The organism is Sphingomonas sp. LY29, from assembly GCF_035593985.1.
Taxonomy (GTDB): domain Bacteria; phylum Pseudomonadota; class Alphaproteobacteria; order Sphingomonadales; family Sphingomonadaceae; genus Sphingomicrobium.
In genome coordinates, this window is sequence record NZ_CP141587.1 from 1,720,431 (window position 1) to 1,778,101 (window position 57,671).

At 63.8% G+C, this 57,671-nt stretch carries 44 protein-coding genes and 1 tRNA gene (2 of these 45 cut by a window edge); 25 read left to right on the plus strand and 20 right to left on the minus strand.

The window, feature by feature from the left end:
- On the plus strand, window positions 1-615 hold the 3' portion of the coding sequence (locus SH584_RS08790) for an HNH endonuclease (RefSeq protein WP_324806377.1). The gene continues 288 nt to the left of window position 1, outside the view; the window shows 615 of its 903 coding nt (coding positions 289-903); the start codon falls outside the window, past its left edge; the stop codon is at window positions 613-615.
- A 124-nt stretch (window positions 616-739) separates the two neighbouring features.
- On the opposite strand, the gene SH584_RS08795 is transcribed toward SH584_RS08790, so the two are convergent.
- The 3 genes from SH584_RS08795 to SH584_RS08805 all read right to left on the minus strand — a co-directional run bounded on the left by SH584_RS08795 (window position 740) and on the right by SH584_RS08805 (window position 6,790).
- On the minus strand, window positions 740-4,567 hold the full coding sequence (locus SH584_RS08795; RefSeq protein WP_324806378.1) for an NACHT domain-containing protein: 3,828 nt from the start codon (window positions 4,565-4,567) through the stop codon (window positions 740-742).
- 154 nt (window positions 4,568-4,721) lie between these two features.
- Window positions 4,722-5,819, minus strand: coding sequence for a hypothetical protein (locus SH584_RS08800; protein ID WP_324806379.1), 1,098 nt, complete (start codon window positions 5,817-5,819; stop codon window positions 4,722-4,724).
- The gene (locus tag SH584_RS08805; RefSeq protein ID WP_324806382.1) at window positions 5,816-6,790 is read right to left on the minus strand and encodes a hypothetical protein; all 975 of its coding nucleotides are present in this window, start codon (window positions 6,788-6,790) and stop codon (window positions 5,816-5,818) included. The genes SH584_RS08800 and SH584_RS08805 overlap by 4 nt, the downstream gene beginning before the upstream one ends.
- A gap of 766 nt (window positions 6,791-7,556) precedes the next feature.
- Between SH584_RS08805 and SH584_RS08810 the strand changes: the two genes are divergently transcribed.
- From SH584_RS08810 to SH584_RS08820, 3 genes are all read left to right on the plus strand, one after another.
- Window positions 7,557-9,746 carry an AAA family ATPase gene (locus SH584_RS08810; protein WP_324806384.1) on the plus strand — a complete coding sequence of 730 codons (2,190 nt, stop codon included), beginning with the start codon at window positions 7,557-7,559 and terminating at the stop codon, window positions 9,744-9,746.
- The gene (locus SH584_RS08815) at window positions 9,746-10,789 is read left to right on the plus strand and encodes an HNH endonuclease family protein (protein WP_324806385.1); all 1,044 of its coding nucleotides are present in this window, start codon (window positions 9,746-9,748) and stop codon (window positions 10,787-10,789) included. Before SH584_RS08810 ends, SH584_RS08815 begins: the two co-directional genes overlap by 1 nt.
- A 131-nt stretch (window positions 10,790-10,920) precedes the next feature.
- The gene (locus SH584_RS08820) at window positions 10,921-11,316 is read left to right on the plus strand and encodes a hypothetical protein (protein WP_324806387.1); all 396 of its coding nucleotides are present in this window, start codon (window positions 10,921-10,923) and stop codon (window positions 11,314-11,316) included.
- Window positions 11,317-11,733: 417 nt separating this feature from the next.
- Here SH584_RS08820 and SH584_RS08825 read toward each other — a convergent pair whose 3' ends face one another.
- Window positions 11,734-12,366 carry a GIY-YIG nuclease family protein gene (locus SH584_RS08825; protein WP_324806389.1) on the minus strand — a complete coding sequence of 211 codons (633 nt, stop codon included), beginning with the start codon at window positions 12,364-12,366 and terminating at the stop codon, window positions 11,734-11,736.
- A gap of 120 nt (window positions 12,367-12,486) precedes the next feature.
- Between SH584_RS08825 and SH584_RS08830 the strand changes: the two genes are divergently transcribed.
- From SH584_RS08830 to SH584_RS08845, 4 genes are all read left to right on the plus strand, one after another.
- Entirely contained in the window at window positions 12,487-14,298 is a 1,812-nt protein-coding gene (locus SH584_RS08830) for a site-specific DNA-methyltransferase (protein ID WP_324806390.1), read from the plus strand.
- A gap of 3 nt (window positions 14,299-14,301) precedes the next feature.
- Window positions 14,302-16,947 carry a DEAD/DEAH box helicase gene (locus tag SH584_RS08835; RefSeq protein WP_324806391.1) on the plus strand — a complete coding sequence of 882 codons (2,646 nt, stop codon included), beginning with the start codon at window positions 14,302-14,304 and terminating at the stop codon, window positions 16,945-16,947.
- A 291-nt stretch (window positions 16,948-17,238) separates the two neighbouring features.
- Window positions 17,239-19,884: a calcium-binding protein gene (locus SH584_RS08840; protein ID WP_324806392.1), complete on the plus strand. Its 2,646-nt coding sequence runs from the start codon at window positions 17,239-17,241 to the stop codon at window positions 19,882-19,884.
- 105 nt (window positions 19,885-19,989) lie between these two features.
- Window positions 19,990-22,002 (plus strand): hybrid sensor histidine kinase/response regulator, encoded by a 2,013-nt coding sequence (locus SH584_RS08845; protein WP_324806393.1) that lies wholly within the window; start codon window positions 19,990-19,992, stop codon window positions 22,000-22,002.
- A 6-nt stretch (window positions 22,003-22,008) separates the two neighbouring features.
- Here the strand turns inward: SH584_RS08845 and SH584_RS08850 are convergent, their stop codons facing one another.
- The 3 genes from SH584_RS08850 to SH584_RS08860 all read right to left on the minus strand — a co-directional run bounded on the left by SH584_RS08850 (window position 22,009) and on the right by SH584_RS08860 (window position 26,955).
- On the minus strand, window positions 22,009-23,292 hold the full coding sequence (locus SH584_RS08850; protein WP_322841576.1) for a glycoside hydrolase family 130 protein: 1,284 nt from the start codon (window positions 23,290-23,292) through the stop codon (window positions 22,009-22,011).
- On the minus strand, window positions 23,204-25,612 hold the full coding sequence (locus SH584_RS08855; RefSeq protein ID WP_324806396.1) for a glycosyltransferase family 4 protein: 2,409 nt from the start codon (window positions 25,610-25,612) through the stop codon (window positions 23,204-23,206). The genes SH584_RS08850 and SH584_RS08855 overlap by 89 nt, the downstream gene beginning before the upstream one ends.
- Before the next feature lie 155 nt (window positions 25,613-25,767).
- Complete coding sequence (locus SH584_RS08860; RefSeq protein WP_324806398.1) at window positions 25,768-26,955, minus strand: BaiN/RdsA family NAD(P)/FAD-dependent oxidoreductase; 1,188 nt, start codon at window positions 26,953-26,955, stop codon at window positions 25,768-25,770.
- A gap of 64 nt (window positions 26,956-27,019) precedes the next feature.
- On the opposite strand from SH584_RS08860, the gene aroA reads away from it, so the two are divergent.
- From aroA to SH584_RS08880, 4 genes are read left to right on the plus strand one after another with little or no spacing between them, the layout of a single operon-like run.
- Window positions 27,020-28,336, plus strand: coding sequence for a 3-phosphoshikimate 1-carboxyvinyltransferase (aroA, locus tag SH584_RS08865; RefSeq protein ID WP_324806400.1), 1,317 nt, complete (start codon window positions 27,020-27,022; stop codon window positions 28,334-28,336).
- The gene (locus SH584_RS08870; RefSeq protein WP_324806402.1) at window positions 28,333-29,247 is read left to right on the plus strand and encodes a chorismate synthase; all 915 of its coding nucleotides are present in this window, start codon (window positions 28,333-28,335) and stop codon (window positions 29,245-29,247) included. The genes aroA and SH584_RS08870 overlap by 4 nt, the downstream gene beginning before the upstream one ends.
- A 12-nt stretch (window positions 29,248-29,259) precedes the next feature.
- Window positions 29,260-30,084 (plus strand): SMI1/KNR4 family protein, encoded by an 825-nt coding sequence (locus tag SH584_RS08875; protein WP_324806404.1) that lies wholly within the window; start codon window positions 29,260-29,262, stop codon window positions 30,082-30,084.
- Window positions 30,085-30,122: 38 nt separating this feature from the next.
- Window positions 30,123-30,563, plus strand: coding sequence for a DUF2059 domain-containing protein (locus SH584_RS08880; RefSeq protein WP_324806407.1), 441 nt, complete (start codon window positions 30,123-30,125; stop codon window positions 30,561-30,563).
- Here SH584_RS08880 and paaD read toward each other — a convergent pair whose 3' ends face one another.
- Genes paaD through hppD form a run of 3 tightly spaced genes read right to left on the minus strand, consistent with a single transcriptional unit; the run spans window position 30,564 to window position 33,320 of the window.
- On the minus strand, window positions 30,564-31,001 hold the full coding sequence (gene paaD, locus SH584_RS08885) for a 1,2-phenylacetyl-CoA epoxidase subunit PaaD (protein ID WP_322841569.1): 438 nt from the start codon (window positions 30,999-31,001) through the stop codon (window positions 30,564-30,566).
- 2 nt (window positions 31,002-31,003) lie between these two features.
- Window positions 31,004-32,206, minus strand: a complete 1,203-nt coding sequence (pcaF, locus tag SH584_RS08890) for a 3-oxoadipyl-CoA thiolase (RefSeq protein ID WP_324806410.1) — start codon at window positions 32,204-32,206, stop codon at window positions 31,004-31,006.
- A 10-nt stretch (window positions 32,207-32,216) separates the two neighbouring features.
- On the minus strand, window positions 32,217-33,320 hold the full coding sequence (gene hppD / locus SH584_RS08895) for a 4-hydroxyphenylpyruvate dioxygenase (RefSeq protein ID WP_324806412.1): 1,104 nt from the start codon (window positions 33,318-33,320) through the stop codon (window positions 32,217-32,219).
- Window positions 33,321-33,418: 98 nt separating this feature from the next.
- Here hppD and SH584_RS08900 point away from each other — a divergent pair, with 98 nt between their 5' ends.
- Window positions 33,419-33,670, plus strand: coding sequence for a 4a-hydroxytetrahydrobiopterin dehydratase (locus SH584_RS08900; RefSeq protein WP_324806414.1), 252 nt, complete (start codon window positions 33,419-33,421; stop codon window positions 33,668-33,670).
- A gap of 4 nt (window positions 33,671-33,674) precedes the next feature.
- Here SH584_RS08900 and SH584_RS08905 read toward each other — a convergent pair whose 3' ends face one another.
- Window positions 33,675-34,223, minus strand: coding sequence for a L,D-transpeptidase family protein (locus SH584_RS08905; protein ID WP_324806416.1), 549 nt, complete (start codon window positions 34,221-34,223; stop codon window positions 33,675-33,677).
- Between the two features lie 144 nt (window positions 34,224-34,367).
- A tRNA-Thr gene (locus SH584_RS08910) sits at window positions 34,368-34,443 on the minus strand.
- Between the two features lie 148 nt (window positions 34,444-34,591).
- On the opposite strand from SH584_RS08910, the gene SH584_RS08915 reads away from it, so the two are divergent.
- The 3 genes from SH584_RS08915 to SH584_RS08925 all read left to right on the plus strand — a co-directional run bounded on the left by SH584_RS08915 (window position 34,592) and on the right by SH584_RS08925 (window position 41,487).
- Entirely contained in the window at window positions 34,592-35,908 is a 1,317-nt protein-coding gene (locus SH584_RS08915; RefSeq protein ID WP_324806418.1) for a PAS domain-containing protein, read from the plus strand.
- Between the two features lie 87 nt (window positions 35,909-35,995).
- On the plus strand, window positions 35,996-40,621 hold the full coding sequence (locus SH584_RS08920) for an NAD-glutamate dehydrogenase (protein WP_324806420.1): 4,626 nt from the start codon (window positions 35,996-35,998) through the stop codon (window positions 40,619-40,621).
- 2 nt (window positions 40,622-40,623) lie between these two features.
- Entirely contained in the window at window positions 40,624-41,487 is an 864-nt protein-coding gene (locus SH584_RS08925; protein WP_324806422.1) for an ATP-grasp domain-containing protein, read from the plus strand.
- Here the strand turns inward: SH584_RS08925 and SH584_RS08930 are convergent.
- From SH584_RS08930 to SH584_RS08950, 5 genes are read right to left on the minus strand one after another with little or no spacing between them, the layout of a single operon-like run.
- Window positions 41,434-41,694: a ribbon-helix-helix domain-containing protein gene (locus tag SH584_RS08930; RefSeq protein WP_322842330.1), complete on the minus strand. Its 261-nt coding sequence runs from the start codon at window positions 41,692-41,694 to the stop codon at window positions 41,434-41,436. The genes SH584_RS08925 and SH584_RS08930 overlap by 54 nt on opposite strands.
- A complete protein-coding gene (gene phbB, locus SH584_RS08935) occupies window positions 41,694-42,416 on the minus strand; it encodes an acetoacetyl-CoA reductase (protein ID WP_322841561.1) in 723 nt (240 codons plus the stop codon). The genes SH584_RS08930 and phbB overlap by 1 nt, the downstream gene beginning before the upstream one ends.
- A gap of 34 nt (window positions 42,417-42,450) precedes the next feature.
- Window positions 42,451-43,458, minus strand: a complete 1,008-nt coding sequence (gene hemH / locus SH584_RS08940) for a ferrochelatase (RefSeq protein ID WP_324806425.1) — start codon at window positions 43,456-43,458, stop codon at window positions 42,451-42,453.
- Window positions 43,455-45,599 carry a molybdopterin cofactor-binding domain-containing protein gene (locus tag SH584_RS08945; RefSeq protein WP_324806427.1) on the minus strand — a complete coding sequence of 715 codons (2,145 nt, stop codon included), beginning with the start codon at window positions 45,597-45,599 and terminating at the stop codon, window positions 43,455-43,457. The genes hemH and SH584_RS08945 overlap by 4 nt, the downstream gene beginning before the upstream one ends.
- Before the next feature lie 2 nt (window positions 45,600-45,601).
- Window positions 45,602-47,275 (minus strand): class I adenylate-forming enzyme family protein, encoded by a 1,674-nt coding sequence (locus SH584_RS08950; RefSeq protein WP_324806429.1) that lies wholly within the window; start codon window positions 47,273-47,275, stop codon window positions 45,602-45,604.
- Window positions 47,276-47,352: 77 nt separating this feature from the next.
- On the opposite strand from SH584_RS08950, the gene lgt reads away from it, so the two are divergent.
- Genes lgt through SH584_RS08975 form a run of 5 tightly spaced genes read left to right on the plus strand, consistent with a single transcriptional unit; the run spans window position 47,353 to window position 51,860 of the window.
- The gene (gene lgt, locus SH584_RS08955) at window positions 47,353-48,246 is read left to right on the plus strand and encodes a prolipoprotein diacylglyceryl transferase (protein ID WP_324806431.1); all 894 of its coding nucleotides are present in this window, start codon (window positions 47,353-47,355) and stop codon (window positions 48,244-48,246) included.
- Window positions 48,243-49,262, plus strand: a complete 1,020-nt coding sequence (locus tag SH584_RS08960) for a class I SAM-dependent methyltransferase (protein WP_324806433.1) — start codon at window positions 48,243-48,245, stop codon at window positions 49,260-49,262. The genes lgt and SH584_RS08960 overlap by 4 nt, the downstream gene beginning before the upstream one ends.
- The gene (locus tag SH584_RS08965; protein ID WP_324806435.1) at window positions 49,259-49,768 is read left to right on the plus strand and encodes a GNAT family N-acetyltransferase; all 510 of its coding nucleotides are present in this window, start codon (window positions 49,259-49,261) and stop codon (window positions 49,766-49,768) included. The genes SH584_RS08960 and SH584_RS08965 overlap by 4 nt, the downstream gene beginning before the upstream one ends.
- Window positions 49,765-50,526: a peptidoglycan editing factor PgeF gene (gene pgeF / locus SH584_RS08970; protein ID WP_324806437.1), complete on the plus strand. Its 762-nt coding sequence runs from the start codon at window positions 49,765-49,767 to the stop codon at window positions 50,524-50,526. The genes SH584_RS08965 and pgeF overlap by 4 nt, the downstream gene beginning before the upstream one ends.
- Window positions 50,527-50,576: 50 nt before the next feature.
- Window positions 50,577-51,860, plus strand: coding sequence for a cystathionine gamma-synthase family protein (locus SH584_RS08975; RefSeq protein WP_324806438.1), 1,284 nt, complete (start codon window positions 50,577-50,579; stop codon window positions 51,858-51,860).
- 4 nt (window positions 51,861-51,864) lie between these two features.
- Here SH584_RS08975 and SH584_RS08980 read toward each other — a convergent pair whose 3' ends face one another.
- The 3 genes from SH584_RS08980 to SH584_RS08990 are packed head-to-tail and all read right to left on the minus strand — an operon-like array spanning window position 51,865 to window position 54,436.
- Window positions 51,865-52,530 (minus strand): HAD family hydrolase, encoded by a 666-nt coding sequence (locus SH584_RS08980; protein WP_324809545.1) that lies wholly within the window; start codon window positions 52,528-52,530, stop codon window positions 51,865-51,867.
- A gap of 2 nt (window positions 52,531-52,532) precedes the next feature.
- Window positions 52,533-53,306: an NTP transferase domain-containing protein gene (locus tag SH584_RS08985; RefSeq protein WP_324806440.1), complete on the minus strand. Its 774-nt coding sequence runs from the start codon at window positions 53,304-53,306 to the stop codon at window positions 52,533-52,535.
- Entirely contained in the window at window positions 53,303-54,436 is a 1,134-nt protein-coding gene (locus SH584_RS08990; protein WP_324806442.1) for a CDP-alcohol phosphatidyltransferase family protein, read from the minus strand. Before SH584_RS08990 ends, SH584_RS08985 begins: the two co-directional genes overlap by 4 nt.
- Before the next feature lie 92 nt (window positions 54,437-54,528).
- On the opposite strand from SH584_RS08990, the gene SH584_RS08995 reads away from it, so the two are divergent.
- The 4 genes in view from SH584_RS08995 to SH584_RS09010 are tightly spaced (at most 6 nt apart) and all read left to right on the plus strand, a layout consistent with a single transcriptional unit that may run on beyond the window.
- Complete coding sequence (locus SH584_RS08995) at window positions 54,529-55,626, plus strand: ABC transporter permease (RefSeq protein WP_416385129.1); 1,098 nt, start codon at window positions 54,529-54,531, stop codon at window positions 55,624-55,626.
- Window positions 55,623-56,402: an ABC transporter ATP-binding protein gene (locus tag SH584_RS09000; protein WP_322841550.1), complete on the plus strand. Its 780-nt coding sequence runs from the start codon at window positions 55,623-55,625 to the stop codon at window positions 56,400-56,402. The genes SH584_RS08995 and SH584_RS09000 overlap by 4 nt, the downstream gene beginning before the upstream one ends.
- 6 nt (window positions 56,403-56,408) lie before the next feature.
- Entirely contained in the window at window positions 56,409-57,362 is a 954-nt protein-coding gene (locus SH584_RS09005) for an MlaD family protein (protein WP_322841549.1), read from the plus strand.
- On the plus strand, window positions 57,362-57,671 hold the 5' portion of the coding sequence (locus SH584_RS09010; RefSeq protein ID WP_324806446.1) for an ABC-type transport auxiliary lipoprotein family protein. 275 nt of this gene lie beyond the right edge of the window; 310 of the gene's 585 nt are visible here — the first part of the coding sequence; it begins with the start codon at window positions 57,362-57,364; its stop codon lies off the right edge, out of view. Before SH584_RS09005 ends, SH584_RS09010 begins: the two co-directional genes overlap by 1 nt.

Here is a 57,671-nt window from a genome sequence, read left to right on the forward strand (position 1 = left end):
CCGATGTACTACCGAGACTGGGTGCCCGGCGTACTGAGTGAGATGCCGGCGATTCACTCTCCGTTTCATGGTGCCGGGAAGCCGAACCAGGGCTACTTATACACACTGCCAAATAGCGTCGGAGAACACATCATCGGGCTTGCGCGGCAGCAGGGCATCGATCTAGCGGGCCGAGCCAATCAAGTCGCCCTAGTTTCCAACGGATTCGAGACCACCAGACAGCAGCTTACTGCTGCCCGCATCGGGCAAGGGAAGTTCCGCAAAGACCTAGTAGCTCGATGGGGTGGCTCTTGTGCAGTTCTCGGGGTGACGCGACCGGAGTTGCTAAGGGCATCGCACATCAAACCGTGGGCCAGTTCTAACAATGCTGAACGTTTGGATCCCGCGAACGGGCTATTGCTCTCCCCGCTTTACGATGCCGCTTTCGACGGGCTCCTCTTATCTTTCGCCGATGATGGCGCGCTTAAACTCGCTTCGGACTTCTCTGCCGAAGAAGCTGAGGCGGCCGGCATCGATCCTAATGCGAGAATTGAAATCACGGACTCGAGTACCCGGAACTACTTAGCAGAGCACCGTGCCTTGATGGCAGCTCGCTCAGAGCGGATCACTAGCTGAAGGCGAACCTCGTTCAGGTACGGGCTCATCCAGACCAGGTCATAAAGGTCTTTTACGCGACAACACATGGCTCACGATCGAAGAAACTTTTGACGAAAGTGCGTCCGCACCTTTGCCGAGTCGCTTAACTTGCGAACTTCGAATCTGCCCGCTTCAGCTCATCAATTACTTTCTTCACACGCTTATCGCGAAGCTGTTTCGCTTCGATCGCGAACTCGGGCGGCTCTCCCTCCAGAAATGGACCTAGGCTGATTGGATCGTCACGATGCCAAACGGGGTAAGGATCGACCAACTCCAAGACAATGTTCAGACGCGCCCATTTCTGGGGCTTTGTCGAACTCGACATCTCGGCAAGATGATCCAGGGCCGCTTGCTCGCGCGTACGGCGCTCAGTCGCCTCCAAAGCGAGTGTTCGAAGTTTCGTATCCTCATCACTCGCCAGGCCATCAAGCCAGTCAAGTGCCATGGAAGGCGGCATCCAGCCGGCAAGCTCAGTGCCTACAAGCCTGTCATCAATGGCGTTGGAAGCTACTAGCTTAGACAGTCGACTTTGCATTTCGTCAGCAGGGATGCTGGCGCGGAGTCGCCGCGCGATTTCAGCTCGAAGCGATGGCTTTTCGTCGCGGAAGCGCGACAGCAAGTATGTCAGAGCTCGGTCTCTATCGATGTCCAGTAGCAGGTCGATAGCGACGGGCGTTCTTTCCATCGCCCACATCCGCTTGGCCATGAAATATGCTTCGTCACTGCTCGACTTGGCCAAGTACTGAATTGCCGCTGCACGATGGGCGGGACTCACTTGGGAGGCGCGATGTGCGCGCCGCAGCAATTGCTCAGTCGAATCCTCGTCGCCGTGCTCAGCTAGGAGCGTTGCTTGCCACGGCTCCCAGATTAGATGGCCTCGTTCCCGTGAATGAAGAAGGAATTGCACGACGGCGCCACGGCTGTCTTCGTGCTCCGCCAGTTCTAGCAGATAAGATTGATCTGACGCGGAACCGTGCCCGAGGCTTCTGCCCAGAATCCAGCTACAAACAGACTTGCGTGCTTCCGCATCGCCCAAGCGGGCTAGGTAGAACGCAGTGAAATGGGCTTCGCGGTCGGGTGAGCTTTCGAGAATCGCACGAGCCATTGGAAGAGCCGCGGGGTCGTAGAAATCCAAAGCGTTGAAGCTGCCAATCATCGTCTCCCGCAGTGACATCGAAGTGCTCGTGTCCAGGAACATCGGGAGGAGCAAGCTGGCGTCTGTCTCGTCACGAAGGAACCCTACGAGATCGGCCGCGACCTTGTGGTCTTCGGCTGAAACGCTCGCCAGCAGCTCCGTTATTCGCTTCCGGAGGGCATCCACCAGACGGTCGGATCCCGATCGTATTTCCGCCGCGTTGACATAGACAGGCGCTCCAGCCCTGATCATCGCCTCGAGTTGCCCGTCACAGGAATGGACTGCGTAAGCTTCCATGCTGATCACGCTGCGATAGCCGTCAGCACTCTCCTCCCCTAGGGGCATTTCGCTCAATCGAAGCGCCACGGCCCGGTCTGCGCTCCAGAAAGCCGAATGGAATCCATCTTCCTGACCATAAGGACTGGTGCGGTTTAGTTCGGACAAGACAAGCTCATCGAATCCCGATCCACCTATCATAGCCAACATACGCTCGCATTGTTCGCCGTCTCGGTCACGGACACGGCCAACACGACCGGTGCGATTCCGACAATAACGTAGAAGTTCTTTTTCTAGAGCAGTTCCAGCGCGTCTCGCGACAAGTTCGGTTTGCCACAGAAGAGGCAGTCGTCCGACGACCTCGAACAAGTGATGAAGCCGCCCGAGTTGCAGTTCCTCGCCTAGGCTCTTCTCTTGAGCTTCGTTGTGGTCAGCCAGACGGCTGGCGAAAGCGTCCATTATGCGTTCGATGGAACGCTCATCGAGCAGTTCCGGGCTCGATCGATAGTGAAGCACGAAGTCAGTCAGGGGATCTTCGCCGCCGGCAACGCGCGACTCAATTGCGTCAGCAAGCGGTCGGACGCCCGCGCTTCGCGCGATATCGTGCATCCACCATTCCGAGGCAAACCAACCGTGGGAGTCCAAGGAACTCGCGATTTCCTTGAGTGCCGACTGTGGATCCAAAATCGACAAGCCGCGAAGCACTCTGTCCCTTGCTCGTGTCTGCGGATCATCGGGAACGACGTCGAGCCAGTCAATCAGGTCAACGTCGCGGAAAACGTACACCGCATCCACGAGGGCCACGCAATTGGAAGGCAAGCTGTCATGCAAATGTTCGCGACTGCGGAGATAGATTCCTTTCCGCGCGTCCAATGACAGCCGGCTGTCGGCTATCAGGAGCCATAGCAATTGCTCGAGCGCCAAGGCATCTTGAGTGATTTCGATTTTGCTCTTGAGCCAAGCGTCGGACGCCAATGCGCGCTTGGCCGCATCGAAGCTGGCTTCCTTGGCGCGTATGAGCGTGGACCGTCGCTCGTTTGCTCCTTCGCCTTGTTCGAACAGCTTGTATTCACGCGTCCGCTCCAAATGGATAAGCCATAAAGGCTCTATCGCCTCGTCGCACGGGACGTCACCGGCGACGCCGACAGCGACCCTCCTTGCGCTTTGGTTCGTTGTGCTTGCAAGCATGTGAACTGAAGCCGCGACCCATGCTCGTTCCGCCGCGCCTATCGCGGCCATGGCGGCGATGACATTGCCGCGCAGGTCCGCCTCGCCCGGCGCGAATGACTGCAACGCGAGTTGCTCGAGCGCTGGCAAGACCGACGAGCCCAACGTCGCGACTTGATTGCTCCACGCCGCTTTGTTTCGCCAGTAACGTGCATCGCTTCTGGCCTTCGTCAGCAATGCTTCAGCGACGACGGTCGGTGGCATCCGCTTGGATGCAAGCCACATTACGTCCATGAACACGTATCCAAGCCGCGATCCGAATGGCGTGCCATCGGCTTTGCGAAGCTCATCGAGCGCTGCTAACTCCGCAATGAGCTGCTGAGGAGTCCAATGGCGCTTGAGCGCTTCCGCCACGATCCACTCAGCGACTGCCCAGTTGAGCATGCGATCAGTCGTGAAGCGCAAACAGTCGTTATCATCCCATCGGACGAGCCCCACTTCCTCAAGACGCTGGACGCGCTCCTGATCCAGTTCCGCCGCTTCGAGCTCACTACGTGGGAATGGATAGCATGGCCGCGAGCTGGCCAAGCGCCCACTAAGACGCGTAAGCGCGGAGCGATCGAACGGATGCTCGCTCTGGCCTCGATACTCTTCAGTTGCATATTGCCAGTAGCGCCTGAACAGCTCGTACTCAGTGGCGCCAGTCCAGTCCGATCTGACCGGCAAGCCAATGAATATTTGCGCGTGTATGGGCTTCAGTAGCAGCTCGAAAACGTCGTCGGGCATGGTCTCGAGCGGCTGCTCTTGGCCATGCAATTGCAGGAAACGGCGCAACTCCGCGCTGCTAAAGTCACGTACGTGCGCAACTTCAACGTTGGCGTGCTGTTGGAGCTCCGCTGTGATCCGCGGCTGGCACGATAGTCGGATCCGAACGCCCAGGGCGAACCAGGGGTATTCCCCAATTGCTTGCGCGAAGTTTCGGTCTTGGACGTCATCGATGCACAAGGTCAGCCAACAGCCATCACTGTCACAAACCTTGGGCTGAAGTTTCTCGACGAGATCATCGAATGACGAAGCTAGAGCCAGGTCGAGCTGGCACGCTTGCTCAATGACCTGTTGAAGCAATGCTTCCAAGCTTGCCGGGGCACGGACGAGCATGGTTATCCGACCATGGCGCGCTTCCGTAAGGGCGAGCTGGCACAGCGACCAAGTCTTTCCCTGCCCTGACTCGCCGCTCAACGCGATGAAAGGCTTCGGCGTAACGGGCGGTACTTCGCGCGCTTGCTGGGCTTCTTTGTAGCCAAGCGCCGCCGCTGCTTCCTCGACGCGTTCAAGCCATTGTAACGCTAGCACTCGCCGACACCTCTCGCTCGTGAACTTACAATTTTAAGAGATTAGACGTCTTGGCTGCAACGCGCCGCCAAGCTTATCTCTGGGCACTCGACCAAGCCGACTACCACCGGGTCATGACAAGAGGTGAAACAGCTTGTCGATCTCATGATCCAGTTTAGGCGTCAAGCAATCGGCGCAGGGCCGAAGGCAGCCACAAGACTGTAAAAATCACGCCACCCGCTAGCCTTCCCAAAGCCCGCGTAAGCGAGCTTGCCCGCTTCCAACTATCCGTCCGCCGTGCGTTCTCGTCTCGGAACGTGTGCAATGGATGGCGTAAGAAGCGGTCCCAAGTTCCGCCGTCGGAGAGCAGGGCTTCGAGTTCGGTTTCGAGCGCTGTCGAGTGGCGAAATTCTTGACGAAAGATCGTCGTCGTCTCGGCATCGAGATAGCCAGCATAGCCGCCCGGTCCCGTACCCGGGATAATGTATTGCGCCGCACGTACCCAACGGTCCTTACCGCCCGCCTGATTGAGGACGGCTTCGATCCTACCCGAGCGCAAGTACGGTTGCCAATCGAAGTCGGGACGGATGATACTGCCAGTCGTGATGACGCGCCCAAACATGATGTCGCTGAACTCGGGGTTTTGGAGCATCAAGGCGAACAAGTGCGTGCCAAAGCTGTGGGCGACGAGATCCGGCGCGTCGGAAATGCCGCTTTTCCTGGCAAACTCGACGGCTTTCCGAATATTTCGGCCGAGTTCCCTAGCCAGGCGAACGTGGATGAGTGGGGCCAAGACATCGAGCGTCGCCCAGCCATATTTATAAATGAGTACAGGCGCGCTGTAGCGAAATTTATTAGCGATCCGCCAACTGAACTCTTCTTGCCACGCGCCGCGCGTGTTCATGCCATGGACGCCAATCATCCAGTGAACGTCGCGGCTTGGTATACCGACGATGCGATAGCGGCGAAACGGCTTGGGCGCTTCGCCGGCCTCTGCGAAATCGACCTGGCATTTGGGGCATTGACCGTCGCTGACTTGGTCCGCGTTCAACACTTGGCCGCAGGCCGTCGTCGGGCAAAGGAAAGCGTCAAAGGCGACCAGCCGCCCATCGTCTACGCGAGCGGCAATCCAGGCTCGAAGCGCTTCGCTGGGCCATGGCTCGCCTACGGCGTCGGCGAAGCGTTCAGGATTAAGTTCGAGCGCTTCGCCGCGCGCTTGGCGCGCGTCGAGCTCACGTGTCCACTTTTCGGCGTCGGCCGATGGCAAGGTCACGCTTGATTTGCGTCTAGAATGGAACGGACCAGCTGGTAGACGTCCGAGCGCAAGCATCTCGCCCACAAGCGCAAGCAGCCTTCCTTCCCGAAAACTTGGACAGAAATTGCTACGCTGAGCTTTCCGCCGTCCGCTTTGTAGTGGAACATGCCACGCGTGTCATCAAATGCCTCGTCGTCGAGCCCCTCGCGCGCTTGTCGCACGGCTTCGATTTCGTCGATTCCGCCATCTGCTTTCTTGGAGCCCATTTCGACATAGCCTTCGTCATTGTCAAAACGGCTCGACTGCGCTCCTTCGCCTTTGCTCTTGGTCTTGACGGCTTCGTTGAGCGAAATGCTCGGGAGACGAGCAGGCGCGACGCCAGTCGCAGCCACTTCTTTCCACACTTGCGCAATCGCTTCCGCGTGTTTGATTTCCTTGTTGCGGTGGATGAGAATGCCGCAGAACGCGTCTTCGAAGCGCCATTCGAAGCGAACTATGCTTCGCTCACCATGCCGCAAGTACGCTTCGAAGCGGTAGAACTCGTTGCCCTCTTCCTCAGTAAAGTCTTTTTGCTTGTAGCGGCTCCACCGGTCTTTGCCTTGCTGCCAGACCATGGAGAGCCTCTCGTGGTCGACGAGAATGGCTGTAAGTCGAAGCTCGTCGGCGAAGTCGAAGCTGATGCCGCTTCCCAGCAGCGCGGCGTGCGCGCTCCCTTTAATACGCGTGACTAGATCCTCGGAAGAGATTGCTGGTGCCTCGTAGAGGTAGAAGTGCTGGTTGCCCCAACCCTCGACTTCCGCAAGCCAAGCTTCGATTTTCTCTTGGTCGAGCTCACCATTGTCGATGGCCGCGTTGAGATTTGTGCGAAACTCATCCTTGTTCGCGCCAATTTTGATGCCGTGCGAACGCGCAAGCTCTTTTATGAACGAATTGCCCTGAGCGAGGATGACGCGCTCCAGGATTTCCTTGAGCTCGGGTTTGCTCAGCATAAGACCTCCCCAACCATGCCGAGCTCGATAGACTGATTAATGTACGCACTTGGCTAAGACAATGACTCGCGCACCTGCAGCTGTTTGCGTCGCTTAATCTCTTGCGAATGGGCTCCGCGTGGGTGGCGATGAGGCGAGATTGCACAAGACGCAGAACGAGCGAGAGCCGAGAGCGCGCCCGAGGCACCAGGGCGCCGCTGTCGCAACGAAGCATTGTTGCCAAGCAGCAAAGCCAAGGGAAGCGCGTCCAAGCCACCGACCGCGACGTCAATGATGGTATTTCAGCCGTGTCCGTGCGCGTTACGACGCGCGCAAGCCAAGCCCATTTTGGCAGTATTCTTGTCGATAGTGATGTGACCAAGCGCGTCAGCGCACTCGACACAGGCCGATTGTCCACTTGAGCTACTGGGCCCGGCCGCGCGCTTGCAAAATCCCAGGGCTCGACTGGCCCTGGTCGTCACTGCCAATGGCAGGCACAGCGGATCCTCACTGTTTTGGCTTTGGGGGATGCCGCTTGCGACAGTCACAATTTAGCGGATTGCCAACCGTGGAGCAAAAACAGCAGCACTTGTCTTGGTGCGAAAACTCATGCTGAATGCTTGGGCTCGTCTACTTATTATGATGTGGTGCCCATCAAATGCTGCTTTACGATAGGAATGACGAGCCGGCGCCCGCGTGCCTTTCGGATCATCGCACTACCAAGTTTAGAGAGGCGTTGGCTGACCTATTCCTCGGAGATCAAGACACTGCCCAGCGACGCTTCAGCATGCGTGAACTGGCAGTTCAAGACGGAGAGCTCTACTCGGCACTGCAGCGGCTTTTCAAAGGCCGCTGCGCATTTTGCGAAACGTCCACTGAGACCATCATGTACCGCTTTCGCCCGACGGAAGAGGCTGGTCCGTCTGGCTCTGCGCCGCTGCGATACGCGTCGCGAAGCCACTTGTATTATGCCTGGCTGACCAACAGCTGGCAGAACATCTACTCCATTTGCAATGCGTGCCATCCGCTCGAGAAAAGCATTTTCCCGGTCCGGGGCCAACGCTGCGACTTGCCGTCACGCAAAGTTTTGGAGACATACATCCGTGAGCCAGCTGGTTCATGGCGCGGCGCCATTCGCGAAACGCCCATCTTCATCGACCCGTGCGGAAAGCGCGACTTACGCAAAGACCTGGCCGCTTTGCCCGATGGTCAGCTGATCGCGCTGTCGGAAAATGGCGACGCGACCATCCAGCACTTTAACTTGGGCCGCAGCGAGCTAGCCACGCGACGGCGCGAGGCATTTGACAGATATGTTGGCTGGCTACTCAGCATCGAGGGCGAGGAGCATGAAGAGCACGATTGCTTTGCGTTCAGAGAACTAGAGCACGGCGGTGCGTGGTACCTATTGCTCTATCAAGTCGCACGCATTCTAGATGCTGGCAGCGGGACGAGGGCGCCGCTGTCGCAACGAAGCATCGCGCGCTTCTTCACCAGTTTGATGACCAGGCGTGATTACACCAAGCGAGTAATGGACGCGCTCACCAACCTTGCAGAAAACCCCAGCCAGCTCACCCAGAAAGTTCGAGAATTCGCGGCGATTGGCGACGCCCGCCCCACCGAATTTTTCATAGAGAACTTCAAAGCGCTTGAGAAGCTTCACGTGGTTGTGCCCAAGTCGAGCGACCGAGTGTCGTCCGAGACCAAAGAGCCGCTGGCCCCCGCTTTGGTGATCATTGGCGAAAATGCCGCGGGCAAAAGCTCCATCCTCGAAGCCATGGCTCTGGCGCTTAGCCCGTCTTCGGCGCGGCAAGACTTGCCCGACTTTCAGAAATATATGCTCGATCCCTCGTTCATGGGCGCGTCGGGCCACCTGCGGCCGCGGCCTTCCACGATTTCCGTCGCTTTCGAAAACGAAACGCGCGCGGATGTGACAGTCAATTTCGCTGGCATGCGCGACGCATCTCCACCGCCAGAGCATCGTATCCCAGTCTTTGCGTATGGCGCGTTCCGCTTGTTCCTCAAAGGCGACAGGTCAGGAAGAGCGTCGTCGCACATACGCTCATTGTTCGAGCCCGATTACGCTCTGCCCAATCCCGAAAAGTGGCTTGCGGGCCTAAACGGGACGCCAGTGTTCGATGAAGTCGTACGTGTTATCCGCTCCGTCCTGGCCATTGACCAAGTCTTCGACCGCATTGAATTCGATAAGACGTCCGGCGAATGCTTGCTTGTCATGAAGACCGAGCGGAATGGCCAGGACCCGCTTATCATCCGCACGCCGCTCCGCGCTGTGTCGTCTGGCTTCCGCTCCGTGCTCAGCATGATCTGCGACGTGCTTCGTGGCATGATTAAAGCCCAAGTGTCTGCCAGTGCGACACTCGCTAGAACGCGAGCGGTCGTCTTAATCGACGAGATCGAAGCGCATCTCCATCCACGCTGGAAGCTGCGTATCGTCCAGGGTCTTCGGCAAGCGCTCCCCAACGTGACGTTCATCCTGACAACGCACGATCCTCTATGCCTGCGTGGGCTGTCGGGCGGGGAAGTCATGGTCTTGCGGCGCTTCCAGCGCGACACGCCACTCGATGGCGAGCTGCCTGAATATGTCGACAAGCTAGAAAGCCTGCCTGCCATTGGAGCGCTCACGATCGAGCAATTGCTGACGTCTGATCTCTTCCAATTGTTCACGACCGACGCGCCAAGCACGGAAGCTGGGCTTGCGGGTGTCGGCGACCTACTCGCTCTAGAGCTTAACGATGAAAAGTTAAGCGAAGTCGATGCCAAGCGGCTCGAAGGCGTCCGGGCGACCATCAGGGAGCAGATTGGCGGATCGCTGCCGGTCGGATCGACATTGGTCGAACGGCTGGTCCAGGAAGCTGTCGAGCAATATCTCATCGAACGCCGTCAGACCCGCGCCACCAGCTTGGCGGAACTGCACGAGCGGACTCGAGACAAGATCCTCGACGCGCTGAGGCAAAGCTGATGCGCAAGGTCGACCGAAAGACCGTTGCCGATCCCGCAAGCCTGTCAGGCGAACAATCTGCTGGCGGGCGAGAGCTCATGCGAGCTCGCGAGCATCACAATGCCGTGCCGCCGAAAGAAAGGTCGTTCGAATTCGCGGCGTACAAGGGCGACGACGTGCGGCACGCGCTCGAGAAACTGTTTTTCTGCAAGTGCGCGTATTGCGAAACACGCTACGACATCACTGGCCCCGTCGATATTGAGCACTTTCGGCCCAAGAACGAAGTCGAGGGCGAAGGCAAAATCGGCTACTGGTGGCTGGCCATGGGTTGGCACAATCTGCTGCCGAGCTGCATCGACTGCAATCGCAGGCGCTATCAACTAACGCCTGTTGCGATGGCCAGTCTGGGCGGAATCTTGGAAGTGTCTCGCACTGGCTTTGAAAGCATTAAAACCGGCAAACAAGCATGCTTTCCTATTTCGGGAACGCGCGTCACTGCCGAGCCTGACCCAGCCGACGTTGATCAGCTCTTGGCCGCCGAGAAAGCCATTCTTCTCGATCCCTGCCTGGACGTGCCAAGCGACCATTTGAACTTCTACATCAACCGTGATGATCCCATAGGCGTTGTCTTTGCTGCTGCTGAGAATGGAACGATCGCTGGAGACTTACCGCTCTTGTCGCCAAATGCCGCTGCCGTCGAAAATGCCGCGCGAGCCGCGGGCATCAGCGTCCGTGGGGCTGTCTCCATCCAGATCTACGGGCTCAACAGGCTGGCTCTCGTCCAGGAGCGCACGCGCGTCTTGCGCAGCTTGGAGTTCTTGGCTGACACGGTCATCAACTTGTACGCAACTGCCGACAAGCTGCGCACCGTGAACGGCGCCAACGCCTCCGAAAGAAGGACTGTGGACGAAAGCGTATCGCGGCTCGAGTCCCTCGCCGAACGTGCCATCGCCCAGATCAATTTGATGGCCGCCGATGCTTCGCCATTCTCGACCATGGCTAAGACTTGGATAAAGTCATTCCGGGCAGATCTGACTGACCCTCAGCGCGCCATCATGGTCTGACGATTGGTAGCGGTTTCAGCGAGGCAAGCTGGCCAGGAACCGGTTCAAGCGACCGCCGATACCCCTCGGGCAAACTCGAGGGCATCCAACCGGCCCCGACAGGCGCTTATTTTCAGCCAATTCTTGGGTGCATGGCATATCAAATCGCGCCCAAGAAGCGGGCGTCAAAAATAACGGTTCCCGAGCACGCCCACCCGCTTGCCAAGGCGCTCTTTGCGGAGATGCGCCGCCAGGGAGTCACATATGACGAACTTGAGTATAAGGCCGGTGTGCTTCGCTCGACAGTGAAGGCCTATCGAAAAAACAACCGTCCGGGACTTGATACGATTGAAGCCACCTTGGGAGTCCTTGGATGGACAGTTTTGCCGGTGCCGCGCGCATCAGTGCTTCCCGAAGCGCTCCGGGCTGACTTGGAGGCCGTCGCTTCCAAGCATTGCATGGCAATGCCTTGCCTTGAGTTCATTGCGGCCGCCGTTGGCCGCCGACCAGTTGGCATCATCGACGCACGCCAGCGGAGGGCAGCATGACCTCACACGAGAAAATCCGGGCGGCGCTCATGCGTGAACGCGGGGCTCGTGCCGCGACCTACGCCGCGGCCCTCGCGGGCGTTCGAGAAATGGCCGCATTTGCAATGGCGTTCGACGTCCTTGAGTACGATCGGCGTGCTTTTGCTCGCGCTGAGGCTCGCGTGGGCTTGGCGCTCAAAGCAATGAAGGATTGGAGAGACCCATTGCCGGATGGCGGCAGTATGACGGTTGATGCCGGAACTGCGGCCGCAAGCATTCTCTCATTCGATTCCGCCGCGCCGGACCGGGCCCCGCTCCCAAGGCCTTAGGATTGGTGCGGCGGATACTGTTAAGGCCGTCGTCGCCCGCATCCTCAACGCGTGAGGTTTCGGCGTTGTGCGTATAAACGCGTCATATTGGGATGTGCGTGTGGGTTTACTAAAGGATCCCATTGTCCCGCGGTTCGTCTAGGACGCCAATCTCGCTGAGCCTAACCCCATTGAAGGCCCAATATTCCATTCCACTCACTTTTTTCCAATCATAGCCCATCTCGTTGATGATATTTAGCGCAGCCGCGGACGGGCTAAGCTGCTCACCTCGAAATGTGACCTTCCTCGCTCCCGAAACCACGCACGTTAGGTTTTCGTCTTTGGTGAACGTCAGCTCGCTGCCAATTGGAATGCTTAAGCTAGGAAACGTTCGAACCTCGCGCCGCTTGCGATGCTCTTCGATCTCCTTGCGCTCACCTGCGTCAATGGCCTGCTCTACGTCAGTGAAAGCGATTTCTTGCTCGGCCACCAACTCAATTATGGCCTTCGCTAAGTCCGCATTGATCGTGAAGAACTCGCGACTTCTTCTCGCCCGGCTTTCGCCAAATACAAAGTGAAGCGTTCGTTCCAGCCTTCGGCAGTCGGGGACTCGGGCAGCGAAAACGCACTCAAAAGGCACCGGAACTGAGGTGTTATCAAGCTGCCGCACTCGGTCCATCACGTCATTTTTTTGCGTGAGTCCAATCTTCACGTAACCCGGCATCGCCGCGTTTGACAAAACGTAGACAATCCCCGCGCTCATAGGCGTTATCTAACTTCCTTCTTGGCTAGCGTCTTGAAGCATGGGAATGCTCAGGTTTGCAATGCTTGTGCCGGGAATCTCACGCCTGCTAAGCCATCCGAACAATCAGGGAGTGAGTGCGTGCCGGAATTGAATTTCAAGGGCAAAGAATTTGTATTCAATCACCATTTAACGGTGCCCTTCAGGCCATTGGAAATTCACAGCGACAAGGGCGTCGGCAAGCCGGGCTTGGGCGGCAACCTGATCATTCATGGCGACAATTTGCACGCATTGAAGGCGTTGCTGCCGACGCACGCGGGAAACGTGGACTGCATCTTTATTGATCCTCCATACAATACCGGCAACGAGGGCTGGCGCTACAACGACAACGTAAACTCTCCGATGATAAAGGAGTGGTTGAGTGAGAACCCAATCGGCCTTGATGACGGCCTAAGGCACGACAAGTGGGCTTGCATGATGTGGCCGCGACTTCGCCTTTTACATAAGCTGTTAGCGGAAGGTGGATTCTTCTTTGCCAGCATCGATCACAATGAAGTTCAGCATTTTCGTTGTATTTTGGATGAGATCTTTGGCGAAGGGGCCTTCGTCGCCAACATCGCTTGGCAAAAGCGGACGTCTCCCGAAGCCCGAAAGCGTTTGGGTCCTGCATACGATACAGTTCTCGTTTTCAAGAAGCTTGGCAGTAAGTCCGAGTTGGCGAAACTAGGCCGAACGGACGAGCAAGAAGGGGAGTTCTCAAACCCCGATAACGACCCGAGAGGGCCCTGGGTGTCCAGCGATATGACTGGCCAGAATCCGGATCCGACCAAGCGACGCGATCAACAGTACCGAATTCAGTTGGCAAACGGAGAGTGGGTTCCTGCTCCTCGGGGACGCTGCTGGGCTATGCTCGAACCGGAGTATTTGAGGCTGAAGGAAGAGGGGAGAATTTGGTTCGGCGTAAGCGGTGATGCGCGACCGCGCGTTAAAACCTATCTGAGTGAGTCTGAGGGCATTAGCAGTTGGACGTGGTGGCCTCACGAAGAAGTGGGCAGCAACCAAGAGGCAAAAAAAGAAATACTCAATATTCTGCACGACGAGGACTTTGACTATCCCAAGCCCGTTCGGCTTTTGTCTCGAATAATTGAACTGGCAGTACCCAAGGATGGCTTGATACTAGACTCATTTGCAGGGTCTGGAACGACTGCCCACGCGGTTCTCGCAGCGAACGCAAGAGACGGAGCGAATCGGCGTTTCATTTTAGTCGAAGGGGAGGATTACGCCGACAGCCTCACCGCGGAGAGGGTGCGCCGAGTAATTCGCGGATATACCTACGCGGGAACGGAGAAAGACGAGCTTTTGCGTGAGAAGCTGACCTTTACAAAGCTTCGCAATGCTGCGTCGATTATGGAGCGCATCCAAGGAATTGAGACGCTCGACGGGCCCAAATATGATCGGATTTCAAAAACCGTGAAGGATGGCTCGCTCATCGTCACAGGCGAAAGAGATATCGAGGAGCAATCCCAAGGTCTGGGCGGTGAGTTTACCTACTGCACCCTTGGAGATCCTATCGACATGGACGGACTGCTTACGGGCGAAGATTTGCCCGCTGTCGATGCAATCGCCGCCCTTCTTTTTCACACTGCCACGGCGCAAGCGTTTCATACTGGTGCGCTCACGCCGGCCCCAGCAATCGGAGAAGGGGTCATGCAGCTTGGCGAGGTGAGCGGAAGGCACCTTTGGCTAATTTACCGTCCGGATCTGGCATGGTTGAAGTCCGCGGACGCTGCGCTAACGCTATCGCGTGCCCGGGCCATCGCTGCCACTGCGCCGGGGGACCATCTTGTATTTGCGCCAGCTAAATTCGTGTCCCGCGAAGTGTTGGCTCATGAACGGTTACTCGTTGAATACGCACCCCTTCCCTTCGCGCTCTACCGCGTAGAGACGGCCTAAACCGTGGCGTTCCGCGAACTCAATTATCAGACGCGTGCGCTCGATGTGCTGGACGCCTTTCTTGCCGCCCTTAGCGATGAGAAAGTCAATGCTGATCAGTTAGAAGTAATCCGTGCCGCTCATCCCGGCGTTGAATTTCCCATCCCCGATTTTCCGGCGAAGGCATGGGAACGGATGAAAGACGAAGGGCGCCTTCCTCAGTCCCGAAGTCATTTCCCTTATTCGCCGAGAAAGGCGGGCAATGGCCAGCCGGTGCCCAATGCGACGCTCAAGGTGCCTACGGGGGGTGGAAAGACCTATCTTGCCTGCGCGGCAATTTCCCGCATTTTCGGCCGCTACCTTTCGACCAATACCGGCTTCGTGCTGTGGATCGTGCCCAACGAAGCGATCTACACCCAAACGCTCAAGCACTTGCGCGACCGCCAGCATCCCTATCGCCAGACGCTTGACCGTGTCGCGGCTGGCCGCGTCATTATTATGGAAAAGGGCGACCCATTTAGTCGCGCCAATGTAGACGCCAATCTGTGCGTCATGGTGTTGATGCTGCAATCGTCTAACCGCGAAAATCAGGAATCTTTGCGCTTATTTCGCGACCGTGGCGATGTTCACGGCTTCACGCCGAGCGAAGGGGAGCAGGCCGCGCACAAGGCGTTGCTGAATGCCGTTCCCAACTTGTCGATTTACGACCTCGCTGGCAGCGGCCCAGCTTGGCCTATGGTCAAAGACAGCGTCGGAAATGCTTTGCGCATCATTCGGCCTGTGGTCATCATGGATGAAGGGCATCGCGCCATCTCAGACTTGGCGTTCCGCACGCTCTATGACTTTAATCCGCTTTTCGTGCTGGAACTGAGCGCGACACCAAGGGATGTCGCGACACAAGCCGCAACGGCAGCCCGCCCCGCTTCTCCTGAACGCAAGGCTAATGTGCTGGTCGAAATCACCGGCCGCGAATTGGAACAGGAGGGCATGATTAAAATGCCCCTGAACATCGTGCCGATGGCGGACGATAGCTGGAAGGGTACCGTGCGTGCGGCGCTCGACAAGCTGAACGCGCTGGACGCTGCGGCAAAGGCATATCGCAGTGACGGCGGCTACTACATTCGACCGATCCTGTTGGTTCAGGCGGAACGTACCGGCGCCGAACAGCGTGACTCGGGCTACATTCACGCCGATGACGTGAAAGCGTGGCTGTTGGCAGCCGGACTTGACGAAGCAGAGGTCGCACTGAAGACGGCCGAAACGAACGACCTGGACAAGCCCGAGAACCGCGATTTGCTGTCCCCTATGTGCCGGGTCCGGGTCATTATTACGAAAGCCGCGCTTGCCGAAGGGTGGGATTGCCCCATCGCGTATGTCCTGTGTTCCTTGGCTGCTACGGGCAACGAAAGTGCGATGACGCAACTTGTGGGACGCATTTTGCGCCAGCCGAACGCGGTCCGCACCGAAGTTGACGACAGGGCGACAGGCGTGTCGCTGGACGAAGCCTATGTATTCACGCACCGAGCTGAAACGGCGGCAGTTGTTGCAGCGATCAAGAAAGGTTTGTCGAGCGACGGCCTTAGCGACCTTGTTCAGGACGTTAAGCTTTCGAACCGCGGCGCGACCAGTGTTGCGAAGCGCCAAATTCAACGGCGAGACTCATTTCGCACGACGGACATTGCGTTGCCGCAAGTGCTTTGGATTGAACCGGGGCGAGACGCGCGTTTGTTAGACGCTGAAAACGACCTATTTCCGGCGATTGATTGGGCGGCGTGCGATTTGGAGAGTTTCGCTAACGCCCTCCCCGAAGGAGCGCATGCCGCCGAAACTCAAGTGGTCCGATTGCGCACGGGCGAGGATGCGGATTTTGTTACCGAAGACGCAGTGGCAGTAGAGGAAGCCCGGTGCTTCAACGCGCCACACGCCGTGCGCATGGTCAATGATATTGTGCCCAATCCCTACGTAGCGCGGGCACTGGTTCAACAGGTATTGGACCGGCTCACCGGCCGCGGCTTTGCATCTGACATGATAGGGCGCATGTCCGGGTTTATCATTGATGAGCTGCGCAAGGTGCTCAGCCGTTGGCGCGAAGAACAGGCGGCAGCGGTGTTCCGTGAACGGCTCAACAACGGTCAAATTGAATTCCGGGTACGAGGCGACGGGGGCGACTGGACGGCCCCGGATCATATTTGGACAGCAGCAGCTGAAGCTGCACCACAGGTGTTGAGCGGCACTGGCGGTGCATTGGGGCGTAGCCTATTCCTGCCCGTCTATGCCAGCGACCTGAACGATGATGAAAAGCAGGTTGCCGTCTATCTTGATGCGCAAGCCGTCATCAAATGGTGGCACCGTAACGGCACGGATCGAGGCAGTTATGCGCTTCGCGGCTGGCGGCGCGGTAATGTCTATCCCGATTTCATTTTCGCTGCTTTGCGGGATGAGTCGGGAGAGCGGATTGTCGCGGTCGAATCCAAGGGCGATCAGTTGGCTGGCAATCTCGATACAGAATACAAACGCGAACTGCTTGAGATGCTTTCCAAAAAGTTCGGTAAAGCCGCCGCTGCCAAGGCGGGCGAACTTCCAATGGGCGCGAAGAATGTGGAATATGAGGCAGCCGTAGTCCTTTTCAGCGATTGGAAGGCGAAGCTTCCTGCGTTGATAACCGGATAGAAGGAGTGGGTCCGAGCGGGCCCAAGCGCTCTGCGGAAAGCCGCTTTTAGGGACTTCGTTAGGGTTGGACCTGCTTTGGGCGCCCCCTACGGAGGCGAAGTTCGAATCCCTCCCGCTCCGCCAGTTTCCATCGTCGCGGTACGGCCAGACTCAGGACGCGTGCGCGGACGGATTTTTGTTGCCGTAGGTCTGTGACGAAGGCACTGGAAATAGGGGTTATTCAGCGATACTCGTGACTTGCTTGGGAGTGGGGGTGTTGTTGTGGCGAATGACTTTGACGCGTTGCGGTATTTGGCGGGATATCCGGACCTGATCGCCGCATTCGGGACCGACGAAGTCGCTGCCCGCAATCATTATGAGATGTTCGGGCGTGCCGAAGGGCGGGATCCCTTCCGGTTCGATCCGATTGCCTATTCCGCGGCGAATGGCGACTTGCTCCGTGCCTTCGGGACCGATGCGCGCGCCTTGTCGCTTCACTATCTTCAGTTCGGTTTTGCAGAAGGCCGAACGACGACGTTCGGCGCTTATCAATATGCCGCCAGCTACGGCGATTTGCGGATCGCGATGGGCTCCGATGTCCAGGCCCTGACGCAGCATTATGTCCGATCGGGTTTCGCCGAAGGCCGGACGCTCAGCTTCGATTCGCTGCGATATGCGGCGAGTCATCCGGATGTCTACCGGGCGCTCGGTTCGAATCCGGAGGCCCTTGCCCGTCATTATGTAGAGGTTGGCGCGGCGCAAGGCCGGACGATGACCTTCGATGCGCTTTCCTACGTCGCGAGCCATGCCGATCTGTTGCGCGCGTTCGGAACCGACGTGGTCGCGAGTACGCGGCATTACCTTGATCAAGGAATCGCCGAGGGTCGCGCAATCACCTTCGACCCGATCGTCTATGCCGCGACCTATCCCGATCTGATTCGAGCCTATGGCGCCGATCGGCAAGCGCTCGCGAAGCATTTCGTCGAATATGGCTTTTCTGAAGGACGATCGGCGTCGTTCGATGCCGTCGCCTATGCCGCGGCAAATCCCGACGTCGATGCGGCCACAGGCGGAAATCCTGCGGCGCTGGCGCTGCATTACGTTCAGCACGGTTTGGCTGAAGGACGCTTTTTCGCGACGTTGATCGGCACGTCGGGCGACGACCAGTTGAGAGGTGCGGCGGGCAACGATGTCATTGCTGGCCGGGGCGGCAATGATCTGTTCGTCGCGACGGCTGGCAACGATCGCTACCTTGGCGGTGACGGGATCGACACCCTCGACACGTCGGAATTGGCAGGACCCGTGACGATCACCCGGACGGTTATCGGCGGTCGGCTTCAGGTCGGCGACAAGGTCGATAGCTTCGAATCGGTGGAGCGATTCTTCCTGGGCAGCGGAAACGATTTCGTCGATCTGGATGGCGGCCGCGACACGGTCTACGGTGGGGCTGGGTCAGATCAGATTTTCGGGCGCGGGGGCGGCGACGATCTTCATGGCGGTGCCGGCGACGACGTGGTCAGCGCTTTCACCTTTGAACCTGCCGACGCCAGCGCGATCGATCGTCTCTACGGCGACGAGGGCTCCGACATCCTGATCCTGGGGGATCGGGGCGGCGAGGCATTTGGCGGAGCGGACGGCGATCAATTCATTATCCGCGACATGGTCGGAGATGCTCGAGCGATCCTGAACGGCGGCTCCGGGCAGGACACGGTGTCCAGCAGCTTCGCCGGGGACGTGGTCGTCGCCTCGGACGGAAACACGTATCTGCTCGACCGTGCGACGGGGGCGATCAAGGCGTCGCTGACGAGCATCGAATATTTGTCGGTTCTCCCGATGACGACGTTCGGGCTGATCCCCGGTACGGTCAACGTGATCGGACAGGGCGGAAGCGCATTCTCCTATTTTGCTTCGGGAAGCCACAACCTTCGTGGGGAGTTTAAAACCACTAGCGACGGCTATGCCGGCTTCCAGCTGGGTAGCGGGCATCAGGAAATCTCCGCCACCTTTACCGGCGGCGGCCGTCTCTTCTTCAGCATGACGAAAAGCACCGTCAATGCGACGATCCTGGGCGACGCCGACGTCGAGTTCGATATCAACACGTCGACCGGCCCCGCGTTCGTCAGACTTGGAGACGGCGACGACCGCTTCGTGGTTCGGAGCGGCACCAACACGCTCGACGGAGGTGGCGGGAACGACACGCTGTGGCTTCTGAGTGAAACGGCCGTGTCAATCGATCTCGTTCGTGGCGAGGCGCGAAGCAACGACGGGATCGCCGTGACTTTCCAGCGCATCGAAAACGCGATCGGCGGCGAAGCGAACGATATCATCATCGGCAATGACGAAGCCAACGTCTTGCGCGGATATAACGGTGACGACCGGATTTATGGCGGCGGCACCGGTACCGACGGACGTTTCGACATCCTGATGGGCGGGCCGGGGAATGACATCCTGGTCGGCGGTGCAGGCTACGACAGCTTGCGCGGGGATGCGGGCGACGACCTTTTGGTCGATCGGGCCAACGGCAGTCTGTCCGGACATGAAGGCAATGATGTTCTCGTCGCGCTTCTGGACGATCCTGTCGCGGCCGCGTCGAACCTGCTGTTCGTGAACTTGGGCGCCGGCGCGGATACGTTGGTCATCTCCGCCGCGGTCGGCACCTTTGCCAACATTCGCGTGAGCGATTTCAACTTGGCCGAAGGTGACCGCCTCGACCTGTCCAACCTGCGCGACCTCAATGGCCAAGTCCTCGATTTTGCGGACGTCATGGGCGCGATGACCAGCACGGCGGAAGGCCTGCAGCTCGACCTGTCGCAATTCCGAAACGTCGGCGGCGCGTCGCTTTCTGGACAAGTGGTGTTCACCTCCCTGTCGCAGCCGAGCGACGTCGGCGTCGGAATGTTCGTGTTCGAGAACGGGATCGATTGGCGTTCGCCCCTGCCGACGGACTGGCTGCTGTAGCCTGATCGGTCGTCCACCCAATCCCGATCCGATCGCCTTGCGCCGCCGCTAGCGGGGCGGGCTAAGTCGCGCTACTATTTGGCGGAATGGCGAAAGTAGTGACGGATGAGCGATGGCGTACGGACGAGCGGAGCGAGTGAAGACCTGAACTTCCTGGCCGGCGGTGGGGAAGCCGGGGCGCTGATCCGGGCGATGGACTGGTCGGCGACGCCGCTGGGGCCGCCGCAATCCTGGCCGCAGCCGCTCAAAACGCTGGTCGGCGTAATGCTGTCGGCGGACCAGCCGATGTTCGTCGGCTGGGGCCCGGACCATCGCCTGCTCTACAACGACCGCTACGCGCCAATGCTCGCCGACCGCCACCCTGCCGCGCTGGGCCAGGCGTTTCTCGACGTGTGGCATGAAGTGCGGGAGGATCTCACCCCGTTGATCGAACAGGTGCGCGCGGGAGAGCCGGTGCACATGAACGACTTGCGGCTGTCGCTCGACCGGCCCGGTCGCCCGAAGGAGGCGCACTTCGCCTTTTCCTACACGCCGGTGCGCGACGAAAGTGGCGCGATTGCAGGCCTGTTCTGTCCCTGTACCGAAACCACCGAGCAGATCCTGGCCGAGCGCACGCGGCGCGAAGCCGAGGCGTCGGAGCGAAACCGGCTTTGGACCCTGTCCGAAGACATGCTCGCGCGTGCCAATTTCGAAGGGCACATGTCTGCGGTCAATCCTGCGTGGACGGCGGTTCTGGGCTGGTCGGAAGACCATCTTCTGGCCACGCCCTATTCGGATTTCATGCATCCCGAGGATATGGCCGTGACACTGGCCGCGATCGAGGAGATGGGCCGGACCCAGCAGCCGACGCGGTTCCAGAACCGGATTGCGACCGCCGATGGCCGCTGGACCCCGATCGGCTGGACGGTGTCGCCCGAACCCGGCGGCGCCAACTTCATCGCGGTCGGCCGCGACCTGTCGGACGATCGCGCGCGCGAGGCCGAATTGCTTCAGACTCAGGAAGCGCTTCGCCAGTCGCAGAAGCTGGAATCGATGGGCCAGCTGACCGGCGGGGTGGCGCATGATTTTAACAATCTGCTGACCCCGATCATCGGCTCGCTCGACATGCTGCTTCGCCGCGGGCTCGGCAGCGAGCGCGAGCGGCGCCTGATCGACGGCGCGCTTCAGTCGGCCGAACGCGCCAAGACGCTCGTCCAGCGACTGCTGGCTTTCGCGAGGCGCCAGCCGCTGCAGCCGACTGCGGTCGACCTCCGGTCGCTGGTTGATGGAATGACCGGGCTGATCGGCAGCACGTTGGGTCCGACGATCGACGTTCGGATCGGCATTGCCGACAATCTTCCGCCCGCGCGCGCCGATCCCAACCAGCTCGAAATGGCGATCCTTAATCTTGGCGTGAACGCGCGCGATGCAATGCCGGGCGGTGGCGAACTGTCGATCTCGGCGGTGCGCGAAACGGTCAATGCCGACCATGGCGATGGGCTTGCGCCGGGCGCCTATGTCCGGCTGTCGGTCGGCGACAATGGCATGGGCATGGACGAGGAGACACGGCGGCGCGCGATCGAGCCTTTCTTCTCGACCAAGGGGATCGGCAAGGGAACGGGGCTTGGCCTGTCGATGGCGCATGGCCTCGCCGCGCAGCTTGGCGGCGCGCTGACTATCCGGAGTGTGCCGGGCGAGGGGACGACCGTCGACCTGTGGCTTCCCGTCAGTGGCAGCCAAGTCGACAGCGAAGGCGTGCCGATTGCGGCGATGTCGGTCGCGAATGCACGCGGAACCGCGTTGCTGGTCGATGACGAGGAACTGGTCCGGATGAGCACCGCCGACATGCTTGCCGACCTTGGCTACGAGGTCGTCGAAGCCGGCTCAGCCGAGGAGGCGCTGAAGCTGGTCGAGGCGGGAGCCACGCCCGATATCCTGGTCACCGACCATCTCATGCCGGGGATGAGCGGCGAGGAGCTGGCGCGGCGGATGCGCGCGCAGCGGCCCGCGTTCCCGGTCCTGATCGTGTCGGGTTACGCCGAGGCCGAAGGCATCGCCGCCGACCTGCCGCGCCTGACCAAGCCGTTCCGAAATGCCGAACTCGCCGAGCGGCTGGCGAGCGTTCACCCGCCTGCCTGACTAGCGTCACACCATCGCGTTGACGAGGTTCTTCAGCGGCAAGAAGGCAAAGCCGACCGAGCTGTCCGAGATGCCGTAAGGCATGAACAGCTGGTCGCCGACCCGCATCGCGCCGCAGGTATAGACCACGTTGGGGACATAGCCGTTGCGGTCCTCATTCTCCGCCTCGATAATCGGATTCGCGGTGCGGCCGAGAATCTTCGACGGATCGTCGCGGTCGAGCAGAACGGCGCCGATCGAATATTTGCGCATCGCGCCGACGCCGTGGGTCAGCAACAGCCAACCCTCGTCGATCTCGATCGGCGGGCCGCAATTGCCGATCTGGATGAACTCCCACGGATATTTCGGGGTCATCAACGGGACGCCTTCGTCCCAGCGGGTCAGGTCGTCGGATTCGAGCAGGAAGAGGTTCTGCCCGTCCTGGCGCCCGATCATCCGGTAGGTCCCGCCGATCTTGCGGGGGAAGAGCGCCATGCCCTTATTACGCGCGGCGGAGCCCGACATTGGGACCATCTCGATCGAGCGGAAGTCGGCGGTGCGCATCAGCTCCGAGCGAATGTCGCGCCCCGAATAAGCGGTGTAGGTGCCGAGATATTCCTGGCGACCATCGTCGTGCGTGAAATGGGTGAGGCGAAGATCCTCGAGGCCATTGGATTGCGCCGGGGTGACCGGGAAGATCACCGTCCCCGAGATGTTGCTGTCCTCCTGCCGGAAGACGGTGATCGGGCCATCGTTGTAAATGCCGTCGAGGTCCGGCGCGTCGGCCGCGGTGGCGAAGGGCGGCTGGGGCGCGAGTTCGAAGCTGCTGTCGGCCGACACCAGGCCTTCGCGAAACGCAATCGAGCTGATGTGCCCTTCGCCGACCGCGCGAAGCGACATCAATACGCGGATGGTGTGGCGGTCGAGTCCGGTCTGGTCGGGATGGGGGACGATGCTGGGGTTCATCAGCGCCGCCGCGGCATAGCTGTATTCGTGACAGAAATAGGCGCCGATCAGCTGCTGCCTTTTGTCGCCGACGCCTTCGAGCGAGAGGTCGAGCAGGGCGCAAATCTGCCGGAAGCGCTTCAGGAAGACCTTACGGGTCTGCCAGTGGCGCTGCTCGAAATCGCGCATGACGTCCTGAAGCTGGCGACCGATCGAACGGTCATCGAGCGCCAGCACCGAATCCACCAACCGCCGGGCGCGGTTGGACTGACCGTCGCTACCCTGCCACGCCAGATGGAACGGGCGCACGACGACCCGCGAAGGGTCCGCCGTCAAACGGAGCGGATGGAGACAGGACTGAATCATGAACCTCAGGGGAAAGCGGGGAAGGCGGCGTTTCTGTCGCCTTGCCAACGGACTGTCCAGCCCGGACTTGCCCCTTGCCCATGGTTCGCATCGTCAAAGCGGCGAGCTGAAGCGCCAGAATCGACTCCGCGCCCTGGTTGCGGTTGATCCCGCTTGCCATCAGGCCGTCGTAACAGCCGCCGTCGGTCAAGTCGGCCAGCGGCGCGCCGGCGTCATTGTCACCGAAGAACCAGCCGAAGGCATGTTGCGCGACGGTGCGCCACTTAACGTCGCCGGTGGCGGCAAAGGCGGTCGCCGCCGCATCGATCGTCGCTGCCGCTTCGAGCGGCTGCTGGTCAAAGGCGAGCGAGGGGGCATATTCGCGGCCAAAGCCGTTCGATCCGACCGGACGGAACGCGCCGCGCGGCCCGGTCTGGTGGTCGACGAGCCATTCGAGCGTCGAAAGCCCGAGGTCCAGCATCCGCTCGTCGTCGAGGCGACGTCCGACGCGGATCAGCGCTTCGGACAGGCGTGCGTTGTCGTAGGACAGGACCGGCTCGAACCAGTTCCAGTCGGGACGCGAGGCCGCGGCGTGGCACCGAAGCAGCTGCTCGCCGCAACGGCGCATCAACTCGATCGACAGGTCATGCCCCGGCTTGAGCGCAAGATATTCGTCCGCGCCGAGCGCCGCGAACGCGCGGGTGCGGGGAGAATCGAGTTCGAGCACATGCGGGGCGACGCGGTCGAACATCGCCTCGGCCCACTGCTGGATGCCATGCCACGGCGCGCGCGCCGCGGTCAGGCCGATCGCCCACAAGGTGCGGCCGTTGCTGTCGTCGGAACCGACGTCTTCAAGCCAGCGGCGGTCGAAGCCCATGAAGTTGCGGAAACGACCGGTGTCGGCGTTCCAGCCATGATCGACGAAAGCGGCATAGCTGGAGGCCAGCTGCTGCTCGTCGGGGCCATTGCCACGAAGCACCATCGCCAACAGCGCGCGGGCGTTGTCGTCGATGCAATAGCCATGGTGGCGGTCGGCAATCCCGAACACGCCGTGCTGAAGCATGCCGACCCCGTCGCTCATGCGGCGGATGGCGTCGAGCGGGATGGTCGGCACCGGGCGTTCGCCCACCTGCGCAGGTTCGGGGCGGCGGTAACCGGCGAGCGGGCTCAGCGCGCGTTCGACCACGCGCGGCCACAGCATCGAGCGGCCAGCCTTGTAGGCGGCGTCGGCGATACTCGCGCGGCGCTCGTCATCCGACAGCAGGTCGATGATCGCGGTCGCAAGCGCCTCGCTGTCCGCTTTGGGAACGATCACGCCGGTCCCGTCGCCGAGCAACTCTTTGGCATGGACATAGGGCGTCGACACAACCGGCATTCCGACCGACACGGCGTAGCTCAGCGTGCCCGACGTGACCTGCGCCATGTTAAGGTAGGGCGTGACGTAGACGTCGGCGGCCTGGAGCATGTCGAGCAATTCTTCCTGCTCGACGAAGGCATCGACGAAGCGGACGTTGTCGGCAACGCCGAGTTCCGCAGCGCGGTCCACCAGCGACTGGCGATGCTGCTCGCCTTCATGCTTGATCAGATTCGGGTGCGTCGCGCCGACGACTTCGTACAGCACGTCGGGGTAGGCGGCGACGATCGCGGGCATCGCCTCGATCATGTGGCGAATGCCCTTGTCGGGGGCGAGCAGGCCGAACGTCATCAGGACGCGGCGCCCTTCCCAACCAAATGCGGCCTTGCGGTCGTCGGGGCGGCTCTTCGGCCGGTCGGGCACGCCGTGCGGAATGACCGACACGCGGCGAAGATCGGCGCCGTAGCGACGCTTCAGGATGGCGCGGCCCTGGTCGGCCATGACGATGACGTGATCGGCGCGCGCGAGCAGGCGGCGGAGGACCGCTTCCTCTTCCGACGAAGGCGATTCCAGAACGGTGTGGAACGTCAGGATGAGCGGAAGGTCGGTCGCGCCGAGCAGTTCCATGATGTGCGATCCGGCCATCCCGCCGAAGATGCCATATTCGTGCTGAAGCCAGATCGCATCGGCGCCACTGGCTTCGATCGCGGCGGCCGCGTCGAGATAGGCTTCGGATGAACCGGCATCGATCGTGCGGATGTCGTCGGGATAGGTCACGTCCGATCCGTCATCCATGGCATAATGGTCGAGGCGCATCGAAGGGAAACGGGCGCGAAGAGCATCGGCGACATGGCTTGTGAAGGTGGCGAGGCCGCAGCGCCGCGGAAGCGCATTGCCGATCAGCGCCAGATGCCCCACCGGGCTCTTGCGTTCACCTGCGAATGGATTGTCCTGGTCGTCGTTCACGACGATATCGATCTCGAACATTGGTACCCCGTTCCAGCCGCCTGGCGGCGGCGGTCAACTCGGCAGACGGATGGTCCGCCAATCAGTGAACGCTCGAATATCAAAGCCGTTGCAGCATATTTCGCACTTGCACAATAAAATGCTGCACTGCCGCGCCAAGGCGGTGGATTCACGCGCTAGATGTGCGCTCCGGCGGCCACGCCGCTGGCCCAGGCCCACTGGAAATTATACCCGCCGAGCCACCCGGTGACATCGACCGCTTCGCCGATGACGTAGAGTCCGGACACCTTACGCGCTTCCATCGTCTTTGACGACAGTTCGGCCGTCGAAATGCCCCCAACGGTGACTTCGGCCTTGGCGAACCCTTCGGTTCCGTTGGGCTGGAAGCGCCAATCGCGAAGCATTGCCTCCGCGCGTTCGAGGTCGGCATCGCGCGCGCCGCCGATCATGCCGGCAATCCCGATGCGTTCGGCCAGCACATCCGCAAGGCGGGCGGGAAGGTGGCGCTCGAGCTGTCGCTTCAGCGTATCGCGCGGCTGGGAGCGCTTGGCCTCGCGCATCAGGCAGGGTTTTGCGTGGGCGAGGAAGTCGAGCGAGATCGTCTCGCCGTGCCGCCAGTAGCTCGAAACCTGGAGGATTGCCGGTCCCGACAGACCGCGATGGGTGATCAGCGCGGCTTCGGGGAAGGCGGGACCGCGCTCGGCGGTCGCGACGACCGGTGCCGCGACTCCCGACAGTTCGCGGAACAGCGGGTCCTCACCGGCCAGCGTCAGCGGCACCAGCGCGGGACGCGGCTCGACGATCTTCAACCCCAACGATCGTGCGAGATCGTAAGCGTAGCCGGTCGCGCCCATCTTCGGGATCGACGGCCCGCCGGTCGCCAGCACGAGCGACGGAGCGGTTGCGTTCCTTGTGCCGTAGCGGACGCGGAAACCGTCGCCCTCTCGCTCGACCGTGGCAGGATGACCGAGCGACAGCGTCACCCCGGCCTCGGCACACCCGTCCCACAGCATGTTGACGATCTGTCGCGCGGAGCCGTCGCAGAACAGCTGGCCGAGCGTCTTTTCGTGCCACGCGATCCCGTGGCGCTCGACCAGTTCGAGGAAGTCGGCGGCGGTGTAGCGGGCCAGCGGCGACTTCGCGAAGTGCGGATTGGCCGACAGAAAGCGGTCGGGGGCCGCGTTAATGTTGGTGAAGTTGCAGCGCCCGCCGCCCGAAATCAGAATCTTCTTTCCCGGCGCATCGGCATGGTCGACCAGCAGCACGCGCCGTCCCCGCTGTCCGGCGGTGCGCGCAGCCATCAGCCCGGCCGCGCCGGCACCAAGGATGATCGCATCGAAGCGTTCGGGGGCGGCGCTGCTCATTCCGTCCCTTGGCGGTCGCGGCGGCGCTTTGGCAAGCTGCGGCGGCTGCGCTACCACCCTCGTCATGACGGATCCGCCTGGCTCGCCCGAACGACTGATTGCACGTCCGGGCGCGTCGCTGGTGGGCGAGGCGGCCATCCCCGGCGACAAGAGCTGCTCGCACCGCGCGCTGATCCTGGGCGCGATGGCAAGCGGGATCACGCGCATCGAAGGACTGCTCGAGAGCGACGACGTGCTCGCGACGGTGCGTGCGCTAGAGGCGTTCGGCATCGTGATCGACCGCGATGGGCCCGGCCGGTGGAGGGTTGAAGGCGGTGCGTGGCGATCGCCGGTCGCGCCGATCGATTGCGGCAACAGCGGCACCGCCGCGCGGCTGCTGATCGGGGCCGTTGCGGGGATGCCCGGCGTGTCCGCGACCTTTACCGGCGACACATCGCTCAATCGTCGGCCGATGCGCCGGCTCGTCGCCCCGCTTCGCCGAATGGGGGCGACAATCGACGGCGACGATCGCCTTGCGCTGCCGGTCCACGGCGCGCGGCTGGGCGGGATCGATTTTGCCAACGTCCCCGCGTCGGCGCAGGTGAAGTCCGCGATCCTGCTCGCCGGCCTTGGCACCACCGCGCCCGTGCGGGTCACCGAACCGCTGGTGTCGCGCGATCATAGCGAAATCATGCTTGGCCAGTTCGGCGTCGATGTTCTGGTGGACGATGGCGTCGTCACGCTCGCAGACCGGCGCGACCTCGCCGCGTGCGCTCTGTCGATCGCGAGCGACCCGTCTTCCGCCGCCTTTCCGCTCGTCGCGGCCGCGATCGTGCCGGGCTCGGCGGTGACCGCTCGCGACATGCTGGTCAATCCGCACCGCACGGGGCTGTACGAAGTGCTCGAGCGGATGGGCGCGGACATCCGGCTGTCGAACGAAACCATCCGCTCGGGAGAAGTCGTCGCCGATGTCGAGGTTCGGCATTCCGACCTGCGTGGCTGCGACGTCAGCGCCGCCGAAGTCGTGTCGATGATCGATGAAATCCCCGCGCTTGCCGTAGCCTGCGCGATGGCCGACGGGGAAAGCATGATCGAGGGACTGGGCGAACTCCGTCACAAGGAAAGCGACCGGCTCGGCGCGATCGTCGCCGGGCTGGCGGCGGCGGGGGTCGTGTCGATCCCGGATGGCGACGCCCTGCGCATTTTCGGGCGCGGACAGGTTCGCGGCGGAGCGGACGTCGTCACGCACGGCGATCACCGCATCGCCATGGCATTTCTGACGCTGGGCCTCGCGTCGCAGCAACCGATCGCGGTCGATGGGGCGGAGATGATCGCGACGAGCTTTCCAAACTTTGTCGAGGTGATGAACGGGCTCGGCGCCGACATTGGGGAGGCGGCATGAGCGTGAACAGCTTCGGGCGGATGCTGCGCCTCACGACGTGGGGCGAAAGCCACGGCCCCGCGATCGGCTGCGTCGTCGATGGCTGCCCGCCGGGGTTGGCGCTCGACGAGGCATGGGTGCAGCGCTTTCTCGACGCCCGCCGGCCCGGCGCCTCGGCGCAGGTTTCGCCGCGTCAGGAAGCCGATCGGGTGGCGATCCTGTCAGGTGTTTATGAGGGCAAAACCACCGGCACCTCGATCGCGATGCAGGTCGCCAATACCGACGCTCGCCCTGCCGATTACCCCGTCGATGCGCCGCCCCGGCTGGGTCACGCCGATGCCGCCTATCTGGCCAAGTATGGACTCCGCGATCCGCGCGGCGGGGGACGCGCGTCGGCGCGCGAAACCGCGATGCGGGTCGCGGGCGGGGCGATCGCCCGGCTGATCATTCCGGACGTTACCATCACCGCGCGGGTGGTCGAAATCGGAGGCGAAGAGAGCGCTGGCAAATGGGACGCGCTGCTCGACGCCGCGCGCGCCGACGGCGACAGTCTGGGCGCGATCGTCGAGTGCGTCGCGGAAGGCGTCACGCCCGGCTGGGGCGCGCCGATCTATGGCAAGCTCGACGCCGACCTCGCCGCGGCGTGCATGGGCATCAACGCGGTCAAGGGCGTCGAAATCGGCGAAGGCTTTGCCGCGGCACGCCTGCGCGGCAGCGCGAACCGCGAAGGCATGCGGGTGAGCGGCATCGACGGCGGCATCGCGACCGGCCATCCGATCGTCATCCGCGTCGCGTTCAAGCCGACGTCGAGCATCGGCGGAAAGGGCCGCCACGACCCGTGCGTCGGAATCAGGGGAGCGCCGGTGGTCGAGGCGATGGTCGCGCTGGTGCTCGCCGATCACAAGCTGCTCCATCGCGGGCAATGCGGCTAGCGGGACGCGGGCATGGACAGCAGCAGGCGTCGATTGCTGATTGGAAGCGCGATCCTTGGCGCCCTCGCGGTCGGCGGGGCGCTTCCGACCTTATGCGCGATGCGCCAAATGAAGACCGGCAAGCCGATGCCTGACCGCGAGGCGCCCGTTCGTCCGGCCGGACAGCCAAAGCCGCGGATCGAGGAAGACATCGCGCCGGTGCTTGCGCGGCTCGACGCCTGGTATGCGGCGCACCTCGATCCCGCCCAATACGTCTTCAACCCGCCCGCTACCGATGCGCAGATCGACGCCTTCGAGCGGCTGGTCGGCCTGACGCTGCCCAAGTCCTATCGCCAACTCTATCGGTGGCACGATGGCGAGGACGATGATCGGTGGGGCCACATCTACGGCCTGCCCATCGTGTCGCTGCGTCAGGCGGCATCGGATTGGACGGCTTGGAACAAGACGACCGCGGAATTCGGGGGCAATCGCTACATCGTGCAGGCATCATCATGGCCGGCAGGCATGGTCGATCCGGCTTACGCCAATCCGCGTTGGATTCCGCTGACGGTGGACGGATCGGGCAACCACATTGGTCTGGATTTCGATCCGTGGCCGGGCGGGCGTGTCGGTCAGGTCATCCTCTATGGTCGCGACGAGGACGTGAAAGTCGTTCTCGCTCCTTCGCTCGGCGCGTTCCTCGGCTGGATCGCGGACTTGCTCGAAGGCGGCAATTTCCAGCTGGATGCGCCGCAGGGCGCGCCGCCACTTCGGTTGTTCCGATTGAAGACGCCAACGGCTGACGGGTTTCACGACGGCGCGCGCAAATTGCTTGGCGCGCCCGGGCCGTTTCTGTGAAGATCAGGACCACGGGCAAGTAGCAGGAGAGGTCGATCATGAGTCTGTTTCTGGCAATGATGGCGATGGTCGCGGAGCCGAGCGGCGAGGCGTTGCGGCTGGGGCGGGAAGTCGCCGAGCGGGGCATGCTGATGTCGATCCTGCCCACGATGCAGGCCAAGGAAACCGAAGATCTGGTCGCCGAACATCCCGACTGGAGCGACGCCGACAAGGCCGCGCTGCGCGCCACCGCGGCGACGGTCTACGCGGAAACTCGCGAGAAGCTGATCGCCGCCGATGCCAGGGCCTATGCCGAGCATCTTTCGATCGAGGATTTGCGAGAGATTGCCGCCTTTGCGCGCACCGGCGCGTCGCAACGGATGCGCGCGGCCATGCCCAAGATCATCATCTCGACCATGGCCGGCGCCGGCGCGGTCGATTACAAGGGCGATGTCCGCAAGCGCCTGTGCAAGGAACGCCCCGCGCTCTGCCCCAAATGATCAGTGGCACTTGAAGCGGTCGAACGGCTCCAGGCAGTCGCGGCAGCGCCATTGCGCCTTGCACGGCGTCGACCCGAAGCGGCTGACTTCTTCGGTGTCGGTCGATCCGCATTGCGGGCAGGTCGCGGTCTTGGCGAGGTCGGGCGGGGCGATGCCGTAGGCGGCTAGCTTGGCCTTGCCCTCGTCGCTGATCCAGTCGGTCGTCCACGCAGGCGCCAACCGCGTTTCGATCCCGATCGACCGATAGCCGGCGGCGTCGAGCGCCTCGCGGATCGACTGTTCGATGAACTGGGTGGCGGGACAGCCCGAGTAGGTCGGGGTGATGACGACCTTGCCGCCCTCGATCCCCCGAACGATGCCAAGGTCGATCACCGATACCGCCGGAATCTCGGGGTCGGGCACGTCGGCCAGCACCGTCCAGATCCCGGCCTCGTCCACGATCAGACTCGCTCCAGCGCCAGCGCGATCCCTTGGCCGACCCCGATGCACATCGTCGCGAGCGCGTAGCGGCCGCCATTGCGCTGCAGCTCCTCGGTCGCTGTCTGCGCAAGCCTCGCGCCCGACATGCCGAGCGGATGGCCCAGCGCGATCGCGCCGCCGTTGGGATTCACACGTGCATCGTCCTCGGCGAGGCCGAGGTGCCGAAGCACCGCCAGCCCCTGCGCTGCGAACGCTTCGTTGAGTTCGATCACGTCGATCTGGTCGAGCGTCAGGCCGAGGCGGGCGAGCAACTTCTGGGTCGCCGGCGCCGGGCCGATCCCCATGATCCGCGGCGGAACGCCGGCAACGGCGGCGCCGAGAATGCGCGCGCGTGGAGTCAGGCCGTGGCGCTTGGCAGCGGCCTCGCTGGCGACGATCATCGCGGCGGCGCCGTCGTTGACGCCACTGGCATTGCCGGCGGTCACGGTCCCGTTCTTGCGGACGATTGGTTTGAGCGCTGCAAGCTTGTCGAGGCCGGTCAGGCGGGGATGCTCGTCCTTGTCGACGATTGTCGGATCGCCCTTACGCTGAGCGATTTCGACGGGTACGATTTCGGCGGCAAGGCGGCCGCTGGCCTGCGCGGCGGCGGTCTTTTCCTGGCTGCGCAGCGCAAAGGCATCCTGGTCCTCGCGGCTGACGCCGAACTCGTCTGCCACATTCTCCGCAGTGCTCGGCATCGTGTCGTCGCCATAGGCGTCGCGCATCTTCGGATTGACGAAGCGCCAGCCGATGGTGGTGTCGTACATCTCGGCATTGCGGTCGAACGCGCTGGTTGCCTTGGCCATCACGAACGGCGCGCGGCTCATGCTCTCGCTGCCGCCCGCGATGATCAGGTCATTGTCGCCGCCGCGGATCGCCCGCGCAGCCATCGCGACCGCGTCGAGCCCCGACCCGCACAGGCGGTTGAGCGTGACTCCGCCCGAACTGTCGGGAAGCCCGGCGAGCAGGCCCGCCATGCGCGCCAGGTTGCGATTGTCCTCGCCCGCCTGGTTGGCGCAGCCGAGGATGACGTCGTCAATCGCGGCCCAATCGACCGACGGGTTGCGAGCGATCAGCGCCGCGATCGGCAGCGCGGCGAGGTCGTCGGCACGGATCGAGCTGAGCGCGCCGCCGTAGCGCCCGATCGGGGTGCGGACGGCGTCGCAGATATAGGCGTCACTCACGTTGCCGATCTCACTCGGCGTCGACCACGCCGCGCCGGATCTGGTCGAGCTCGATCGATTCAAACAGCGCCTTGAAGTTGCCCTCGCCGAAGCCTTCGTTGCCCTTGCGCTGGATCACTTCGAAGAAGATCGGTCCGATCACGTTCTGGGTGAAGATCTGCAGCAGCAGGCCTTGCCCCTCGGTCGGCGCGCCGTCGAGCAGGATGCCGCGCTTCTCGAGTTCGGCGGTCGGCTCGCCATGCTCCGGGACGCGGATGTCGAGCAACTCGTAATAGGTATCGGGCGTCGCCTGGAACGGGATGCCGCGCGCGGCGAGTACGTCGACTGCCTTGACGATGTCGTCGGAACCGAGCGCGATGTGCTGGATGCCTTCGCCCTTATATTCGCGCAGGAATTCCTCGATCTGGCTCTTGTCGTCCTGGCTCTCGTTGAGCGGGATGCGGATCTTGCCGCAGGGGCTCGTCATCGCCTTGGAGAAAAGGCCGGTGACCTTGCCCTCGATGTCGAAGTAACGGATTTCACGGAAGTTGAAGAGCTTCTCATAGAAGCCGGCCCACTGCGCCATGTTGCCGCGATTCACGTTGTGGGTGAGGTGATCGATGTAGGTCAGGTGCGAGGCGTGATCGCGCTCGATCGCCTCGGCATCGTCGAAGAAGTCGAAGTCGATGTCGTAGATGCTGCCGGCGTCGGCGTAGCGATCGACGAAATAGAGGCGTGATCCGCCGATGCCTTCAATCGCCTTGAGGTCGAATTCGCCCTCGGCAGCGTCACCGACGACGTTGGTCGCGCCCAGGTCGAGCGCGCGCTGATGCGCGGCATTGGCGTCCTTGACCCTGAACGCCATGGCGCAGGCGCAGGGGCCGTGGTCCCTGGCGAACTGTTCGGCGAAGCTGTTGGGTTCAGCATTGATGATGAAGTTGATGTCGTTCTGGCGGTGCAGCGTGACGTTCTTGCGCTTGTGCTTGGCGACCGCCGGGAAGCCCATCTTGGTGAACAGCGAGCGAAGGAGTTCGGGATCCGGGGCGGCATATTCGACGAATTCGAACCCGTCAGTGCCCATCGGGTTCTCGAGGCCCAGCGGTCCAAGGTCGATCGAGGGGGCGGCAGTGGCCATGACTTCTCTCCTGAATTGTTGTCGCCCCTCTGCGCCGAGCGCGGTGGCTTTTCAAGAGAACCAGTCTCGCAGCAGCGCTCAGAACATCCTATAGAACGATGATGAACACGCCCGACGGATGGTCCAAGAGCAACGACGGCCTTGCGATCAAGAAGAGCTTCCGCTTTCCCGACTTTTCGGAGGCGTTCGGCTTCCTGACGCGGGTGGCGATGCACGCCGAAAAGGTCGACCATCATCCCGAATTCACGAGCGTCTGGAATCGCGTGGACTTTCGCCTGACGAGCCACGACGCGGGCGGTGTGACCGACCGGGATATCGACTTGGCGAGGGCGATTGACGCCCTCGCCTGATCGATCAGGCAGCGATCATCACGTGGTCGCCGACGCCCGTCGTGCTGAAAAGCTTCTGCGCGAACTTCGCGGGAAGGCGGATGCAGCCGTGGCTTGCGGCATACCCCGGGAGCGCACCGGCGTGAAGCGCGATGCCCCACTTGTCGAGGCGCTGCATGAACGGCATCGGCGCATTGTCGTACTTGCGGCTACGATGCATCGTCTTCTTCTCGAGGATCGGGAAGATGCCGGTCGGGGTCGGATTCTTGTCGGTCCCGCTCGAGATGGTCGACACGGCCGCAAGTTCGTTACCGCGATACAGATAGGCCATCTGGTCAGACAGGCTGACGACTACTCGTGACTCGCCGGTCGTCGGCGCGTCGGCGGCCCACAGATACTGTCCGGGCTTCAGGACCTTTTTGCCGAACTTGTCCTGCATATCCATGCGGGCGGTTTCGGCGGCGCCGAGCGCAGCCATCTTGGCCGCTTCGGTCTCGAAGGTGGCGAACGCGGGAGTCATCGGGGCGGACAGGGCGACAAAACCCGCCGCCAGCGCGAGAGCTAGCTTGTTCATTTTCCGTCTCTTTAAAAGCAGTTACGTTTGAATGGACAATGCTAACGTGGAACCTTAGTTCCAATAATTATGCATGCGAAACGAGATGCTGGCGCGAAGCTGTTCGGCTCGATCCTGCGGCAAATTTATCGTCGCTGAAGGAAATGGTGCCGCTTACAGGACTCGAACCTGTGACCCCCTCATTACGAATGAGGTGCTCTACCAACTGAGCTAAAGCGGCTCGCCTGGCGGCGTGCGGGGTGCGCCCTACACGCCCTCGCGCAGCGCGGCAAGGGTCGCTTGGGACGGGCGCTCGAAACATGATTAACGCTTTGGCAACGCTTCATCGGCACATTCATGGCGAACTTGGCTTTGCTGGGATTTTGCGCGTGGACAGCTATTCGGATCATGTGAGCGACTATGAGGCGCCGACGCTTAGCGCCGCCTCTCCGGAGGATGTCGCCGCGGCGATCGGCTCCGACGAGCGGCGCATGCATGTCCGCGCCTATAACTACTGGTGCTCGCTGCTCGACGGCCGCGACTATCCCTCGATCGAGGATCTGGAGCCCGGCGACATCCAGGACTTCGGGCCGCATTCGGTCTTGCTGGACTTCACCGAGGGCACCGCCAACCCGGCGACCCCCTACATCGGCACCGCGATCCGCACCGAGTGCGACCTGGCCGACGACATTCGCACGATCGACGACGTGCCCAGCCGCTCGCTGCTGTCGCGCCTGACCGACCATTATCTGCAGATCATCGCCAACCGCGCGCCGATCGGGTTCGAGGCGGAATTCGTCAACCAACGCGGCCGTTCGATCTTCTATCGCGGGATCCTGATGCCGTTCAGTTCGGACGGCGACACGATCGATTTCATCTACGGCGTCATCAACTGGAAGGATTCGGGCGAGGCCGCCGAAGTCCCGACGACGCTTCGTGCCGAGCTCCCGCCGCTTGAACCGGAAGTCGCCGAGGAGGAGGAAGACGAAGACGTTCTCGACCTCGTCGAAACCGCCGAAGCGCCGGTGGCCGTGCCGCACCTGTCGTGGGAAGACGGCCCGCTGGCCGATGCCGATCCGTCGGAAGACGACGGTGAAGAGCTCGCCATCGAGCTCGACGCGGACGCCGGCCTCGCCGATCGCCTGTGGGCCGCGCGGGAGAGCGCCGAGGTTTGCAAGCAGGCCGACGGCCGCAGCCGCGCCGCGCTCTACCGCGCGCTCGCCATGGCTTATGATTTCGCCGTCGCCGCGCGCCGCGTGCCCGAGGACTATGCCGAGATCCTCGACGATGCCGGCGTGAAGGCTCAGGCCCGCGCGCCGATGACGCCGATCGTCAAGCTCGTCTTCGGCATCGACTACGACAAGACCCGCCTGACCGAATTTGCCGCCGCGCTCAGCAATGCCGAGCGTGAAGGCGTGGACTTCGGAGGCTTCGAGGCGTTCCTCGACGCGGCCGAAGGCGGCCTGAAGGGCCTCGTCGCCGCCGAGCGCAAGGCGCGTCGGCCCGATCGTCCGGTGGTCGACAAGGCCGCGACCGCCCGCACCGCGCTGCGCGCGTCGCCCGGCATCGCGCTCGCCGACCTGCCCACCAACGAAGAATTTGCGCTGGTCCTCACTCGCCGCAACGCCGCCGGGGTTCACGAAGTTGTCCGGCTCGTCTCCGACGAAGGGCTGCTCGACCGGGCACTCGTCCGCGCCGCTTCCTGACGCGCCCGCCCGGAGCGCTGTTGCCTAACGCGGCGGGCCGGACTAGGCCCCCGCGCATCGCCAGACATTCCGGAGCCCGGTAGAATCATGACGGCCAACACGCGCAAAGGCGCGGCGATCACCCATTCGATGCAACAGGCGCTCATCGGCAGCGCACTTCCCGGAGACCTCGACCATTTCGGGGCCGACGATCAGGCGGAGGCCGCGCGCTTCACCGCCGAAGTCGCCGCCGATCGCAAACCCGGTGAGTTGGTGGTCCGGATCGAATCGACCGGCGGCGAAGCCGGGCGACGGCGGATGCGGCTGGTCCTGGTCAATGACGACATGCCGTTCCTGGTCGACAGTGTCGCTGGCGCGATCGCGGCGCGCGGCTTGACGATCCACCAGCTTCTGCACCCGATCATCAAGGTGACCCGCGGTGCCGACGGCGGCCTGGAGAAGCTGGGCGAGGGCGCGTCTGAATCGATCATCTACCTCGAGCTAGACCGCGCCGACGCGCGTGGCCGGCAGGAACTGGTGGCCGAACTGAAAGCCGTGCTCGCCGACGTCCGCGCGGCGGTGACCGACTGGCGCACGATGCGCGCGTCGATGGTCGAGGACGCAGCATCGATCGAGGCCGAGGACGCCGAAGGGGCGGCGCTGATCCGCTGGCTGGCCGACGACAATTTCACGTTGCTTGGCCACGCTTCGGTCAAGGCCGACAATGAATTCGGCGAAGGCCGCGGCATCCTTCGCGACGAACTGGCTCTGTGGGACGAACCGATCGCCCAGGCAGCGCGGACGCAGCTTGAGCGTGACGGAAGCAACCTGCTCCTGCTCAAGTCGGATCGCATTTCGCCGGTGCATCGCCGCGTCCCGCTCGACGCGATCATCGTAAAGCGTTCGGACGGAACGCTGTCGATCCATACCGGCCTGTGGACCAGCGCCGCGCTTCGCGCGCCCGCCGAGGAAGTGCCGATCCTCCGCGACCGGCTGATCGCGCTCGATCGCCAATTGGGTTTCGCGCCGTCGAGCCACGGCGGCAAGGCGCTCGCGCACGCGATTTCGACGCTGCCGCACGACCTGCTGATCAGTTTCGCCCCGGACGAAGTGCGCCAGGTCGCGACCGTGGCCATGTCGCTCGCCGATCGACCGCGCCCGACCCTGCTGCTGCTTCCGGGCGCGCTCGGGCGGCATCTCTATTCGCTTGTGTGGTTGCCGCGCGACGATTTGACGACCGCGCGCCGCAAGGCGATCCTCGCCATGCTCGAACAGGCGACCGGCGCGCCGGTGTCGAATTGGTCGGTCGAACTCGGCGACGGCGAGCTGGCGCTGCTCCGCTACACGCTCAAGACTTCGGTCGACACGGTCGTGCCGTCGGTCGCCGCACTCGATGCGCGCCTCGACGAAATGGTTCGCGGCTGGGCGCCTGCGGTCGAATCCGCGCTGGTCGAGCGGGTGGGATCGGGCCGCGCGACGCGGTTGGCGTTCACCTATCTTGGCGCCATTCCCGAAGCCTACCGCGCCCGCGTCACCGCGGAAGATGCGGCCGAGGATATCCTCCGCCTGTCCGGCCTTGGTGACGGCGACGAGCGCGGCGTTCGCCTTTATCGCTCGGCGCGCGACAAGGGCTGCGAGCTTCACCTGAAAGCTTATCGCGCCTCGGCGTTGATCCCGCTGTCCGAAGCCGTGCCGGTGCTGGAGAATTTCGGCTTCCGGGTGCTCGAGGAAAATCCGACGACGCTCGACAAGTCGATCGGCCACATCCACAATTTCCACGTCGAGCTGCCCAATTGCAGCGATCTCGACGGCATCCTGGCGCGCGCGCCGATGGTCGAAAAGGCGATTGCCAATGTGCTCGGCAAGCGCGCCGAGGACGACGAATTCAACCAGCTGGTGCTCGTCGCCGGACTTCATCCGAAGGCCGTCGTCTGGCTGCGCAGCTGGTTCCGCTACCTACGCCAGACCGGCGTCGCCTATGGCCTGCTGACCGTGGTCGAAGCGCTGCGCCGTGCGCCGCTGGCCACGACCGCGCTGATCGACCTGTTCACCGCGTCGCACGATCCGTCGGCGTCGAGCGGACGCGAGGCCGCGATTAAAGCCGCAGCCGATGCGTTCGACGATGCGCTGAAGGACGTTCGCGGGATCGACGACGATCGTATCCTGCGCCTGCTGCGCGCGGTCGTCGGCGCGACGCTCCGCACCAACGCATTCTCGCCGGCCGCGGCCGAGGCGCTCGCCTACAAGATCGACAGCAAGCAGGTCCCTGGCCTGCCCGCGCCGGTCCCTTATCGCGAAATCTGGGTCTACAGTCCGCGCGTCGAGGGCATCCATCTTCGCGGCGGCCCGATCGCGCGTGGCGGCCTGCGCTGGTCCGACCGGCGCGACGATTTCCGCACCGAGATCCTCGGCCTGATGAAGGCGCAGATGGTCAAGAATGCCGTGATCGTTCCGACCGGGGCGAAGGGCGGCTTCTATGCCAAGCAACTGCCCAACCCGGCGGTCGATCGCGACGCGTGGATGACCGAAGGCACCGAAAGCTATCGCATCTTCATCCGCTCGCTGCTGTCGGTCACCGACAACATCGTCGAGGACAAGGTCGTCCACCCCGACAAGGTCGTCATCCACGACGGCGACGATCCCTATTTCGTCGTCGCCGCCGACAAGGGCACCGCCAGCTTCTCCGACGTCGCCAACGCGATCGCGCTGGAGCGCGGCTTCTGGTTGGGCGATGCCTTCGCCAGCGGCGGATCGAACGGCTACGACCACAAGGCGATGGGCATCACCGCCAAGGGCGCGTGGATTTCGGTCCAGCGCCACTTCCTGGAAATGGGCGTCGACGTTCAGAAGGACCCCGTCCGCGTCGCGGGCTGCGGCGACATGTCGGGTGACGTGTTCGGCAACGGCATGTTGCTGTCGAAGTCGATCAAGCTGGTCGCCGCGTTCGACCACCGCCACATCTTCATCGATCCCGACCCCGACCCCGCCACCAGCTGGGCGGAGCGCGAGCGCATGTTCAACCTGCCGCGGTCAAGCTGGGACGATTACGACCGCAAGGCGCTGTCGAAGGGGGCAATGATCGTCCCGCGTAGCCAGAAGTCGATCGAACTGACCAAGGAAGCGCAGGCCGCGCTGGGCATCGAGGCAGCGACCATTGATCCAGGCAGCCTGATCACCGCGATCCTGCTGGCGCCGGTCGACCTGCTCTGGTTTGGCGGCATCGGCACCTACATCAAGGCGTCGTACCAGACCAACGCGCAGGTGGGCGATCCCGCCAATGACTCGCTCCGCGTCGACGCACGTGACGTGCGTGCAAAGGTCATCGGCGAAGGCGCGAATCTGGCGATCAACCAGGCCGCGCGGATCGAATTTTCGGAGCATGGCGGGCGGATCAACACCGACTTCATCGACAATTCGGCGGGCGTCGATTGTTCGGATAATGAGGTCAACATCAAGATCCCGCTCAACCGCGAGATGCGCGAAGGCCGGCTTGGCGAGGAAGAGCGCAACAAGCTTCTTGCCAGCATGACCGACGAGGTTGCCGAGCTGGTGCTGGAGGATAATCGCCTCCAGACGCTCGCGCTGTCGATCGCCGAGGCGCGCGGCGCGGCGGGCCTGCCGGGCTTCGTCCGCACGCTCGAAATGCTCGAGGCGAGCGGCCGGCTCGATCGCAAGGTCGAGGGCCTTGAAAGCAGCGACGAACTGCTTCGCCGCGGGATCGACGGGCGTGGGCTGACCCGGCCCGAACTGGCGGTGCTGCTGTCGATGTCGAAGCTGACGCTGCAGGCGGCGGCGGAAGAGCTCAAGCTCGCCGACGATCCGACCATGCAGGACGAATTGATGGCGGCCTTCCCCGCGCCGATGCGCAAGAAGCATCGCGAGGCGATCCTGGCCCACCGTCTTCGGCACCAGATCGTCGCGACCAAGGTCGCTAATCGCCTCGTCAATCGCCTCGGGCCGAGCGTCGCGCTCGACATGACAGAGGAAGAAGGCGTCGGCATGCCGCAGGTGGTCACCGCCTTCCTCGTCACCGAACGGCTGCTCGATCTTCCCAAGCTGTGGGAGCGCATCGAGGCGGCGCCGATCTCGGAAAAGGTCCGCATCGACCTGTTCGCGCTCGCCGCGAAGAGCGTTCGCAACCACCTCAGCGACGTGATCCGCGCGGCGGCGGGCGAGACCAGCGTTGCGGCCGTCGCCGACCTGCTCAGCCCCGGCCTCGAAAAGGTCGCCGCCAAGGCGGCGGGCCTGATCAAGGCCGAGGTTCGCGGCGAGGCAACGGCGCGCCGTTCGCGGCTCGAAGCTCTGACCGGCGATCCGAAGATCGTCGATGCGCTGGTCAAGCTGTTCGAACTCGACGGCGTGTTCGGGATCGCGGCGATGGGCGCCCGGCGCAACATCGACGAGCTTGCCATCACCCGCGCCTACACGCGGCTTGGCGAAGTGCTCGGAATCGATTGGGCGCAGGGCCAGGTCGCGCGGTTCGTGCCGACCGACCAGTGGGAACGGCTGCTGGCCGCCAACCTGTCGCGCGATTTCGAACAGCTTCGAATCGACTTCCTCAACCGCGCGCGCGGCGAGGATCCCGATGAAAGCGTCGAGCGCTGGGTCGATCGCAATCCCAAGCGGATCGCGCAGTTCCGCCAGCTGATCGAACGCGCCAAGCTGTCGGGCGCGGCCAGTGCCCCGATGCTGGCGCAGATCGCCAGCCAGGCGCGGATCCTGCTGTCGCGCTAGAAATGCGTGCGATCGTCCTGACGCCTGCGGCGGATTATCCCGATCCGTGGGACTGGGCGTACGGCATCGAAGCGCGTGCTCTCGAAGCGGCGGGCTTCGTGGTCGAACCGCGCGCGTGGACCGATCCCGGCGATGTCGCGGGCGCTGACGCAGTGCTCCCGCTGGTGGCATGGGGCTACGACCAGCGCGTCGCCGAGTGGCACGCTCTACTCGACCGCGCCGAGGCGGAGGGCTGGCCGATGATCAACGCGGCGCGGCTGCTGCGCTGGAACACCGACAAGGCGTATCTTGCCGAGCTCGGCGCGAAGGGCATTTCGGTCGTTCCGACGCGCGAATGCATGGCGCTGTCCCAGGACGACATTGAGGCCGCGCACGACGCCTTCGGCTCCGAACTGGTAATCAAGCCGCCCGTGTCGGCCAGCGCGGTTGGCACGCACCGGGTTCGACAGGGGGATAGCCTACCCACGTCAGCGCTTGGACAGCGGATGCTGATCCAGCCGTTCCAGAAAGCGATCGAGCGGGCCGGCGAATATTCGCTGATGATGTTTGCCGGCGAGCTTGGCCACGCGATCGTCAAGCGACCCAAGTCTGGCGACTTCCGCGTCCAGCCACACCTTGGTGGAAAGGACAGTGTCGCCGAGCCTCCTTCGGGCGCGCTCGAACTGGCACAATCGGCACTCGCGGCGGCGCCAGAACTTCCGACTTATGCGCGCGTGGACATGATCGAAACCAACGAGGGCGGTCTAGCGATCATGGAAATCGAGCTGATCGAGCCCGCGCTGTTCCTCCACCAGTCGGCGGACTCGGCGGCCTTATTCGGGCGCGCGATCGCCGGCGCCGCCAAGGCTCTGCGCACGAAGGAATAGCCATTGGCGGATGGCGGACGTTAGGTTGGGCGGCCCGCCTGGCGTGTGGAGCCGCTCGGCATCGATCCGCGCGATCAGCGCGTTGACCGGCAGCCGTTCGGCCTCGGCCGCCTGCTCCAGCGATTGCCAGAACAGGGGCTCTAGGCTGATCGAGGTTTCATGGCCCGCGATGGTCACCGACCGCTTCGTGGGCGAACCCCATTGCATCAATACATGTGCTGCCCGCCGTTGATCGACAGCGTCGATCCGGTGACAAAGCCCGCATTCTCATCGACCAGGAAGGCGACGCCGCGCGCGATCTCCTCGGCCTTGCCCAGACGATTGACCGGGATCTTGGCGATGATCTTGCCGAGCACTTCCTGCGGCACCGCGGCAACCATGTCGGTATCGATGTAACCCGGCGCGATGGCGTTGACGGTAATGCCGTTGCGCGCGCCTTCCTGAGCCAGCGCCTTGGTGAAGCCGTGGATGCCTGACTTGGCGGCGGCATAGTTGACCTGGCCGTATTGGCCGGCCTGCCCGTTGATCGACCCAATGTTGACGATGCGGCCGTATCCGCGCGCCTGCATTCCTTCGAACACGGCCTTCGCCATGTTGAAGCAGCCGCCAAGATTGGTGTCGATGACGTCCTGCCATTTCTGGTGGTCCATCCGCTTCATCGTGGTGTCGCGGGTGATGCCGGCGTTGTTGACCAGTACGTCGACCGGCCCGAGGTCGGCCTCGATCTTCTGAACGCCTTCGATGCAGGCCTCATGGTCGGCGACGTCGAACTTGTAGGCCTTGATCCCGGTGCGGTCGGTGAATTCGCGCGCGCGCTCGTCATTGCCGGCATAGGTCGCCGCGACCTCCATGCCCATGTCCTTGAGCGCGATGCTGATCGCCTCGCCAATCCCTCGGGTTCCGCCGGTTACGACCGCTACTCGCGCCATGAGTCTCTCCTGATTTATGTTTTATTGCTTTCGATTAAGGCTGCGGCCACCAACCGGCAAGTTCGCGGCGAACGATCGTATCGAGCATCGCCATTCCCGCCTTGCCGTCGTTGAGGCAATCGAGCCGCGCGAAATGCGTGCCGCCCGCTTCGATGAAGTCGTCGCGGCCGCGCAGGCCCAGTTCCTCGATTGTTTCCAGGCAGTCGGCCGAAAAACCCGGCGCGGCGATTGCGACCTTGGTCACGCCGGCAACCGGATAAGCCTTCAGCATCGTGTCGGTTGCGGGCTCTAACCACTTGGCGCGGCCGAAGCGCGACTGGAAGGCGACATCGACCGGTCGCCCCATCGCCTCGCCCAGCAGACGCGCGGTCTTGCGGCAGTGACAATGATAGGGATCGCCAAGCTCCAGCGTCCGCTGCGGCATGCCGTGAAACGACAGCAGCAGCCGATCGGGCGTGAAATCGAGCGCGGCCAATTGCCGTTCGAGGTCGTCCTTCAACGCGCCGATGTAGAGCGGATCGTCATGATAGGGCGGGAGCGTTCGAAGCGCGGGCTGCCACCGCTTGGCGGCAATCGCGGCAAAGGTCGCATCGAGCGCGCTTGCGGTCGTTGCCGCGCAATATTGCGGATAGAGCGGCGCCGCGAGGATGCGCGTTGCACCCGCCGCGAACAGGCGCTCGACGGCGCTCGCGACGCTGGGGTTGCCGTACCGCATCGCCCAGTCGACCAGTACCGTTTCGCCCAATTGCTGCTGCAGCGCCTTCGCCTGTCGGGCGGTGATGGCGGCGAGCGGCGATCCTTCCTCGCTCCACACCTGGGCATAGGCGTGCGCGCTTTTCTTCGGCCGGGTGCGCAGGATGATGCCGTGCAGGATCGGCTTCCACACCAGCCGCGGAATTTCGACCACGCGCGGGTCCGACAGGAACTGCGCGAGGTAGCGACGGACCGCGGGCGCATCAGGCGCGTCGGGGGTGCCGAGGTTGAGCAGCAGCACGCCGACTTTTGGCGCGGGAATGACGGGATGGTTGTCGGGCGGGGTCATGCAGACGCCATCGGATCGAACGGCAGCCGGCGCAAGCGTCTTCCGGTGGCGGCGGCGATGGCGTTGGCGACCGCAGGGGCGAGCGCTGCCATGCCGAGCCCGCTCACTCCCCCCGGCGGGTCGCGGCTGGCGATCACTTCGACCTCGACCTTCGGCACGGCCGACAGCCGCTCGAAGCCCTGTCCGCGCATCGGCGTGGCGCGCGGCATCCCGGCGACGAAGTCGGGCGCAGGCACGGTCGCGGCGGCGAGCGCGGCAAGGAGGCCACCCTCGACCTGCTGACGGACGAGCGCCGGGTTGATCGCCCGCCCGACATCGACCGCGGCGGTCATCCGCGACACGCTGATGCGTTGGTCGGAGCCGATCGATGCCTCGACCATCAGGCCGATGTGGCTCCCCTGAACCGATGCGCAGGCAAGGCCGAGGCTGCTTCCGCGCCCACCGCCGTCCCACCCGCCGATCGCGGCCGCGGTGGTGATGGCGCGGGCAAGGCGCGGCGACCCGCCAAGCATGCCGATGCGATAGGCGAGCGGCTCGGCACCCAGCGCGCGCGCCATCTCGTCAATGAAGCTTTCGGTGACGAAGGTGGTCAGCGCATCGCTGCCGCCGCGCCAATAGCCGGTGCGGATGGGTAAGCCTGCGTCGACGGCGTCGATCCGAACTGCCGGGATTCCATAAGGCGGTGCGACGTTACGCGGCGCGTAGGGAGGGATCGGCTGATTCCCTCCGCGCGCGAGCGACGCCTCCAGTCCTGCCATGCCGACCAGCCGCGCACTCCATGCCGCGATTGTTCCGTCGGGCGCTGGTAGCGCGGCGACACGCGCGGCGAGGGGCGGGCGCGCGGCGTCGTGATTCAGTGCGACGTCGGGCGGGAGTGTCAGGCAAACCGGCCGTCCGACTGCCTTCGCCAGGTCCACCGCGATGGCGACCGCCTCCACCTCGACCCCGCGCCCCGAAGGGTCGCCAATCGGCAACGGATAGACGGTGACTTCGCGCTCGCCGATCCCGCTTGCCGACGCGGCGGCGGACCGGACGAGGTCGGGCGCCTGGGTCCCTGCCCAAATCTCCAGCCGATCACCGGTGAAACGCGCCACCACCGAAGGCGCCTCGAGCGAGCGATGCGGCAGCGGCGCGACCGAATAAGTGGCGGCGAGCGGGCGCGACCCTTCGACAGCGGCCGAATAGTCGCCGCGTTCGAACGCGCGCGTCGCGCTGCCGGTCTCCAGCAATTCGCCAAGCCTTGCGTCGATCGTGGCTCCGTCCGCCCCGGCAGGGCCAGCAAATCGTACCGACCCACGATCGAGCGCACGGTCGGCCGCCCACCAGCTTTGCGCCACCGCCGCAATCCAGCCATCGCGCTCGACCAGTCGAACCAACCCCGCCTGCTTGCGCGCCTCGTCGGCGCCGAAGCCGACGACGCGACCGCCGGGCGGTGCCAGCCGCGCGGACGCGAACAGCATCCTCGGCAAGCGCACGTCACCGGCGAAGCGCAGGCTGCCGTCGGATTTAGGCCCGACGTCGAGCCGTGGGAGCGACTGGCCCGACAGCTTGCCGCTGCCGATCGGACGAAGCGCCGCGCTCGTCGGCGGTGCAAGCCCGGCGGCGTCGGCGGACACCTGCCCGAACGGCAGCCTCTTGCCCTCGTGAATGACGGCTCCATCGGCCGTGTCGCACTCGGCGGCGTTCACGCCCCATCGCGCCGCGGCCGCCATGCACAACATCTCACGCGCGATCGCCGCCGCCTCGCGCAGCGGCTGCTCGAACGCGCGGATCGATGTCCCACCCGCCGTTACTCGCGTCGAGACGCCGACATCGCGCGCCACCAATTGATTGACGTAGGCCGGGGCGTGCGGCGCGGGCTCGACCGCGATCCGGTCCCAAGCGGCTCCCAGCTCGTCGCCAGCAATTTGCGCAAGCCCGGTCCAGATGCCCTGTCCGACTTCCGCTTGCGGGACTGCCAGGGTCATCTTGTCGTCGGTGGAAATCCGCAGATAGGGTCCGAACACGCCGTCGCGCGGCGCGGGACGAAGCGGGCTGCCTTCGCGCCGGGGCCAAGCCATATAGGCGACCACCAGCCCGATCCCCGCTCCACCACCGATCAACAGGGTGCGGCGATCGACCGCCACCTTGTTCAGCGCCATCGTCAGTCGGTGAGTTTCTGCTTGAGCGCCACGCGGTCGATCTTGCCGGTGCCAAGCCGGGGAAGCGGCGCGTCGGCGAACTCCATCCGTGCGGGCACCTTGAAGGCCGCCAGCCGGCCGTCGAGGAATTTGCGAAGATCCGCCTCGCTCAACGTGCTGCCCTCGCGGCGATGGAGCACCGCGACCGGCACTTCGCCCAGCCGTTCGTCGGGGACCCCGAACACCGCCGCCTCGGCAATGCCCTCGCAGGCGTAGAGTGCGGCCTCGACCTCGGCCGCGGCGATATTCTCGCCGCCGCGGATGATGATGTCCTTTTTGCGGTCGACGATGAACAGATAGCCTTCGTCGTCGAGGTAGCCGATGTCGCCGGTCTTCATGAAACCGTCGGCGGTGAAGGCGGCGGCCGTTGCCGCATCGTTCTTCCAATAGCCTTCGATGTTCGCGGCGCTCTTGATGCCGATCTCGCCGCGCTCGTTGGGCGGCAGGTGGGCGTCATTCTCGCCGAGGATCGCCAGCTCGACATAGGGCGCCTGCGCGCGGCCCGTGGAGGAAGGCTTGTCGGCGTAATTGCCCCAGAAGTTGCTGCACCCGACCGCGTTGGTCTCGGTCAGGCCGTAACCGAGGGCGGGCTGCGAATTGGGGAAGGCCTGCTTGAGCCGGTCGACATGCGCGACCGGGCGCGGCGCGCCCCCGCCGGCGATGTCGGTCAGCGTCGACAGGTCGTAATTGCCGCAGTCGGGATGGTTCATCAGCTCGAGGCTCATCGTCGGGACGCCGACGAAATAGGTGATCTTCTCGCGCTCGATCAGGCGCAGCGCCTCGCCCGCATCCCACTTGGGCATCAACACCATGCCGCGCCCGATAACGAAGCTGTTGAGCAGCACCGGATCTTCGCCGGTGACGTGGAACAGCGGCACGTTGACCAGCGTGCGCGGCGGGTTGGCGGGCGGGCGGCCCTCGCTCTGCAGGATGCCGAGCAGCGTCATCAGCCCGGTGGCATAGGCGTAAACCCCGGTCGTCACCGCACGATGGGTCGACAACGCGCCCTTGGCGTCGCCGGTCGATCCGGACGTGAACAGGATCGTCGCGGGATCGTCCGGAGCGACCTGCGGCAGGTCGGCCGTGCCTCCCTCCCCCGACTCGATCGTGTCGGCAAAAGCTTCGCGGGCAGGCTTGGCGATATCGACCGAAACGACGTCCCCGGCAAAGCGCGTTGCGCCGATGCGGTGGGCGCGCGGCTCGTCGGCCAGGATCAGCCTGGGTTCGGTCAGTGCCAGCGCATGATCGAGTTCCTCGACCTGCCACCAGCCGTTGATCAGCGTCGCGATCGCGCCGGCCTTCAATGCCGCCATATAGCCGACGATCCACGCCGGGCAGTTGCGCATGGCGATTCCGACGCGGTCGCCCTTGGCGATTCCGCGGGCGACGAGGCCGCGCGCGACCTCGTCCGAAATCTCGTCGAGCGCGGCGAAGGTTAGGCGCTCCGACCCCGCGACGACTGCCTCGACCGCGCCGTTCAACGTGCAGAAGGTCTTGAAGAACATCGGCAAAGTCGCCGGGAAGTTGGCGACGATCGCGCGTCCCTGATCGTCGCGATCGATGACGACGCGTCCCCCGGGCCCGGTGACCGCGGCCAGCACCGCGTCAAATTTCAGGTCGAGCGGGGATGCGGACATTCGTCTCTCCTTGGCGTTTGCCTTGGGTCACCCTATGAGGCGGCAAGGATAAGGGGAAGCCCCATGGTGCGCAGTCGATGAGTGTCGTTTCGGTAGTTTTGGGTGCGCAGCAGGCGATCGCCTTTCCCGACCTGGGATTGTCGCCGGTCGCGCTCGACCTCGGCTTCTTCCAGTTGCGCTGGTACAGCCTTGCCTACCTTGCCGGGATTTTCCTCGGCTATTGGTATCTGCTCAAGCTGCTCAAGCAGCCCGGCGCGCCGATGGCCCGCCGTCATGCCGACGATCTCGTCTTCTATGCCTCGCTCGGGATCATCTTCGGCGGGCGGCTCGGCTACGTGCTGTTCTACAATCTGCCTTATTACGTCGCGAACCCGCTCGACATCCTGAAGCTGTGGGACGGGGGCATGAGCTTCCATGGCGGCGTCATCGGCACCTCGCTTGGCATCCTCTACCTAGCGCGAAAGGAGAAGCTGCCGTGGCTTCGCCTTCACGACTATGTCGCCTGCTGCGTTCCGCTTGGCCTGCTGTTCGGACGGCTCGCGAACTTCGTCAACGGTGAGTTGTGGGGGGCGCCGACCAACGTGCCGTGGGCGATCCGCTTCGTCGAAATCGGCGCCGGCGGGATGCAAGCGCTCGGGCCGCCGCGTCATCCGAGCCAGCTATACGAAGCGATCCTCGAAGGCCTCGTCGTCATGGCGATCCTCGCCTTCATGTTCTGGCGCACGCAGGCGCGGTACGAGCCGGGCAAGCTCGTCGGCGCCTTCATTTTCTTCTACGGAATCTTTCGCTTCGGGGTCGAATTCGTGCGCGAGCCCGATGCCCAGTTGACCGAGTTCGCGCAGGCGACCGGACTGCACATGGGGCAGTGGCTGACCGTGCCGATGATCGTCGGCGGCCTCTACCTGATGGCCACCGCGAAGAAGCGGCGCACCCGGGTCGAACCGACGCTGGGCGTGGAAAGCGTGGCGTGACTCCCGCCTCCCGTCCGCGGGAGGACCGGCCCGCCGACCCGACGTTCGCGAGGTTGCTACGCGACCGCATCGCCCGCGAGGGATTGATCACGGTGGGCCAGTATATGGCCGCGGCGAATGCGCACTATTACGCCACCCGCGACCCGTTCGGTCCCGCCGGCGATTTCGTTACCGCCCCCGAAATTCACCAGATGTTCGGGGAAATGGTCGGCGCGGCACTGGTCGACGTGTGGGATCGGGCAGGGCGGCCGACGGCGGCGATCTTTGCCGAACTGGGGCCGGGACGCGGAACGCTTGCCGCCGATGCACTAAGGGTGATGCGCGGCGCGGGATTTGCCGGCGAGGTCCATCTGGTCGAGACGAGCGCGACGCTCCGCAAGGCGCAGGCCGGGCGCGTGCCGGACGCCGTGTTTCACGACACGGTCGAGGGTCTTCCTGAACGCACGCTTCTGCTGATCGCCAACGAATTCTTCGATGCGCTTCCGGTCGAGCAGTGGGTTGGGGACGAGCAGCGGCGCGTCACGCTGAATGAAGGCGGTCTCGCTTTCACTACCGATGGCGACATTCGCGAGACCTCGCCGGATCGATCCGCGGCGATGGCCGTGATCGCCGACCGGTTGGCCCGGTCCGGCGGCGCCGCGCTGATCATCGATTATGGCTATGCCGGGGGCGAAACCGGCGACACGCTGCAGGCCGTCCGCGGCCATGCCCATGCCGATGCGCTGCAGGATCCCGGCGAGCAGGACCTCACCGCGCACGTCGATTTCGCCGCCCTCGCGACCGCCGCCCGAGGCGCAGGCGCTGTCCCGAGCCGCGTCGTCGGCCAGGGAAGCTGGCTCGAGACGCTCGGCATCGGCGTCCGCGCCTCGAGCCTTGCCGCGCGCAATCCCGCCCAGACCGAGGCGATCGCCGCCGCCCGCCGCCGTCTGTGCGACGAGGCGGAGATGGGGCGACTGTTCAAGGTGCTCGGCGTCCGGGCGCCCAACTGGCCCGATCTCGCAGGACTATCGACATGACCGTCACTTATCGCACCGCCGGACCCGACGATGCCGAGGCGCTCGCGCGTCTGGGCGCGGCGACCTTCAGCGACACCTTCGGCCATCTCTACGATCCCGCCGATCTCGCGCTCTTCCTCCAGTCGCACACGTCCGCCAACTGGGCGCGCGAATTGTCCGATCCCGCCTTTTCTGTACGCGTCGCCGAGCTGGACGGGGCGCTCGTCGGCTATGCCAAGCTCGGCCCGCCCAAGCTGCCGTTCGAACCGCGCGGAAACGCGGCCGAGCTTCGGCAGCTCTACGTGGTCGAGGCGTGCAAGGGGCAGGGCGTCGCCGCCACGCTGATGAACTGGGTCATCGACCGAGCGCGCGACCTTCGCGCCGACCATCTCTATCTGTCGGTCTTCACCGACAATCCGCGTGCGCGGCGGTTCTACGAGAAACTGGGGTTCGAGGCCGAGGGCACCTACGCCTTCATGGTCGGCAATCACGCCGACGAGGACATCGTCATGCGGCTGAAGCTGTGAGCCTCGATGTCGTCCGCGTGGCGACGCTTGGCGCGGTGCCGCATGGTTTCTTCGGCCGCGCGGGGGGCGTGTCGACGGGCGCGGTCGCGGGGCTCAATTGCGGGCTCGGCAGCGATGACGATCCGGCCGCGGTCGCGACCAACCGTCGCCTCGCCGCCGATGCGCTGAGCCCCGGCGCTCCGCTCACCAGCGTCTACCAAATTCATTCGGCCGACACGGTAGTGGTCACCGAAGCCGTCGAGGGCGACGCCCGTCCGCGCGCCGATGCGCTGGTCACCGACCGGCCCGGTCTGTTGCTTGGCATCGTTACCGCCGATTGCGCGCCGGTTCTGCTCGCCGACGTCGAGGCCGGCGTGGTCGGCGCCGCGCATGCCGGTTGGCGCGGCGCGGTTGGCGGCGTCACCGATTCCGCCATCGCCTCCATGCTGACGCTGGGCGCCCGGGTCGATCGCATCGTCGCCGCGGTCGGCCCATGCATCGCCCGGGCGAGCTACGAGGTCGATCGCGCCTTCGCCGACCGCCTGATCGCCGACGATGCCGACAATGAGCGCTTCCTGGTCGAAGCGGGCGACCGTCCGCATTTCGACCTCGAAGCCTATGTCGTCGCGCGCCTCGCCGCAGCGGGCGTTCGCCGCGTCGAGGCGACCGGTCTCGACACCTACGCGCTCGAGGACCGCTTCTACAGCTTTCGCCGCTCGACCCATCGCGGCGAGCCGACCTACGGGCGGATGCTCAGCGCGATCGGCCTCCCGGCCTAGCGCCTCCGGGCATCAGCGGCTAAGGCCCGCGGCTTATCAGGAGAGCTTTTGTGACCAACACCCGCCGCCCCAAGGACGCCGCCACCACCATCGGCAACCACAAGCTCGATCCGTCGACGCTGATGATGGGCTATGGCTTCGATCCCGCACTCAGCGAAGGGTCCTTGAAGCCGCCGATCTTCCTCACTTCGACCTTCGTGTTCGAACGCGCGGCCGACGGGAAGCGCTTCTTCGAAGGCATCACCGGCAAGAGGCCGGGGGGCGGCATGGACGGCCTTGTCTATTCGCGCTTCAACGGTCCCAACCAGGAGATCCTTGAGGATCGCCTCGCTCTGTGGGAAGATGCCGAGGAGGCGCTGACCTTCTCCAGCGGCATGACCGCGATCACCACGCTGTTCCTGACCTTCGTTCGTCCCGGCGACGTCATCGTCCACTCGGGCCCGCTCTATGCGGCGACCGAAACCATCATCAATAAGATCCTCGGCCAGTTCGGGGTGAAGTATGTCGACTTCCCCGCCGGCGCGACCCGCGAGGAAATCGACGCGGTGATCGAGAGCGCCAAGACGATGGGCCGCGTCAGCCTGATCTATCTCGAAAGTCCGGCCAACCCGACCAACGCGCTGGTCGATGTCGAGGCGGTCCGCGACGCCCGTGCCGCCGCGTTCGACGCCGACGCGCTCCCGCCGATCGCGATCGACAACACCTTCCTCGGCCCGCTGTGGGCCAAGCCGCTCGAGCAGGGCGCCGACATCAGCGTCTACAGCCTGACCAAATATGCCGGCGGGCACAGCGACCTCGTCGCCGGCGGCCTCACCGGCAGCAAGGCGTTGCTCGGTCAGGTCCGCATGATCCGCAACACGATGGGCGGCATCTGTGATCCGCACACCGCGTGGCAGTTGATGCGCAGCCTCGAAACGCTCGAGCTGCGCATGACCCGCGCGGGCGAAAATGCCGAAAAGGTCTGCGCCTTCCTCCGCCATCACCCGAAGGTCGAGAGCGTCGGCTATCTAGGCTTCCTTGAACCCGGCTCGCGCCAGGCCGACATTTACAACCGCCACTGCAGCGGCGCTGGCTCGACCTTCTCGCTCTACCTGAAGGGCGGCGAGGCCGAGGCCTTCGCCTTCCTCGACGCGCTGAAGATCGCCAAGCTCGCCGTCAGCCTGGGCGGCACCGAAACGCTGGCGTCGGCGCCGGCGGCGATGACGCACTTGTCGGTCCCCGACGAGCGCAAGGCCGCGCTCGGGATCAGCGACAACCTTGTGCGCATTTCGATCGGCGTGGAGAAAGCGGAAGATTTGATTGCCGACTTTGAAGCCGCACTGAACGCCGTCTGAGGCTCTAGCCCCAGTCTTCGACCGCCCAGCCGCGTTGCGCGGCGAGGCGTCGTAGTCGGTCGTGCGGGTTCACCGCCACCGCCTCGTCGGCCCATTCGAAGACGGGCGCGTCGCTGGCGTGGTCGGAGTAGAAGCGCACTTTTCCGCGCTCCAGCGCCGACTTGCCCAACCAGTCGGTGAGCATCGTCAGCTTGGCGGGGCCATAGCAATTCTCGCCGTCGATCTTGGCGTGGACGCGATCGTCGAGCCCGATGATCGAGTTGGTGCCGATGCAATCGTCGAAGCCCAGCGCCTCTGCAATCGCGCGGGCGTAGAAGCGATAGCTAGCGGTTGCCATCACCACGCGGCGGCCTTCCGCCTTGTCGCGGGCGATCGCCGCGATCGCGCCGGGGCGGATATTGTTGGCCAGGGTCGCTTGCGCGAAGCTGTCAACCAGCGGCTTCAATTCGGCGGGATGGCGCAGGTGGCCGAGCAACAGGCGATGGTTGATTTCCTTCAACCGCCCCCGATCGATGACCTTGGCGACATAGGCCAGCATCGACAGCGCGCCGAACGGCAGGAACAGCAAGCGCCACGGTGCCCGGCGAAGCGCGCAATGAATCAAGAACGGTGTGTAGGTCGCGCGCTGGGTGACGGTGCGGTCCATGTCGTAGATGGCAAGGTCGGTCAGGCTCACGCGCGGCCCTCCAGGATGGCAGTGACGAGGGCGTGGTCGGCGGGCTTGTCGACATCGACCGCGCCGAGCGGATTGGCGAGCTCGACCTTGCGGATCGAAAGATTGAGCTTCCGTCCCACCGTGGCGAGAGTCTCGTCGAGGCTGCGCAGGCGCAGCGCCGCGCCAACCAGCGTCAGCGGGCCAAGCGCCGCGATCATTCGCCATCCTTTCTTGCGGTCTTGCTCGACCGAGCGCCACAGCCCGACCGCGCGCGCCGCGGCCGGGCTGCCGAACGCGAACAGGTTGGCGCCCGAATAGGCCCCGCCGCGAAAGCGAAGCCATGTCCGCTGCGTCTCGGGCAGGCGAGCGATCAAGGCGCGCCGCTCGACCAGGCCGATGGCGACGTCGGCGCCAGCCGCGTGTCGGCAAAAGTCGGCGATCATCGCCGGATCGAGCAGGGCATGATCGGCGGTCGTCACCACCAACGGATAGCGCGTCGCCGGATCCGACAGGATCGCGTCGAGCGTCGCGGCAATCGTCGCGCCCGACGCCTCGATCGACAGCGACTCGTCTCGTGGCAGGACTGCGGCGATCCGGCCGGCCTGCTGGGCAAGCACGCGCACCCGCCCGATCTGGGGACTGGCGAGCAGCGCCGCGACCGGCCGCGCCACCATCGGCACTCCGCCGACCGGGATCAGCGCCTTGAGGTCAGTGTCATGCGCTTCGGCAAAAGCATCGCGTCCCGGCCGCGACCCGGCCAGGACAAGGGCGGTCCATGCGACGTCGGTCATTCCGTCAGCCAGCTCACCACCGGGCGACCGCGGTCGCGACGACCATTGGCCTGCGCCAGCCGCACCGCATGGAAGATCAGCGACAGGATGGTCCAAAGCGCGACCAGCTCAATGCCCACGTCGGGACGCTGGATCAGCAGCGCCGCGACCAGGATGACCATGTTGGGATTGCGCCGCGCGGTGATCAGGCGGAAGCGGCTGTCGATCCGCCGCCACACGTGGATATGCATTCCGAAGCGGCGGACGAAGATCCCCTCGATCAGTCGCTGGGCGACGTATCCGAACACGATCGCGCCGACGATGAGCAGTTCGTAAACCCGCTCGAACGGGCGGCCATATTCGTTGAGACCCTCGGCCCACGCCCACCACCAGAAGGGCGGGTGGATGAGGTCGATGCCATGGTCGAAAATGTTGCCCCAGTGCGACGACTGGCCGGTGCAGCGCGCCAGCTTCCCGTCGACGGTGTCGAGCACCATGAAGACGAAGCCCGAGGCGATGCCGCTCCAGTAGTGCCCGTTGTAGAACAGGAAGAAGGCGGCGACGCAGAAGATCGCCCCAACCGCGGTGATCGCATTGGGCGACAGGCCCGCGAGCGCGGCCCAACGCGTCAGGTAAAAGGCGGGCTTTCGCCACAGGTAGAGCGTCAGCGCGTCGGTGACGCCCTTGTAGCTCGCGTCATAGGATGCGCGTTCGACCGCATCGACGTTCTCAGAGGTCAGCCGCATCACGAACGGCCGCTCGCGCTTGCGCAGCTTGCGATAGGCGAAGTCGGCGGTGTCGGCGTCCATCGTCGCCTCGTCTGCGGCGATGGTCTGTCCCTGCTCCATCGCGCTGGTGACTGCCCTGACGTCAGCATCGGCGACGACGTGCGCGATGACGGGGTGGCCGTCCTTGACCAGCGTCCGCCCGGGGGCGTCGGCCATGGTCACTAGCCATTCGGGATCCCACGCCCAGTTCAGATCGGCGTAGACTGCGGCGCGGCCTGGAATCGGCGTCGACGCCGGCTCCAGTCCCGCCTTGATCGCCAGCGCGTTGGCGCGCGCCGCGGCGTCCATTCCGAACGCCTTCGCCGGGTTGGCCCCGACGGTGAGGAACAGGGGCTTCTCGCCGCTCTCGACTTTGCTCGTCATCAATCGCGCTATACGGCAACAATCCCGGCAAAAAAGCGGCAATTCTGCTGGAGGCTTGCCGCCGCAAGCCATTTCGAGCAGGGTCGCGGGCGATGGGGGTTGCGTCGCACACCGATAATGGACCTGATGAATCGTTCCGCTGCGTCGGTTCGTTGACGATCGGTCGTGCCGCCTCCACCCAGCGTGAAATCGACGAGGCCCCTGATCCGCTGACGATCGACGTCGCCGGGGTCGAAAAGATCGATACTGTCGGCGCGTGGCTCCTTCACCGCGCGGTCCGTGATCGCAATGCCAGCATCGTCGGCGCGAGCGAGAGCGTCCAGGCGCTGCTCGATCAGGTCGCGGAGGCGGACTCGCCGGTCAAGGTCCGCCCCGACCGTCGCGGCGGCGTGACCCGCACGCTCGACGAGCTTGGCGGCTGGGTTGCCGAAAGCGGCAAGACGATGAAAGGGCTGGTCGGCTTCCTCGGCGCGGTGCTGATCGGCTTTGCCACCATCATCCGCCGGCCCAAGCGGTTCCGTCTCAATGCCGTCATCCAGCGCTTCGACGTCGTCGGCGTTCGCGCACTCGGCATCATCGGGCTGATGACCTTCCTGATCGGTATCGTCATCGGCCAGCAGGGCGCGGTCCAGCTTCAGCAGTTCGGCGCCGAAATCTACACGATCAACCTGATCGGCCGCCTGACCCTGCGCGAACTCGCCACGCTGATGACTGCGATCATGGTCGCCGGCCGCTCGGGCTCCGCCTTCGCCGCGCAGATCGGCACGATGAAGATCACCGAGGAAATCGACGCGATGCGCACCATCGGCGTGTCGCCGGTCGAGGCGCTGGTGATCCCGCGAATGCTCGCCGCGATCGTGATGATGCCATTGCTATCCTTCTACGCGATGGTGATGGCGCTGATCGGCGGCGGCATCTTCGTGTGGGTCGCGCTCGGCATCCCGCCGCTGACCTTCGTCCAGCGCCTTCAGGAAGTCGTGCCGATCACCGACCTGTGGGTCGGGCTGATCAAGGCGCCGGTGTTCGGCTTCATCATTGCGCTGACCGGCTGCTTCCAGGGCATGCAGGTCGAAGGAAATAGCGAGGAAGTCGGGCTCCGCACCACCAACGCGGTGGTCCAGTCGATCTTCATGGTGATCGTCCTCGACGCAGTGTTTGCGGTCTTCTTCAGTTCGGTGGGCTGGGGATGAGCGACGACACGATCATCTCGGTCCGCGGGCTTCGCAACAGCTTCGGGGAATCGGTCGTCCACGAAGGCCTCGACCTCGACGTCCGCCGCGGCGAGATCCTCGGCGTCGTCGGCGGATCGGGTACCGGCAAATCGGTGCTGATGCGCTCGATCATCGGCCTGCAGGTCCCCGATGAGGGCGAAGTTCATGTGCTCGGCGAAAACATGGTCGGCCGCGATGAGCTGGAGGCGAAGAACATTCGCCGCCGCTGGGGCATCCTGTTCCAGAACGGCGCCTTGTTCTCGACGCTGACCGTGGCTGAGAACGTCCAGGTTCCGATCCGCGAATATTTCCCGTTCATCCAGCCGCCGCTGCTCGACGAGATTGCGGGCTACAAGATCCGGATGTCGGGCCTTCCCGCCGATGCGGGTCCGAAATATCCGTCCGAACTGTCGGGCGGGATGCGTAAGCGCGCCGGCCTCGCCCGCGCGCTCGCGCTCGATCCCGAACTGCTGTTTCTCGACGAACCGACCGCGGGTCTCGACCCGATCGGCGCGGCGGCGTTCGACGAACTGATCAAGGGCCTGAAGGAAAAGCTCGAGCTAACCGTCTTCCTCATTACCCACGACCTCGACACCCTGTGGGCGATCTGCGACCGCGTCGCGGTGCTCAGCGACAAGAAGGTCGTGGCCGTCGGGACGATTGAAGAATTGCTCAAGATGGACCATCCTTGGATTCAAGAATATTTTAACGGGCCCCGCGGCCGCGCCGCCGTCGCCGGTCTGAAGGAAAAGTAAGAGCCGATGGAAACGCGTTCGAACCATGTGCTCGTCGGCACAGTCACCCTCGCCCTGCTCGCTGGGCTGCTCATCTTCATCGTCTGGCTCGCCGGTCTGTCGAACAAGGCGACCAAATGCTTCGACATTTATTTCAGCCAGGGCGTCGGCGGCCTCAATCGCGGCTCGCCGGTCAATTTCCAAGGCGTTCCGGTCGGTCAGATCGAAAAGATCAGCCTGCTTCCAGATCGCCCTGAGTTCGTGTGGGTCCGGGTCGAGGTCGATGGCGAAACCCCGATCCTCCAAGGCACCACCGCGCAGATCCGCGGCGTCGGCTTCACCGGCGTCAGCGAAATCGCGCTCGAGGGCGCGGTAAAGGGCGCTCGCCCTTTGGTCCAGTTGGGGCCGCAGGGCTGTCCGGTCATCCCGGCAAGCTCGGGCGGGCTCGGCGCGCTGCTTAACTCGGCGCCTGAACTGATCGACCGCATCCAGCGCCTGACCGAGCGCCTGACCGAATTGCTCAGCGACAAGAACCAGAATGCGGTCAGCGACATCCTCGAGAATGTCGACGAGACCACCCGCGTCCTCGCCGAGCGCGCCCCCGATCTTGCCGACGCCATCGGCGACGCACGCATCGCCGCGCGCCAGGCCGGGATTGCCGCCGCCCGCGTCGGCGCGCTCGCCGACAGCACCAATCGCCTCGTCGAAAATGAAGCAACCCCCGCCGCGCAGGATCTCCGCAAGGCGATCGGTTCGGTTCAGCGGGCCGCCGACAATCTCGACGCCGTAGTCGCCGATGCGCGCCCCGGCATCCAGAATCTGACCAAGTCGACGCTGCCCGAAGCGAACAAGCTGGTCCGCGACCTCCGCGACCTGTCGGACTCGCTCAGCCAATTCTCCGATCGCCTGAACAACGACGGTGCGCTGGGTGTGCTCGGCCCCGAAAAGCTCCCCGACTATAAGCCCGGAAAGACCAAATGATGCGTACACCTCGCCTGGCTCTTGTCGGACTGACCGCGCTTTCGCTCGCCGCCTGCTTCGGCGGCAAGAAGGTCCCGCCGACGCTGCTGACGCTGACCAGTGCCGCGCCGGCGCCTGCGGCGATCACCCGCTCGGCCACGCCGGGCGAGGCGATCACGATCGATGTCCCGGTGATCCCCAAGGAAATCTCGACCACGCGCGTTCCCGCGCTCGTCGGGCCGACCGCGGTCGCCTACATTGAAAACCTGCAGTGGGTCGAAACGCCCGACCGCCTGTTCCAGGACCTCGTCCAGGAAACGGTGATGCGGA

Excerpts from the sequence above, each read along its gene's own strand:
- aroA (WP_324806400.1), top strand. The coding sequence starts at position 27,020 with ATGACGGATCCGCCTGGCTCGCCCGAACGACTGATTGCACGTCCGGGC.
- SH584_RS08845 (WP_324806393.1), top strand. The coding sequence starts at position 19,990 with ATGAGCGATGGCGTACGGACGAGCGGAGCGAGTGAAGACCTGAACTTC.
- SH584_RS08850 (WP_322841576.1), bottom strand. The coding sequence starts at position 23,292 with ATGATTCAGTCCTGTCTCCATCCGCTCCGTTTGACGGCGGACCCTTCG.
- SH584_RS08920 (WP_324806420.1), top strand. The coding sequence starts at position 35,996 with ATGACGGCCAACACGCGCAAAGGCGCGGCGATCACCCATTCGATGCAA.
- hppD (WP_324806412.1), bottom strand. The coding sequence starts at position 33,320 with ATGGCCACTGCCGCCCCCTCGATCGACCTTGGACCGCTGGGCCTCGAG.
- SH584_RS08855 (WP_324806396.1), bottom strand. The coding sequence starts at position 25,612 with ATGTTCGAGATCGATATCGTCGTGAACGACGACCAGGACAATCCATTC.
- SH584_RS08965 (WP_324806435.1), top strand. The coding sequence starts at position 49,259 with ATGACCGTCACTTATCGCACCGCCGGACCCGACGATGCCGAGGCGCTC.
- SH584_RS08995 (WP_416385129.1), top strand. The coding sequence starts at position 54,529 with ATGGGGGTTGCGTCGCACACCGATAATGGACCTGATGAATCGTTCCGC.
- SH584_RS09000 (WP_322841550.1), top strand. The coding sequence starts at position 55,623 with ATGAGCGACGACACGATCATCTCGGTCCGCGGGCTTCGCAACAGCTTC.
- SH584_RS08815 (WP_324806385.1), top strand. The coding sequence starts at position 9,746 with ATGCGCAAGGTCGACCGAAAGACCGTTGCCGATCCCGCAAGCCTGTCA.
- SH584_RS08820 (WP_324806387.1), top strand. The coding sequence starts at position 10,921 with ATGGCATATCAAATCGCGCCCAAGAAGCGGGCGTCAAAAATAACGGTT.
- SH584_RS08905 (WP_324806416.1), bottom strand. The coding sequence starts at position 34,223 with ATGAACAAGCTAGCTCTCGCGCTGGCGGCGGGTTTTGTCGCCCTGTCC.
- SH584_RS08805 (WP_324806382.1), bottom strand. The coding sequence starts at position 6,790 with ATGCTGAGCAAACCCGAGCTCAAGGAAATCCTGGAGCGCGTCATCCTC.
- SH584_RS08825 (WP_324806389.1), bottom strand. The coding sequence starts at position 12,366 with ATGAGCGCGGGGATTGTCTACGTTTTGTCAAACGCGGCGATGCCGGGT.
- SH584_RS08950 (WP_324806429.1), bottom strand. The coding sequence starts at position 47,275 with ATGTCCGCATCCCCGCTCGACCTGAAATTTGACGCGGTGCTGGCCGCG.
- lgt (WP_324806431.1), top strand. The coding sequence starts at position 47,353 with ATGAGTGTCGTTTCGGTAGTTTTGGGTGCGCAGCAGGCGATCGCCTTT.
- hemH (WP_324806425.1), bottom strand. The coding sequence starts at position 43,458 with ATGACCCCGCCCGACAACCATCCCGTCATTCCCGCGCCAAAAGTCGGC.
- SH584_RS08930 (WP_322842330.1), bottom strand. The coding sequence starts at position 41,694 with ATGCAATGGGGTTCGCCCACGAAGCGGTCGGTGACCATCGCGGGCCAT.
- SH584_RS08900 (WP_324806414.1), top strand. The coding sequence starts at position 33,419 with ATGATGAACACGCCCGACGGATGGTCCAAGAGCAACGACGGCCTTGCG.
- SH584_RS08990 (WP_324806442.1), bottom strand. The coding sequence starts at position 54,436 with ATGACGAGCAAAGTCGAGAGCGGCGAGAAGCCCCTGTTCCTCACCGTC.
- SH584_RS08875 (WP_324806404.1), top strand. The coding sequence starts at position 29,260 with ATGGACAGCAGCAGGCGTCGATTGCTGATTGGAAGCGCGATCCTTGGC.
- SH584_RS08810 (WP_324806384.1), top strand. The coding sequence starts at position 7,557 with ATGCGTGAACTGGCAGTTCAAGACGGAGAGCTCTACTCGGCACTGCAG.
- SH584_RS08985 (WP_324806440.1), bottom strand. The coding sequence starts at position 53,306 with ATGACCGACGTCGCATGGACCGCCCTTGTCCTGGCCGGGTCGCGGCCG.
- SH584_RS08860 (WP_324806398.1), bottom strand. The coding sequence starts at position 26,955 with ATGAGCAGCGCCGCCCCCGAACGCTTCGATGCGATCATCCTTGGTGCC.
- phbB (WP_322841561.1), bottom strand. The coding sequence starts at position 42,416 with ATGGCGCGAGTAGCGGTCGTAACCGGCGGAACCCGAGGGATTGGCGAG.
- SH584_RS08945 (WP_324806427.1), bottom strand. The coding sequence starts at position 45,599 with ATGGCGCTGAACAAGGTGGCGGTCGATCGCCGCACCCTGTTGATCGGT.
- SH584_RS09005 (WP_322841549.1), top strand. The coding sequence starts at position 56,409 with ATGGAAACGCGTTCGAACCATGTGCTCGTCGGCACAGTCACCCTCGCC.
- SH584_RS08880 (WP_324806407.1), top strand. The coding sequence starts at position 30,123 with ATGAGTCTGTTTCTGGCAATGATGGCGATGGTCGCGGAGCCGAGCGGC.
- SH584_RS08870 (WP_324806402.1), top strand. The coding sequence starts at position 28,333 with ATGAGCGTGAACAGCTTCGGGCGGATGCTGCGCCTCACGACGTGGGGC.
- SH584_RS08925 (WP_324806422.1), top strand. The coding sequence starts at position 40,624 with ATGCGTGCGATCGTCCTGACGCCTGCGGCGGATTATCCCGATCCGTGG.